Here is a 57,671-nt window from a genome sequence, read left to right as displayed (position 1 = left end):
ACGAGGTCCAGTTCAAGGTGCCAGGCGTCATCGGACACGGAGTACATCGCGGTGATCGCGTAGTCGCGATTGGGGTGCGTGACCATCGTTCTCAGGATCTTGGGTCATTCGGCGCTGTGGCGTGGATATCGGCGTCTGGGGCCAGCCGTAGTCCGGCCATGGCGAGGAAGTCGACGAGTTCGATCCGGCTGCCGTTGGTTCCGTCGTCCCAGCGGCTCCAGAGCCTCGACTCCTCGCTGTCCCAAGTGTCGACATCCTCGCTCGGATGCTGCTCGACGGTCCCCTCGCCGTGCCGGTAGCGCAGGTACAGGTACTGCCCCGCGGTCGTCCAGGCGTCCCACTGCGACGGGCATCCCCCGGAGGTCTGCGTCACCCGCGCTAGGGTCACGTCCTCGTGCAGGTGGGCCTCGACAGCGCCCAGATGCTGGTCGTGGGCGATGAGGAGGTCGTCCACGAGACCGAGCAGGCGGATGCTGCCGCCGGGGAACTGGAGCGTGAGGCCGGCTGCGAAGGCGCTACGGCCATCGTTGTAGTTGATCTGCCGAACCGACCGGATCGTTTGTCCGACGAACCGGGTCACCGGAACCTCCGGTGAATCGTCGGTCACGAAGACGCTCCCGTGCTCCGCCATCGAGTACGGTCCGTGCGGCTGGTCGGCCCGCAGAGACACGCCGGTCGAGGGCGTGTGGAACAGCACGGGGCCCAGACCCTCCAGGTGAAGCCACAGGTGCACCAGCGACGGACTGCCGTCAGCGTAGTGCTGCCAAGCCGTGGTCACCTTCAGCAGTCGCCGCCCGATCAGGTCGGCGGCGAACAACTCGCTATCGTCGGTCACGCGCCGATGCTCGCACGGCCTCGACCAGAGGACACGCGAATTCCCGACCGGCTGCCACCACCAGGACCTGCCCCGCCGACATCGCCGACGCACCCCACCGCCGGCACGGCGCAGCCGGACGACGTGACGATGTCGAGGATTCCTGGGCGGCGGTCGGCCAGGACCCTGGGGTCGCTGAGCTCCCTCCCGGCCTGGATCCCGACGGCGAGGATCAGTCCGATGAGGACAAGCCTGTCGAGAACGAGGCCGACGAGGACGACAACCGCGACCAGGAGGCCGAGGCCGAGCCAACGGCGCCTGTAGCCAAGACCGCTTCCCACGGTGGGCCCCAGAGGGCCGGCCGCCGCCAGCACAGCTGACCACCGGCCAGCACATCGGTCCGGCCTCACTCCAGCAGGCCAGGCCCGGGCCGTCGCAAGTGCGACACCGCAGATGCCGACCACCATCGCGTCCCAGGTCGGCCGCCGAGGCCTCCTCACCGCCGACCGGGCCCCGCCCCGGCAGGCCGGACCGGCCCTGGGAGCTGTGGTTCACCGGCTCCCGGTACCCTGTCGGGCCGCAGCTCGGGGTCGCATTCGGCTTCTGTGGCTTGTCGAGCGGCGGGTGGTCTTCGTTCGACAGCAGCGGCGCGGGGGAGCTGGCGGCTGGCGGTGTCTAGCTCCAGCCGAACTTGTCCACGGTGCTGAGGATTCGCTGCTGTCTGCGTTCCTCGGCGACGGCCCAGACGTAGGCGAAGCTGCGCTCGGGCCGAGCTCGGCTCCACCATGGCTTGCGGGGTTTGGGTAGGAACGGGATGTTGTCGCAGAGGTTGGCGAGCCAACGGATGCAGGCGACGTAGTCATCGTCGGGCCAGTCCTTGATCGGCTTCCGTCTGCCGGATATTGCGCGGATTTCCAGCAACGCATACCAGCGGAGCTGCGCGCCGACTTCCCAGTCCTCCAGCGCGTGGTTGCGTCGCTTTGCCGCTCCCTCTTTCCGCGTTGGGCCGTGTTCGCGCAGTGACGCTACTGTCTTGACTCGTTCACCGGCCGGCCCGTCGGGATCCTTCACAGCGGTCTTCAGGCGGTAGGCGTCGGAGCAGGTGAGGCCGCGGCGTTTGGCGGTGCCTGGCAGGGCAGGGTGACGATGACGGCCACGCCCTGTCCGGGCTTATTCTTGCCTGCCAGGACGGTGTAGGAGTCAGGTTCCTGGAGGGCCTGGAACTCCCAGGTGGACTGATCGGCCGAGGCCGACTCGTTCGAGGTGATCTTGAAGCCCTCGTCCGCGAGCTTCTGTCGCAGTGCTCGAAGGACCTCGGGACGCTGGTCGTCCGTGGCCTTCAGGCGGATCGCCAAGTTGAGCAGGTATGCCTCGCCCTCATCAGCGATACCCGTTCCCGGTCCTGAGCACTTGTGGAAGGCGATGAGCTTGCTCCATGGATCCCATTCGAGGCCTGCCAGCGCGACCACATGCTCCCGGACCTGGTCCGCCCGGGTCAGCGCCTCCTCCCGCGACTCGACACGTACTTGCTTGTTGGGCGCTTCCGATCCGCTGACCAAGGGGTCCATGAGCCAGCACAAGCCGAGCGCGAGGGCGCCCGACACCATCAGTACAGCCGAACGGGCCGCCCGCGCGGCTACCCCGGACGGCACGGGCATCGATCTCTTGAGCAAGTGCGGGACTCCCCCGTGAACAGGTGTGCGTTGCGCCGTCCGGATGCTACGGCACCACTGAGCAGTACTCCGCAACCCCATTCACCTGGCTCCCCATCAGACGGCCGGCCTTGCCCCACGGGCCGACCGGCATGCGGGCGAACCCGCCCGGCACCCGGATCGTGACACGCTGCCGGACACGCCCAAGGCGATCGACCTGCAAGGAACAGGCCTCCGCGGCGAGTCTCTCGGGAAGCAGACCACCGAGCGCAGCTGTGTGACATCCCCCAGATCACACATGCACTCGACCGCGATCAGGACAAAGGGGGCTTGGCGAACCCGTATCTGCCGGGTTCACCAAGCCCCTTCACCTGGTCGGCCATCAGGTCGTGGATCGCCGGATCTCCTCCCGCATGGTCTCGGCGGTCGTGCCGTGCGCCCCCGGAGTAAACGGCGTTTACCCCGTCATGCCGCTGTCGGCGGGCGCCCGCACCTCTGGGGGAGTAAACGGCGTTTACCTGCAAGAGGAGGACACACCGCGCTGCGATGTGCCTAAAACGCTGCTGCGCCACTATGGTGACGTCATGGCATCTCAAAACCCCGGAGGCGAGCGGGAAAAGGTGGCGTCTAAGCTTCCCGCGTCCCTCCGCCAGGAACTCAAGACGCGAGCAGCCCAGCTCGGTATCGACATGCAAGACGCCGTCGCCCAAGCCGTCGAACAATGGCGCAGCCGCCCCGCTGGCGACAACCCGACGATCGACACCGCCGGGGCCGAGAGCTGGAACACCTGGCTGCCGGTCGGCCTGTACGACGCGTTCAAGTCCGACTGCGCGAGCCGGGACATCTCCTTCGTCCAAGGCCTCGCGCAGGCCGTTCGGGTGTGGGTCGACTCGCACAGCGCCTCGCTCACGGAGCTCACGATTCCCCAGCACACGCGCAGGATCGTCGTCTGCAACCAGAAGGGCGGCGTTGGCAAGACGACCATTGCGGCCGGCGTTGGCCAGGCCATAGCACTCGGCCTGCCCGCCACCACCGGGGCCTCGAAGCTGCCCGCGCTGTCCGGTCTGCGGACCCTCCTCGTCGACTACGACCCGCAGGGCCACCTCACCTCCCAGCTCGGGGTCAAGCAGATCCCGCCGGGCGAGGAGAGCCTGGTGACCCACATGGTGGATCGGGACCGTGTCGCGGGCACCCTTCTCGACCAGGTCGTGCCGATAGAGCCGGAGCACTTTGAGGGGCGCCTGAGCCTGCTGCCCTCCAGCTTCGACGCCTTCCTGCTCGACTCCCGGCTCGGGTCCGTTCGCGGCCCGCGCGAGACCAGCCTCCAGCGCGCCCTCGCGCCGCTCGAGGAGCACTTCGACGTCATCGTGATCGACGCGCCACCGAACCTTGGCCTCGCCATGGACGCCGGCCTCTATTACGGACACCGCCGCAAGAACGAGCAGGCCGGTATCTCGGGGGTCCTCATCCCGGTGGAGGCCGAGGACTCCTCCGCGGACGCCTACGCCATGCTCGACAGCCAGATCCGCACCGTCAGCCTCGACTACGAGGTGGACATCGATAGGCTCGGGCTCGTCGTCAACAAGTTCGACAAGCGCAAGGGGTACGTGGCTACCCACTCCCTCGAGGAGTGGCAGGGCCTCGGCGATCCGCCTGTGCTCGCCGTTGTTCCCGACCTGAAGGAGCAGCGCGAGGCCGTCCACGTCAAGCAGCCGTTGCTGATGTACGCACCCACCGCAACCCAGGCGCAGCGCATGCGCGAGATCCGACGGAGGCTCGCGTGAGCATCGCCAAGAAGCTTCAGGGTGGGGGAGGGTCCTTCGGGACGCTGTCGCAGGGTGCTGGCCGTGGAGGGGACGCGCTGGCGCGCAGTGAGGCGCTGGATGCGACGGGGCGGGTGCGGCGTGCTTCCTCCGCTCCTGTGTCGTCGATCGTCTTCAACCCGCTCAACCCGCGTAAGACGATGGAGAGCGACTCCATCGACGAGCTTGCCGAGAGCCTGGCCCGTCGCCAGATCGTGCCGGTGACAGTGGTCAGCCGGGCGGCGTTCCTTGATGCCCACCCGGGGGAGGCGGAGGCCATCGGCGAGGCGGACTTCGTCGCGCTCGACGGGAACCGGCGTCTGCTCGCAGCCCGACGGGCGAACCTGAAGACGCTCCGAGTTGACCTCAACGACGACCTGGTCTCTACCGCGGGGGACATGGTGGAGGCGGCGTTGATCGCGAACGCCCACCGTGAGAACGTATCGCCGTTCGAGGAGGCGCAGGCGATCGAGCAGTTGCTCACGACTGTGTATGACGGTAACCAGGCCGCGGTGGCGCGGAAGCTCGGGAAGTCGTCGGCGTGGGTGGGGCAGCGACTGGCCCTGCTGCATCTGACGCCGGAGCTTCAGGAGCAGGCAGGCGCCGGTGAGCTCGCCGTTGAGGACGCCCGGAAGATCGGTGCTCTGGCGCGGGCTGGGAAGCTCACCGCCGCGGAGCAGGCCGAGCGTGCCGAGACCGCGAAGAAGGAGGCGGCCGACAAACGGGCGGCGAAGGCCCGGAGAGTGGCACCATCGGCGCCCCTCGAGCCGGCGGTCGCCGAGGCGCGGGCACTCCAGGCGGGTGCTCCGTCGCAGGGAGGCAGCTCGCCCGCTGTAAACGCCGTTTATGCGTCTGGTCCGGTGGGGGGCGTCTCTACGGATCAGCAGGAGACGCAGGAGACGCAGGCGGAGGTGAACGGCGTTTACCCTCCGGCTGTTCCGGACCAGCGGGAGGCGGGCGCCGATCTGTCGTCGGCCGTCACGGTGCGGCTCGTTCTGACGGATCCGCGGGAATGTGCACAGTCGATCCTCGACGCGATGGACCACCGTCAGGCGGTTCAGGTCGCCTCTGAGCTTCTTGAGCTGCTGAAGCGTCGGGCTGAGCCGCAGCCGGCCTGATCCGGCTCCGAGGATCGATCAGAGAGAGGCGCCGCTCGGGAACCCGGGCGGCGCCTCGTGCGTGTGGTAGCGCACTTGCGGGATGGACGCGGTGATCTCGGGCCACCGCGAGTCCTGCTTCCTCGCGCACAGCCTTGTCGGGGTACTTGAGGAACGGCTCGATCAGTGGTCGGTCTTGCGGATCATGCGTGGCGCCGAGGACGTAGGACCGGGTCCAGGGGCAGGCGATGGTGGTGGAACGCCTCGCTGGTCGAGTTCAGGGCAGACTCACGGGCCTTCGTCACCGGCTCGTTGATGCAACGCTGACCAGACGTCCGACGACCAGGCGAGCGGAGTACGCGTCGAGTGTGACGCCGGGCAGAGGTCTGCGAGGACATCAGCGGCGACGTCCCGACTGGCATCACCGTCCGCCGGGACGAAGCCCACCGCGTCCAACCCGGCACCGGCGGGTGGCAGGGGCTTGGACAATAGGCGAGCTCCAGATCGTAGGTGGCGGCCTGGCAAGAATGGTCAGTCGCCGAGCAGCCACACATACCGGTGCAGGGCTTGGTGGGCTGGCACGCACAGGGCCCGGATCTCGCGGACCCACGGGCCGCCGCGATCGGCCGGCAACCGATCGAGCTTCGCTGGAAGGTTCGAGCGCTGCCAACTGTTGAAGACCGTGTCCATATACGGGCACACGCCCGTGAGGATCGAGAACTCATCCCGCTCAAGGCCAGCGAGCGCGGAATCCCAGTCCAGCCCGCACCCCGCCCGGGCCACCACAGCCCCGGTTTCGCTTCGCACCTGCATATTGATCACCCACCGACACTCTCCAGCGGACCACCACCACGATGAAGGAACCCCGCATTCCTGACCTTCCCCCACGCCCCGGCACTGCCCGACGAAATCGACCGGCTCCTGTGAAGGATGAGCCTGCCCTACCTGCGCAAGGCCGCCCCCGACGTTCTGGCCACCGCCCGCGCGCAACGCTGGAACCCCGCCAAGCTGTTGCGCGTGATCATCAACGAGGAGGTCGTCGCCCGCGACGCGGCCACCCGACGGCTCCGCCGGTCCACGGCGAACTTCCCCCCGGCAAGACCCTGGCCTCATGGCGGACCGAGGACTCCTCCAACCCGAGGCCATCCAGAACGCGCCCTGGCCACCCTCGAATGGATCGGCCGATCGGAGAACCTCGTCATCGCCGGCCGTCGGGGACCGGCAAGAGCCACTCCACCGAAGGTCTGGCCCGCGCCGCGATCGAGAAGGATCTGAAGGTCACCTGGTTCGCCCTGAAATCGCTGACCGCCACGATCAACAAGTCCAAAGCTGACGGCTCCCCCGCCCGGACCGTTGCCAAGACTTTCCGCTGCGATCTCATCGTGGTCGACGACATGCTCCCGGCCGGCGGCGACACCGCCACGGCGTTCTACCAGATCATCGACGCGCCTACGAGACCGTTCGATCGCGGTGACCAGCAACATCCACCCGTCCATGCGGATGCTGCATGATCGACCAGTGCTGGTAGAGGTAGAAGAGATCACGAGGTTGCCGGCGAGCCTGTTGCTGGCTCAGGTGAACACCGCCATCGGCCGCACCGCGGTGCGTTGGTGCGGGGATCCGGCCGCCGAGGTGGGCGAGTACCACGCGGAGTGGACGGTCGATGAGGACATCTGCTGGGGGTGGAACGCCAAGCCGGTTGTCGGTGCCAGGCCTGAGATCCGCTCCGTCGGACACTGCGTTGTCCTGCAAGGACGGCTAATCCTCGCGGAGGACGGTGCCGGCATGCTGGATTTGGATGGCACGGTGATCCTGCTGGATCTGGCAGATCCACTGCCCGACGGCGTCGGCGGCACCTGGGTCGAGCTCTGCGTCGAGCGCGAGAACATCGCTCTCTACCCCTACAAGCTCTGACCGGAGATCAGGTCTGGGAAACGTTCCACCCCGACATGCGGGTCTCGTCGATGGACGGGTAGACGAGTGTGGCCTGTGGGTCCATGCCGAACGCGGCGGCGACGAGTTTGGGGTCCAGGGTGTTCACCAGGTCGACCAGGCGGGTGCTGCGGATCATCCGGGGAGGGAAGCCGCAGTCGTCAAGGACGTGGGGGAGAGGTAGGCGGTTGAGGCCGGGCTTTGCCCGGCCTTCGTTCCCTTGGTGCCGGTCTGCCCTGCCGCTGGGTCAGGCACCGTTGCAGGGCCGTTCAGGAAGCCGGATCGAGGGGAATCTGTGCCGTTGACACGAAGCCTGCAAAGTCGCTTCCGATCGTGCCACTCATGTGCCTCACAGGCGGTCGAGGAACGCGAGTAGGTAAACGGCGTTTACACCCTGGCTGTTTCGGACCAGCGGGAGACGGCGCTGACCTGTCGTCGGCCGTTGCGGTGCGGTCGTTATGACGGATCTGCGGGAATGCGCACAGTCGATCCTCGCCGCGACAGACCACCGCCAAGTGATTCAGGTCGCTTCCGAGCTCCTCGACCTCCTGAAGCGCCGGGCCGATCCGCAGCGGACCTGACCCGGACCCGAGAATCGATCAGACAGAGGTGCCGCCCGGAAACCCGTGTAGAGCCTGCGTGCACCGCACCGCCGCGCGTCCGGGCTCGGGCCCCTCTCAGCGGCGATCCCAGGCTGTTCGGCTGCGAGGAGCACCGCCGAACCGTTGATGCTCGCCACGGTGTCAGTACCACGGCGCCTGTTGGGACGGGCCGTCAGCCTGCAGCTGCGCGGCAGGGTCAAATGCCTCAGAACAAAAATTTCCAGCAATCACGACAAATTGCGACCGCCAGAATGGCCCCTCAGAGCGCCGAACTCGACCAGGCTGGTGTGGGGCGCTCCAGGGGTGGCCAATCGACCGCCTGAGGCACCATTACGGGCCTCCCCCTCTCCGGATTGCGGTTTTCAGCCGGTGAATTGGCGTACTCCCGGCGCTGCAGGCCGCGTTCGGCGAGCTCGCCGTGGAGTTGTAGTGCGCTGTGGCAGCCTCGTTGAACCGGGCGATCAGGTAGGCGGCGTGGCCGTCAAGGCTGGCCTGTCAGCCGCCGGTGGGACCCGCGCCGATCAACTGGTCCCCGCGCCGATCAACTCGTCCGACGTGGCGGCGTGCAGGAACTTCCTCACGGTCTTCGGGGTTGGGCCAAGCTCGGCGACGATCCGGCTGTGCCCCGTGCCCTTGGCCATCAGGGTGTGGATGGCGGCGTGACCGCGGGTCCGCTGCGCTCGCCGCCCGCCCTTCGGGCAGCACCGTCTTCTCCTGCTCGGGTGCGGGCGGGAGCCCCTGCGGGCGCAGGCTGGCGACCAGTCTCTCGGTGGCCTCGCCGAGGTTCTGCCAGAGGTCGAATCGGTCCGCGACCTGGGTTGCCGTGCCGACGCCGCGACTCGCCCGTCGGCGTCGTAGCTGGCCCGGTCTCGGCAGATGACCTCGACGCCGGGGTGCTCGGTGAGCCAGTGGGCCAGGGTGTCGGCGGACCGTTCGGGTAGGACATCGACCGGACTCCGGCGAACGGCAAAGCAGGTCGGTCGAGGCGATCAGGGTGCGGCGTTCGGCTCTGAGGAGGCTCGTGCCGACCGATCCGCCTAGGCAGTGTCCCGGGGACCATGAGCGGAGCCAGATGGTGAGCGCTGACGGTTCCGAGGTAGACGTGGCCGCGCTTGTCGAGTCTGGTCGCAACCGCGCGAAAGGTCTTCAGCTTGTTGATCGCCTCGGCAGGGCCGGGGCGCGGCCGAGGCGTGTGCTCCTCCACCGTCCGGTGGGATGAGGAGGAGCGCCGGTGCCGGGTCAGACCAGGCGGGTGGTGGCGTAGAACTCGATCGCGGTGTGCTGGTACTCGGCCAGGCCGGGAGTGACCGCCTCGTAGGCGGCGCGCCAGGACGGGTTCTGCACGCAGCCGAGGCCATGGCGCGGAACTCCTCAGGCGTGATGGGGTGCAACTCGGCGAGCGAGCGGTACTGGGCGTCGATCTCGGCCTGGACGGAGTCGGCGGAGGCCGGGGTGCCGGCCGCCAGTAGCTCCGCGAGGCGGATCATCCCGGCCGTTCGCTCGCGCTGGCCCGCCTCGAGCTCCGCGGCGTCCATCGTCGCGGTGCGGCGGTTGGTAGCCTCGGCTAGCTCGGGAAAGTCCTGGAGGCCGTCCTCGTACTGGTCGGGCTGGATGCCCTCGAAGAGGTTCTCCGGGCGGTTGATGGTCATGGGCTGGCCGTCCTTTCGGGATCGCTCCAGGTCGGCGAGGGTGCGGGCGACGGTGGTGGCCAGGGTGTCCAGCCGGTCCCGTTCGGCGAGGAGACGGTGGTGGTGGCCGCGCAGGGCCTCCACCTCGTCCACCTGCTCGGAGAGGATTCGGCCGATCTCCGGGAGGCCGACGCCGAGCGCCCGCAGCACGAGGACCTGTTGCAGCGTCAGGAGCTGCGCCTCCCCGTAGTGCCGGTGCCCGTTGGCGGCGATCCGGGCCGGCGGCAGCAGGCCGATCTCGTCGTAATGCCGCAACGTCCGGGCGGTCACGCCCGACAGCCGGGCCACCTCCGCGATCGACAGGTCCATCGTCCTCGTTCCGTACCTTCGTCTCGCCGGGCCGGTCGTTCCGGCCTTGGTCACGACCGTAGAAGCTGCCGCAGCGTCAACCGCAAGCCCGGCATTCACACCGCGGGCAATGCCCGGCGCGGTGGTGGGCGAGTACTTCGAAGGCCGCCACCTGGAGATCCAGGTGGAGGTCGAGCCGGGCCAGGTGGCGAGCTCTCCTTCGGCCTGCGGCACCGGGTGTTCTCGTTCGCCGACCGCGAGCCCTGGTCCGCGCCGCTGACCGTCATCTACACGGTGCTGCGCGAGCTCGCCCCCACGGTTCCCGTGGTCTGGTGGTTCGACTACGACGCCACCATGGAGCCGCTGGACCGGAGCGCGGACCTGCGGACGTTCATCAGCGGCTTCGGCGCGCAGTGACGGCCGGGAAACCGCCAAAGCCCCGCTGAATCGCCCCCGAGATCGGACGGGGTCCTCGTTTCGGCGGGAGATCAGGACGGTCGCGGGACGTGCGACGACAACCGTCCCCGGTCAGGGGTCGGCGCGGCTGCCGACGACGGCGGGAGCGGAGCAGGTCCGCCGAGCCTGCGAACCCCCTCTCCACTCTGGGAACGGGAGACGATCGAACACGACGGCTCATGGGAACCGCGCCGGCTGCGCGGGCCGCCACGAGCGGCAGCCTCAGCCGCCGGCCAGCCGATCGACTGACGTTCGGTGATTTCGCTGCACCGGACCCGGCAGCCACGACAGAATGCAACGCAGAGTAGTCGGTCGGGTACGAGGTGGGAACGATGGGGCTGGCCGCAGACCAGTGGGGCATGCTCGAGGACCTGGAGGCGCGCCGCGCGCAGGGGTGGGTCGGCGAGGACCTGGCCGCCTCGGACCGGCGCCGGCGGGCGACCGCGATCCGCAGGCTCGCCGAGGACGGGCTGTGCGAGCTCGCGCCCGACACCGTCCTGCCGACCGTGCCGGCCCAGGGCGGCCACAGTCCGGCGTGGGCCGCGCGGATCACCTTGGCGGGGACTGACGCCCTGCAGTACCGGCGCAACCGGGCCGCGCCAGCCGCAGGCCCGGTGCCCGAGCCGGTCGAGCCGCCGGTGGCCGGCCGGCACCACATTGAACTTCACGGGGTTGACGTCGATGTCCTGCACGGCTTCCTCGCGGCAGCGGCCGACGTCCAGGGCGTCGACACCCAGATCATCCGGGAGGTCCTCAAGCAGGCCCGGGCCGTTCCCGGTACCCGGCGGTGGGTGGTTGCCCTCACCGGCGCCGAGGAGAAGGCGCTCGGGTACGCCTTCTGGCTGGACTCCCTGCTCGGCGGCAGCCGCAGCCACTACCACTTCCGGCGCGAATGCGACCGCACCGCCCGCACTTCCAGAACCCGGGCCCGCTGACCTGGGTCGGCGGGAGACAGCCGCGCGGGGCACGCTGCTGCTCGCCCGCACGGAGGCCGACGCCGGGGCACGCGGTCCGTCTCGCCCGCCCTTCGCGTTCGGTCGCCGGGTCCTGGAGATCGTCGGCGTGGACCGGGTGTTTCCCGTCGACGCGGACGGGGCCGCCCCTGCCCACTGGAGGCCCGTCGGGTGCTACTCGCGTAGGCCTCGCCAGACGGGGTGGCGTAGGCGGCCGGCTGGGGTGAGTTCGAGGAATTCGACCTCGGCCCGTAGTTCGGGGCGTACGAACCGGATCTCGGTGCCGCGTGGCAGTCCGAGGGCTCCGGCGGTGCCGGCGAACGGGGAGAGGGGTGTGGCGAGGCGGCGCAGGGTGGCGGCCAGGGCGCGTCGTTCGGTGGTGGCGAAGCCGGTGCCGACGGAGCCGACGAAGGTGAGTCGGCCGGGTTCGACGGGGGCGCCGACGAGGACGGCGCGCACGGTGGTTCCGGTGGTGCCGCCGGGGAGCCAGCCGCCGAGGACCACGTCGGCGGTCTTGAGGTGTTTGACCTTGATCCAGTGTCGTGTCCGGGCGCCGGGGGTGTAGGGGGAGTCGGCGCGTTTGGCGATGACGCCTTCCAGCCGGTGTTCGCGTGTCCAGCCGTAGGCGTCGGTCACCGAGGTCCAGGTGGGTGGGACGCGTAGTCCCGGCCGGTCGAGGTCGAGGCCTTCCAGGACCGCGCGCCGTCGCAGGTAGGGCTCGGCCAGCAGTGGCCGGTCGGTGTGGAGCACGTCGAACGCGACGAACAGGGCCGGGGCGGTGGTGGCGCCGGTTCGGACGGAGGCCGCGCGGGTGCGGTGGATCCTGCCCTGCAGGGCGGAGAACGAGGGCAGGCCGTTCGACATGACGACGATCTCGCCGTCCAGGACCAGCGGTCCGGGCAGAGTGGCGAGCGTCTGCGCGATCTCGGGGAACCGGTCGGTGAAGTCGGTACCGTGGCGGCCGGCGAGGTGGACGGTGCCGTCCTCGTGCCGGTAGGCGATGGCCCGGGCGCCGTCCCATTTCACCTCGGCGCACCAGCCGGGCCCGGACGGCAGTGGGCCGGCCGTCGCGAGCATCGGTTCGATGTGCGGCAGCCTGACCCGGGCGGATCCTCTGGGCGCCATGTCTCCCAGGATGAGCCGTCCGGCGCCCGGGCGGGCACCCCGCACCGCCAGGCGGCGCACCGCGGCCGTCCGCGCGCGAGCATGGGGGAGTGAGCGCTGCCGGCCCCCGCTATCGCGTCGGAGACCTCCTGGGGGAGGCCGCCCGGCCCGGGTGCCGGCTGCTGATCGTGGCGGTGGGGGAGGAGTCGTATCTGGTGCGGCGCCTCGACGCACCTGTCCCGGGGCGACCGGATCTGGAACCGCAGGAGAGCGCGTGGGCGCACGCCGGGTGCGAGGCGGCCACCCGGCCGGTCGGACGCCACGACGAACGGGACTGAGTGAAGGGCTGGCCAAGCGGGCGGCCGGGCGGGTCAGCGGGCGTGGTTGAGGAATGTCCTGGAGCCGTCATGGAAGTCCGCCACGAGCAACTGGGCGATGAGGGCGCTCTCGATGGTGGCGAGGTCCGGCTCGTGGTGGGCGCGTGCCGGCGTGCGGGGATGGTGCGGCGGGTGGAGGCAACTACACCCTCAAGTTCAACAAGGCCGTTGGCAAGAAGCAGGCGAGCGACGGCGGTGGAGCGGCCCACCACGTAACCGTGGTGACGCGGCGCGGAAAGATCATCACGGCATACCCGCACTGATCTGCGCTGAGTAACCCGTCATTCAACTGGCGGGGTTGTCGCATGACGGCAACCCCGCCGACCATCTGGCTAAGGAGGCAGGAACATGGGACTGTCGATCCAACTGGTAGACACCACGCTGACCGCAGATATGAAGCGTCAAGCAAAGGCGCACGGGAAGAGGAAGAAAGGCGAACCCGTCTCCGACATCGTGGACTATCGTCTGGAGGACGGTGAGCTCGAAGCTGTGCTGACTGCGGTTGGCAGGGATGTCCTTCCAACGCTTGCACGCATCGATCCATATGACGACACGGAATTCGATCACTACTTCTGCGAGCTAGCTCTCGCCGAGACCGATCGGATCGTGGGTCAGTCACTCCCGGCACCGGAGAGGACGTTCCTCTCCGAGCTCCGACGGATGTTCCAGCAGGCCCTGGCCCAGCCCGCCTACATCGTTCGCTTCATCGGCGACTGAACAGCACGGCGGCGGGGCCCCCTTGTGGTGCCCCGCCATTGACGTCCTTTGACCCTGGTTCTGTCGACGAAGCGGTGGCTGGTGAGCCAAGGCAATGCCGATCGGCGAGCGCGCAGACCGGGATCAGCGCGATCCGCTCGCCGGTCGACAGCTCCGGCAGCCCGTCGACGAGCACGCTGCCGGTGACGACGTCGGCGCCGAGTACGCGAGCTCCTCGTCGAGCTGCCCCTCGCCGCCCGGGACGAATTCCCGGCCGGTGGCCTCTTCCACGGCGCCAGCGGCCCGCTCCAGCACGGTGCGGTGTTCAGGCCGCGTCTTGCCGGGCCGCGAGCTCGCGCACCCACCCGGCCGCCCTGCGGCCGCCGCGGCGAGCAGATCGTTCACTGCGTGCTGTTACTCCTGCTTCTCGTCCTCGGCGGTCGGCTTGGCGGCCACTGGCAGGGTGGTCGTGTTCGTCATGACCGGTAAACCCTGCCAGCCGTCCCCCGGTCACACCAAGGCACCCGAGGCGCCGGCGTCACCCCGAAGGCCTGGCGGCGCCTGCCACTGGGCTGGGCCGGACACGTCCGGTGGTCGCCGGTCCGGTTCGGCGCGGCCTGGGTCCTCTACACCCGTGGAGCCTGCGCCCGGCCGTTCTCCTCCGCCCCAGGAAGGCATCGTAGGCACGGCCCCGGCCGCACGGCGCCCGATGCCCCGACCAGGGCTTCGGGCTCATCATATTCCGGTGCGGTCCGGTTCCGGAGGGCAGTACGCTCGCCCCTCGTGACGTGACGTAGGAGATAGCGTGAGCAGCTTCCTGGACTCCCTGGACGAGTCGCAGCAGTTGTTGGTGGACACCGTCTGGGAGAAGTTCGCCGAGGCCGGCAAGTTCCCCTCGTTCCGCTACGTCGAGTTGGTGATGCGGCACGCCGGCTACAACGCCGAGGCGGTGCTGAACAGCTTCCCGGTGCTGTACCAGGGGAACACCGAGTACCGGGCGGCGAACGCGAACTTCCCGCGCCCCTTGGACGGCCCGGTCTGGCTGACGCTCGCCGGGCTGCGCCACGTCCGGGAGCACGGAGCGGAGACGATCATCACTGCGCTGCTGGGTTACATGCGGGCCCTGACGAAGGCGCAGGACCGGATCCTTCAGGACCCCTTCAACTACGCCGGACCCGACACGAAGCTCGACCTCCGTGACACCGTCACGTCCGAACATCCCGGCGTGGATCACGGTCTCATCTTCTGGGTCGCTCTCGCCCGCGTCGCGAACTATGAATGGCCCGGCATTCGTTTCAATCACGCGGAGGGCGGCAACGGGATCGGCAGGCTGGGGCATCTGCCCGAAGCCGATTTCGACACCGTGGAGAACTACCTCGCCGCAGTGGTCACCTCGCTCACTCCAGCGGACCACTCGGCAGAGCTGTCCTACACCGACCCCCGGGCCCTGGTGCGCTCCATCGGCTTCTTCGACGTGACCTGCGAGCTGGTCATAGGGCGCCCACTGGTCAAGCGCCCGCCGCTGGACCGCTCGGGCCTTCTGGTCCTGGACGTGGCGAGCGAGGCCGACTTCCTGGCCGGCCTCGCGGCCCTGGCCGAACTCCTCGGACAGCTCGACATTCCGAAGAAGAACCCGCCGCACGCGCTTGGCCGGATCGCCGACTACCTCGTGGTGGAACTGCCGGAGGTCGACCGTGCCGCCGTCGAGCGGGCCGTGCACACGCTCGACCGGATCCGGGTGCTGCGGAACTCCAACATCCACACCAAGCCCGATGCCGGCCTGCTGGAGGTCCACCAAGGTCTCGGCCTCAGCTTTCCCATCCGCGACTACGGAGCGGCGTGGGACAGCATCCGCGCCCATGCCGATCGCGCCTTCGCCAGCTTGCAGGAGCAGATCCAGGCAGCCCGTCCGACCTCCACCGTGACGCAAACCCCCGGTGGCCCAGCGACAGAGGCACTCAGCGCCGTGGTACCCGCTCAGAAGCCCACCGTCTGACAGGCTGCCGCGCCGGCCGGGTGAACCGGGCCCGGGCGCCGCAACCGCCAGCGGCCCGGTTTACCCGGCGGACTGCTCGTTGGACCTGCCGAGCGCCCCGACCAGGGCGCGTGGGGGCGCCCTGCCCGAGCCTGGCAGTCCCGTGCTCGTCTACTGGTCGGCCCCGCCACAGGGTCATGCGCTGCGTAGGTGCCGTCGCTTGGTGGTGGGGGCTGCTTGTTCGAGGGCGTGTTGGAGTTCGGCGCGGGTCATGGTGGAGCGGTGGGGGATGTCGAGGTCGGTGGCGCGCTTGTAGAGCTCGGTCTTGGTGAGCTCGGAGAGCTGCTGCTTGCCGGTGGCGCTGGCGCGCTTGGTCGGCTTCTGGTGCGGGGTGGCCTTGGTTGAGGTGGTCTTCTTGGCGCCGGTGGGTTTGGGCGTGCCGGCGGCGCGGGATGGCGTGGTCCGGTGGCCGGTGGGCTTCCCGGTGGCCGGGGCGGGTGCGGTCTCGGGGCTCTGGCGGGCGGTGTCGAGGCTGCGGCGCAGGGCGTCCATGAGGTCGACGATGTTGGTGGCCTCGGGGGCCGGGCCGCTGGAGACGGCGATCTCGCGGCCGGCGAGCTTGTCCTGGATGAGTTGTTTGGCCTGGTCCTCGTAGGTGTCGTGCCACTGGCCGGGGTCCCAGTCGACGGCGAGCATGCCGATGAGCTGCTCGGCGGTCTTGATCTCCTGGGTGGACAGGTCGACCTTCTCGGGGAGGTCGTCGATCTCGCTGCGGGGGTCGCGGACCTCGTCGGCGAAGTGCATGGTGTGCAGTTCCAGCAGCCCGCCCTGGGAGCGGACGGCGGTCAGGTACTCCTTGCCGCGCATCGCGAACATCGCCAGCCCGGCCTTGCCCGCGTTGTCGACGGCTCCAAGGAGGAGGTTGTTGACCGTCGAGAGGTGGAGACTGAGCAAGCGGCCCCTTCTGCCGTCAGTGACGGGGTCCTGGGGTGTGCCCCGGCGCTCAGCTTCCGGGGGTGGGCAGACCGAGTGCCCGGCGGCGGATCTCGGCAGCTTTGTCGCTGTCACTTCCGGTGATCATGGAGACCTCAGCGAGTGCGGGCTGGCCGTCGGTCGTCACGGCGACGAACTGGGTGCCTGGGTTGGCCTTGGTGGCGGTCTCCAGGGCTTGGCCGAAGGCCGGCCCGACGGTGACGACGAGGTCGCAGTGCTGCGCCGAGAGTCCCGCCAGATACGGCAAGGCCTGGTCAGGGGTAGGTGCGGGGACAAAGAGTTGCTGCACATTCAGCTGCCGCTGCTGTGAGGCGTCCTGCATCGCCGACCAGATCGCAGCGGTGTCGGTGCGTGCCGCCGCCTCACTGCTGTCACCGGCAAGACAGGCCGTGCGGCGCCCCGCGATGTTGGAAGGCGCCACGGCGGACTGGTGAGCAGCCGGGCCGTCGGTCCCGCTCGTAAGCAAGATCGCGATGCCGGCGCCGGTAACGACTAGGACTGCGGCCAGTCCGAGCGCCCACCGGAAGCGGGAGGCGAGATGGAACGTCATTTCGGGCTTCCCCTGGTGCGCAGCTTGCGTAGTGATGCGCGGTCAAGTCTTCCTCGCCGATTCGCTCCGTTCAGTAAAGAAAGTGAAAAACTTCTTAAGATCATTTCGTGATAACAGGTGACGTTTTGTGTATATCGTCCATTGTTCTGGTGATTGCGGCTGTACCTATCGCACTGACGGTCGATAGGAAGGGGGTGGACCGACCGCCAGATGGGGGAGTCGGCCGCTTCGCCTGCTTTGAGAAGGACTGGCTGTGCGCCGCTCGCTTGCGTTCATCACTGCTCTGGTGTTCCTGCTGCCCGTCGGTACGCAAGAAGCGAGCGCGTTCACTACGACCAAGGCCCCGACTCCGACGGCGACGCCGAAAACCCCGCAACAGCTAAGCGGTGACCCAAGCAACGGCACCCACACCGTCCCGTCGTCGCAAACCCGCAAGGACAGTGGTGAGGGGAGCCCCTCCGCACACCAGCCGGGACCGGGTGAGCTTCCCGAGACCAAGGCTGTGCCGGTCGACACCACCACGCACCCCTCTGGCAGTGGGCGGCCGCGCACGCCGGTGAAGAGCCAGAGCGTCACGCCGCCACCGTCGTTGGAGCACCGCCCAGGTGATGCCAAGCCAGGCAGCTCCACGCCGGAAGCTGCCCAGCCGGACGTCGGCGGGGAGAGCAAGCTGGCCAGCGAGCCGGAGCCCTCGCCCGCGAAGAATCTTCAGGCCGCGAACGAAGCCCCTGCCGGTACTGGCAGTCTTCCTGGCGCTCCCGACGGCAGTGTCGAGGTGGCGGGTGCCCGTACCGACGCGTCCTCGGTCTTCCAGAACCCTGACGGCACCAAGACTCTGCGGGTCTTTCCGCGGCCCGTGCACTACCAGAAAGCCGATGGCAGCTGGGACGACATCAACACCAACTTCTCGCTGGACCGTGCCGGCCGTTGGACCGAGCAGGCCAACAGCCAGCAGGTCACCTTCGCGGCACGCGTCGACGACCCTTCGCTGGTGAGCTGGTCGGTGGATACCGGGCAGCTGGTCTCTTACAGTCTCCAGGACGCCGCGCCGGTACGGGGGGTGGTCCAGGGAGACACCCTCACCTACCCCCTGGCGCGCCCCGCGAGCGACGTGGTCTACAACGGCCTGGCCCAGGGAATCAAGGAGTCTCTCGTCCTCCATGATGTGACAGCGCCGGCCAGCTGGGTCTTCCCGTTGCACGTCAACGGGCTGACCCCGGTCATGGGCCCGGACGGCGAGGTCCAGTTCAAGGACGCTTCCGGTGTGGTGAAGGTAGCGATCCCGCACGGCTTCATGACGGACGCCAACGTCGACCCGGCCTCGGGCGACGGCGTGATCAGCGACCGGGTGACCTACAGCCTGATCACCGTCAACGGTGCCCCGGCGTTGCGGATGGACCTGGACGAGGCCTGGCTGCACGATCCCAAGCGTGTCTTCCCGATCACTGTCGACCCGTCGACGACCAGCATCGGGGTCGGCAAGTCGACCTTCGTGCGCTCGGACCAGAGGGCGAACTTCTCCACTGACCCGCTGCTGCGGATCGGCACCTCCGACGGCGGCAAGTCCGTGATCAACAGCTACCTGTACTTCCCGGACGTGGCCAGTGTTCTGAAGAACAACTACCTTCACGCCGTCTCGCTGAACCTGAACAACACCCACTCCTACCAGTGCTCACCCCACCCGGTCTACGTCAACCAGATCACCAGCCCCTGGGATCCGTCGACGATCAACCAGTACCCCGGAGTGTCGATCGGACAGCAGCTCGGCATCAACAGCTTCTCCGCAGGCGACACCTGCGGCGGTGCGATGTGGGAGTCGATAGAGCTTGGCCGCAGCCACAACGACGCCGGCGTCCAACTGGTGGAGAGCTGGGCCCGAGGCGGCGACAACTTCGGCCTGGCGCTGACCGCCAGCGCCACCGATTCCTACCACTGGAAGAAGTTCTCCAGCGCCAACAGTTCCTACCCGCCCTATCTGTCGATCGTCTACAGCGACTGGGCCGCGACCTACACGCCGTCCGGAACCTACACACCACCGACCTACAACACGCCCGGCTCGCAGCAGGTGACGCTCCGCAACATCGGTGCGAACTGGTGGAACGGGCAGAGTATGCAGGTCAAGGCCCGACTGTTCGACTCCAACTGGAACGAGCAGTGGTTCAACGCACCACTGACCGGCGTATCCGGACTGGCCAAGACCTATGACTCCGTCACCGTCGACGGAGTGATCCCGCCCATTCCACTGGGCGGATCGTACTTCCTCTGCTGGGACGGCTACGTCCAGGGCAGCGCCTCGCTGCACGATGTCTACTCGATACCCTTCGGGACCTGCACCACGGTGGCCGGAGCCAACACCGCACCGCAGCTCGACCAGCTGGCACCGATGAACAACACCGTCGTCGGCAGCCTCACCCCCCAGATCTACGCCACCGGCCACGACCCGGACAACTACCCCGGTGCGGGCCTGGACTACGACTTCCGGGTCTACACAAATCCCGCCTCGGGCGACCCCCAGCTGATCGCCGACTCAGGCTGGCAGCCCGGCACCTCCTGGGCAGTGCCGCCCGGCACACTCGCCTGGAACACCGGCTACCTGTGGAACGTCAAGGTCGGCGACCATATCGGCGAAAGCCCGCTGTCCAGCAGCGTCTCCTTCTCCACCCAGATCCAGCAGCCGGTGATCACCTCCCACCTGGGCGCCGTGGTGGGCGACGGCGCAGGCCGCCCGTTCGACGCCAAGGTCGGCAACTACACCACCACAGCCACCGACGCCGATATCAAGAGCATCGGTCCGGCCCTGGCCGTCAACCGCTCGTACAACTCGCTCGACCCCCGAACCTCAACGCTGTTCGGCACCGGCTGGACCTCCAACTTCGACATGACGGTCCAGCCCGACAATGACGGCACCGACTCCGTCGTCCTCACCACCGCCAGCGGCCGGGCAGCCCGCTTCGGGGCTGACCCGAGCAAGGGCGCCGTGTACACCCCACCGCCGGGGGAGTTCCAATCCCTCAGTAAGGTCTCCACCGGCTTCGACCTGATGGCCAAGGACGGGACACACTACGAGTTCCACGCCCCATCGGGCACCGGCTACGCCCTGTCCACAGTGCGCGACGCGGTCGGACGCGCCCAGGAGCTGAGCTACGCGGGCGGGCGCCTGGCCACGGTGAGGGACACCTCCTCAGGCCGGACCCTTCACCTCGAGTGGACAGCTGGCAACAAGCACGTGGCGAAGGTCTACACCGACCCGGCGAACGGGACGGACTGGAACACCGCCCTCGCCTGGACCTACACCTACAACCCGGCCAACCCGGACGAGCTGGACCAGGTCTGCGCGCCGGCGACCGGCGGAAACACCGCGAGGTCCTGCACCACCTACTCGTACACCGCCGGATCGCACCTGCGCTCCGCCGTCCTGGACTCGGCACCGGTCTCCTACTGGCGGCTCGGCGAGAGCTCCGGTGACACCGCCGCGAGCGACGTGGTCGAGAACCAGGGCAACGACAACGCCCGCTACTCCGGCAGCGGCGTGACCCTCGGCACGCCCGGCCCGACCGCCTCGGCTGCCACAGCCGCGACCTTCGATGGCTCCTCGGGCTACGTCGGCCTGCCGCAGAGCGTCCTCGACACCTCCTCCTACACCTCGGTCGGCCTCTGGTTCAAGACCAGCAGCTGGGGAGTGCTGTTCAGCTACCAGGCCGACCCCTTCCCGGGCAACGGGAGCACACCAGCGAACTACACACCCGCGCTGTACGTAGGCCAGTCCGGCAAGCTTCACGGAAAGTTCTGGAACGGCCCGTCGAACACGATCGACTCCTCCGCGGCCGTCAACGACGGCAAGTGGCACTTCGCGCTGCTGTCCGCGGCCGGCAGCACCCAGACCCTCTACCTGGACGGGCAGGCCCAGGGCACGCTACCCGGAGCCGTCATCGCGCCCGGACAGCGCTCCGAGGCCGTCGGCGGCGGGTTCCTCAGCGCAGGCTGGCCCGACAACCCCTACGGCTGGTCCGGCCAGGCCAACTACTTCAACGGCAGCATCAGCGACGTCGCCTTCTACAACCGCACCCTCGGCGCCCCGGCCGTGGCAGCCCTGTGGCAGGCCGGCAGCCAGCCCTCCGCCGAACTCACCGGCCTCAAACTGCCCTCGGGCAAGACCCGTCTGGCCGTCACCTACGACACGGCCAAGGACCGAGCCTCGAAGGTGACGGACGAGAACGGCGGCACCTGGACGCTCAACACACCCACCGTCGCCGGATCCTCCCAGGAGTACAGGGGCACGGTCATGGGATCGCGCCCGGCCGGCTACTGGAGACTGTCCGACGGCGCAGGTGTGCAAGCCACCAACCAGGTCTTCACACCCCGGCCGACGCCCAACAACGGCAGCTACGCCAACATCACGCTCGGTGCCCCCGGCCCGATGACCGGTGCTGCAGGTGCCGCCGCCTTCGACGGAAGCACGTCATGGGCCGAACTGCCCGCCGCATACGCGCCGCAGACCGGCCCCGGCGCCATCGGGCTCTGGTTCCGCACCAACAGCACGGGTGTCCTCCTCTCGTATCAGTCGATGCCGATCGGCACCGCCCCCAACGGCACCACCGACCGCTGGAACCCCGCGCTGTACATCGGCAGCGACGGCAAACTGCGCGGCCAGCTCTGGATGGGCGATGCCGCGCCAACCATGGCCACCGCCGCGCCAGTCAACGACAACAAGTGGCACTTCGCCGTGCTGTCGGCCGACAGCCAGACCTCGCAGTCCCTCTACCTCGATGGCTCCCCGGCCGCCGGGCCGCTCAACGGCACCATCACGCCCAACGGCACCAGCCATGTCTTCCTCGGCGCCGGATACACCGGCGGCGGCTGGCCCGAGGCCCCGACCGACATCGCAGGCCACTTCAAGGGCCAGCTCGCCGACGTCGCCGCCTACCCGCACGGCCTGACCGCCACGACCATCGCCTCGCTCTACCAGCTCGCCACCACCTCCGGAGCCACCCAGTACGACGCCGCTGTCGTGGACAGCAAGCCCACCGGCTACTGGCGGCTCGGCGACACCACCGGCAACCAGGCGACCGAACTGCTCTCCTCCGCCGCACTCGCCCAGAACCGCGGCACCTACCACGACACCGCCTGCTGCCAGAGCGGCCCCTGGGCCTCCGGCACGTCCACGGCGACCGGCTTCAACGGCACCACCGCATACATCCAGCTACCGGACAACACCGCCCCCAAGCACTGGGGCGCGGCCACCGTCGAGCTCTGGTTCAAAACCACCGCGCCCGGCGTGCTGTACAGCTACCAGTCCTTCCCCCTCGACGGGCAGCCCAACGGCTCGACCGACCGCTGGAACCCTGCCCTCTACGTCGGCACCGACAAGAAGCTCTACGGCACCCTATGGACCGGATCGGCGAACAACGCCCTGGTCAGCGCCTCCACCGTCACCGACGGCGCCTGGCACCACGTAGCCCTGGCCGGTGACGGCGCCGGACAGACCCTCTACCTGGATGGTGCACCGACCGCCACCAGCACCACGGCGCTGCCCATCACCTACAACGGTTCGGCCTATGCCTACCTCGGCGCGGGCTTCACCGGCGGCGGCTGGCCCAACGCCCCGACCGACCCGACCGGGCACCTCAACGGCGCCATCGCCGATTTCTCGATCTACCAGTACCGGCTCGCCGGTGACACCGTCTTGGGCCAGTACCGCCTGGCCACTTCCGCCACCCCGGTCGGCGGCCTGGACGCCGCAGCCGCCTACCGTGCCTCTGTCGTTCAGGACAACGCCGTCGGCTACTGGCGCCTCAACGACCCCGCCGGCTCCTGGTACGCCGCCACCCAGCTCGGAGCCGCCAGGCCCGACGTCACCGCCGGAGCCCTCACCGACGTCCTCCTGAATGCCAATGGCCCCTCCGGCGATCCCAACCAGCGCGCCGCGGTGTTCAACGGCACCACGTCGCAGATCAAGCTGCCGTCCGACGCCGCACCTACCCGGGGCCCGGCCAGCATCGAGCTCTGGTTCAAGACCACCAGCGGCGGCCCGCTCTACAGCTACCAGGACTTCCCGGTCGGCTCCACCGGCAGCATGTGGAACCCGGCACTGTACGTCGGCACCGACGGCCGTGTCCACGGCGAGTTCTGGATGGGCCCCGGCGCCACCATGACCTCGGACCGGACAGTCAACGACGGCAACTGGCACCAAGTGGTCCTCACCGCAGACGACCACGGCCAGACCATCTACATCGACGGCCGGGCCAGCGCCTCGGACACCACCGGACGGAAGATCACCTTCAACGGCACGCCGTACGTCTACCTCGGCGCCGGCACCACCACCAACTGGCCGGCCGCCGGTGGCGACCACTTCAACGGCACCATCGCCGAGGCCTCCTACTACGCCTCCCGCCTCGACGCCGACACCGTGACCGCGCACTACAAGTCCATGGGCAACGGCGCCACCGCCACCCCCGTCACCACCGCCACGGTCACCGACCCGACCGGCCACAACCTCCTCTACCGCTACGACACCCGCTCCTCCCGGCTGCTCTCCCGCAGCGACGGCTACGGCAACACCACCCGCTACACCTACGACACCTCGGGCTACCTTTACGCCGTCACCGACCCCAACGGCCACACCATCACCACCGGTCACGACGCCCGCGGCAACACGGTCTCCCGCACCACCTGCCGCAACCCCGCCAGCTGCCAAACCAGCTACGCCACCTACTACCTGGACACCACCAACCCGTTCAACCCCGCTAACGACAAGATCCTCACCTCCAGCGACGCCCGATCCACCGGCCCCACGGACACTACCTACACCACCCGCTACAGCTACGACGCCACCGGACAACTGGCCTCCACGACCACTGCCGCCACGCCCGACTTCCCCCAGGGCCGGGTCAGCTACACCCTCCGCACCGACGCCACCACCCAAGCCCAGGACGGCGGCCCCGTCCCGGCCGGGCTGATCCGGGCGCAGACCGGGCCGCTCGACGCCGCGGCCTACCCGAACCCGAGCACGGTCCCGGCCGACCAGCAAACCCTCTACTCCTTCCGCACCAACGGCGACATCGCCACCGTCTCCCAGCCTCTGCGCCCCGCGGTCAGCTACGGCTACGACAACCTCGGCCGCCCCACCACACTGGCCTACTCCTGCAACGACTGCCCGGGCGGCACCACCGTCGGCGCAACCGTCGTGCCCCGCGTCCTGCAGACCACCTACATCTGGGACGGCCAGGGCAACCAGATGTCCAGCACCGACCCGTACACCACCGACGCGATCACCGGGACCAAGCACACCCGCCGGACCACCACCGCCTACGACCTGGACGGCAACCCACTCAGCCGGACCGTCGCCGACACCACCGGCGGCGACCAACCGCGCACCACCACCTGGACCTACGAGAGCGACACCAGCAGGGTCAGGCAGGTCAAGGACTCCGGCGGCCACACGACCTCGTACACCTACGACCGCTACGGCAACGTCGCCACCACGACCGACGCAGCCGGCACCACCTACAGCTACAGTTACTCGCCCATGGGCCAGCTGCAGCAGACCGCCATCACCAACTACACCGGCAGCACAGCCACCTTGGCCAGCCCACGCTGGCAGGTCATCGGCTCCCGCGCCTACGACCCGGCCGGCCGCCCCGCCACCGATACCGACGCCATGGGGCGCACCACCCACACCTACTACTACGACGACAACACTGTCGCCGAGGTCGACCTCGACGGCTACCACAACACCGACGGCACGCTGCGCAACGTCGTGCTCCAGCAGAACACCTACGACGACGCCGGCCATCTGGCGCAGCAGGTCACGGGCGGCGGGAAGACCACCGCCGTCACCGTCTACGACCCGGTCGGCCGGGTCACCAGCACGAGCGTCGACCCCGGCGGCCTCAACCGCACCACCACGTACACCTACGATGTGGCCGACCGCCCGACCAGCGTGATCAGCACCGGTGGCGCGGACGCGAGCTCGGCCCGGACCGACTACGCCTACGACATCACCGGGCAGGTGCTCAAGCAGACCGCCCGCAACCAGCCCGTGGACTCGGTGGTGGTGTACGGCTACAACAGCCGCGGCCTGCGCACCAGCACCATCAGCCCGAACGGCAACGCGGCCGGTGCCGACCCGACCGCCTACACCAGCAGCATCGGCTACGACGAAGCCGGCCGGCCCACCGTCACCACCGGCCCACTGTTCAGCGCGGAGTCGTACGACCCGACCAGCCGAGGCAGCAACCCGCAGCAGATCCGGCCGATCAGCCGGACCGGCTACGACACCTTCGGTCAGCCGACCTCCCAGATCGACGCAGTGGGCAACACCGTCAGCTACACCTATGACCTGGACGGCAACCGCGTCGCCGTGGCCGGCGCCGCGTACACCGACCCGCAGTCCGGCACCACGATCACCCCCACCGCCACGGTTGTATACGACGTACTCGGCCGACCTGTCACAAGCGTCGTCGACCCGAACGGCCTCAAGCTGACCAGCACCATGCGCTACGACCAGTTCGGCAACGTGGTGCAAGCCACCCTCCCGCCGACCGGCGGAACCGCCGCCCCGACTGTCACCAACTCTTACGACCTCGACGGCGAACTACTCGCCACCACCGGTCCGACCGGCGCGGTCAGCCAGTCCACCTACGACGACCTCGGCCGGCGCATTACCAGTACCCAGCTGGAGCGCTACCCGGCCCCAGCTGCCTACACCAGCACCTTGACCTGGGACGACGCGAGCAACCAGCTCAGCTCAACACTGCCTGGCGGTGCCACCAGCAAGGCTAACTACAACGCCGTCGGCCAGGTGCTCAGCGCCACCGACCCTACCGGTGCCACTGTCCGCTCCGCCTACGACGGCCTCGGCCGCACCAGCCGGGTCACCAAGGCCGACGGCACCGCGATCGTCACCGGCTACGACCAGCTGGGGCGGACGCTGAGCACGACCGACCTGGACACCACGGGGACCTCCGTGGCCGCCCAGTACGCCACGTACGACCTGGAGGGGAACACCCTCAGTGCCACCGACAAGGTGGCGAACAGCGCCGACATCGCCGCGCACGCGCGAAAGTTCAGCTACAACCCGGTCGGCCTGACGGTCCAGCAGGTCGAACCGGTCGGCGCCGGGCAGACGATCACCACGTCCTTCGGCTACGACACGGCCGGGCGAAAGACCCGATGGACCAACGGGAAGAACGTCCCGGTCTACTACACCTACAACAGCCTCGGACTCCCGGAGTCGACTGTCGAACCGCCGACCACCGCCCACCCGACGGCTACTGAAGGCCTGTTCACCACCAGCTACGACGCTGCCGGACGGGCTGCCACGCTGACGGAGCCGGGGGGAGTTGTCCGTCACCGCAGCTACGACGGCGCTGGCAACCTCACTCAGGAGAGCGCTACTGGCGCCGAGGTGGCGACACAGAACCGCACCCTCGGCTACGACGCGGCCGGCCACCTCACCACCGTCGGCACAGTCGGCACCACCTCTGACACCTACACTTACAACGACCGCGGCCAACTGCTCACCGCCGCCGGCCCAGGTGGTGCCAGCAACTACAGCTACAACGGCGACAGTCGGATGACCGCCCGCACGGACGCGGCTGGCACCACCACTTTCGGCTACAACACGGCAGGTCAGATCACCAGCGCGACCGACCCGCTGACAAGCGTCACGGTTGGCTACGGCTACGACACGGCCGGCCGCCTCACCACCGAGCGCTACGGCACCGGCGGCGGTACCCGCAGCTACGGCTACGACAACCTCGGCCAGCTGCGTGACGACACCATCAAGAACCCGAGCGGGACGACCGTCGCCTCGATCGGCTACGGCTACGACCTCAACGGCCGCATGACCAGCAAGGCCACCACCGGCACCGCAGGCGCCGCCACCAACCAGTACGGCTACGACCTGGCCGGGCGGCTCACCTCCTGGAACAACGGCGCCACCACCGCCGCGTACACCTGGGACGCGGCCGGAAACCGGACCTCCGCGGGCGGCATCACCTCCGGCTTCGACGAGCGCAACGAGCTGCTGAACGACGGCTCCACGACCTACAGCTATTCGGCCCGTGGCACCCTCACCAGCAGCACCCCCCAGAACTCCCAGCCCAAGGACGTCAAGTTCGACGGCTTCGACCGGATGGTCAAGGAAGGGCCGTCCACCTACAGCTACGACTCGACAGACCGCGTCGCCCAGGCGGGGAACACCACGTTCACCTACGACGGCGGCTCCAACAACCTGGTCACTGACGGCACCACCAGCTACAGCCACACCCCCGGTGGGGGGCTCCTCGGCACCGCCGCCACGGGCGCGACACCCAACCCGCGCCTGGTGATCAATGACCAGCACACCGATGTGGTCGCCACCATCGACCCCGCTGCCCTGAGCGTCGCCGGCTCCACCGCCTACGACCCCTTCGGCAAGCCCACGGCAAGCGCCGGAGTCACCAACTCACTCGGCTACCAGAGCGGTTGGACCGACCCCGCCTCTGGCGACGTCAACATGGCCGCCCGCTGGTACCGCCCCGGCAGCGGCACCTTCGCCTCGCGCGACTCCTGGCAATTGGGCACCAACCCGTCTATTCAGGGGAACCGGTTCACGTACGGTAATGGTGACCCGATCGATTCGACAGATCCCTCGGGCCACGATGCCTGCCGGACCATTCTTCGGTTCATTCGACTCCCAATGGTGTGCCTTCCCGAAATGGACCCCAACTGGAAGCCGCCGACGAAGTTCCTCGCGGATCAGACGGATCCGGACGAATTCCGAGCTGTGTTTCCCGAGACATCAACGAGTTCTCTGAACCGATTCACGTCAACGAGTTCCCTGGACCGACTTCCATCAACGGGTGTACTCAGGAGATTCTCTCCGGGAGGTGGCGGCGACGGAGGCCCTAGCAACCCGAGCCCGCCCAAGCCGGGTCCGCGTAAGCCTGGCCCCGGCCCACGCAAACCACCCGGTCCCATCCTGCCCACGCCCAAGTCAGGGCCGACGGACCCCCGACCGATCAATGACCACGACCGCCCGCACATCGATCCCAGTCCCATCGACTTCTTCACCGACACCATCGTCGCGGTTGGCACTGCGGTCCTGACCACTGCTGCGGTTGAAGGGGCAGCTGTTGTCGTTGGCACCACGGTCGAGGTCGGTGCTGGCATCGTCGCTGGGACCGATGCCCTGTTTGATCTTGCAGAGGAACTGTTCCCAGACCCAGCTCCCGCGCCGCGTCCTAGGCCAGCGCCGGCGCCGGACGACGACTCGGGCGACTGCCGAGCCTTCAGTGGCGGGTGGCGCACGTATGCACCAGTCGATCAGTCTGGTCGCGCTCAGGGCGCAGAGGCCTGCCTTACTAAGGATTTCATCGACAACAACCCGGGAAGCGAGACGAGGTCGTCCAAGAAGAAGTGGGGTGAAAGAACTGTGACCCCACCTGGATATGCTTGGGCTGCGGGCTATGCATACCAGCTGGGAAACGCACAGGCAGGTCTATGGCGTAACAACTGCCACCTGCTGGCTAACGCGCTCGGGGGAGACGGGGCGAACTACGAAAACCTTGCCACGTGTTCCCGCACGGCGAACGCCTCGGTCATGGATGCTAAATGGCCATCGCACCGAGTACCGAACATGGCCTTCTATGAGAGGGGGGTGAAGAAGCTCCTAGACGCAGACCCCACTGCGGTCGTCCACTACAAGGTGACCCCGAAGTATGACGGAAGCAGGATCGTTCCGACCGACTTCCATATGGAGGCAACCCTGTACAAGCCGGGCATCGGCACGACGAACCTCTTCAAGGCGGACGTACCCAACGAGATGTACAGCCTGAAGGATGGACAATGGCACAACTTGGGCAAGGACGCCCCTATCGTATGGGAGCCGTAAAGTGAGTGATGATCAGTTGGCCGCGACTGGTGCCATGGCGAGTCTTGGAGATGCGCTGTCATGTATCGGGCCGACCTGCGGGGACGCTATCGACTGGAGTGCGGCGAAGCGTATGTACGACACCTCCTTCCCGTCCGACTATCGGGCCTTCGTGGCAGCTTTCGGTAGCGGGTCGATCGAACAGATGATCTACATCTTTGTCCCTGCCGTCACCTCAGCGGAGTCGCAGGCGAACACGGTCTCGAGGCTCTCGGAGGCAGCGCTCGCAGACGTGTCGGTGAACGAGTGGGCGCCCCCCTTCAGGAACTTGCATCGTCTGGAAGATCTGCTCATTTGGGGGTCGACTGCTGCGGCAGACACCCTGTGCTGGGTCACGACGGATCCGGATCCGGACCGATGGCCGGTCGCGGTTTACTCCCGCAGCACCCTTGAGTGGTCGGTTTACCCATGCGGTATGGCCGAGTTTCTGTCCAAACTCCTGCGTGACGAGTTGCAGCCGTGGCCGATTAGCGACATCTCGCTCCAGGGCGTGATCGATCCGCGCTTCCTGCATGACAAGGACGAGGCTGCGGGGTGGGAGGCGGGTGAGGACCCTTGGGAATAGCTGATCTCGTGTGGTGACGTCAGCGTTGGAGTAAGGCCTCGAGCAGCGGCGGCGTTGTGGCGGCGGGTGAGGCCCGGCCAGCCGGGATAGGGGCTCCGTGCTCCTCGAGGGGCGCCTTCGTCCCCGCCTCCACACGCCCAAGAGTCATATTTCCCCAGTTCAGATGCCCAGAACGGGAGACGGTCCAGAGCGCAGCGGTGACGGTCTCAGGGTGAGCCGTCCGGCGCCGGGCGGGCACACGGCCGCCGCCGGGCGGCACACCGCAGTCGTCGGCGCGCGAGCATGGAGGGGTGAGCACTTCCGGCCCCCGGCCCCCGCTACCGCGTGGACGACCTCCTGGAGGAGGCCGCCCGGCCCGGGCGCCGGCTGCTGGTCGTCGCGGTGGGGGAGGAGCCGTACCTGGTGAGGCGACTCGACCCGGCGGCTCCGGGGCGGCCGGACCTGGAGCCCAGGGAGAGCGCGTGGGCGCACGCCGGGTGCGAGGCGGCCACCCGCCCGGTCGGACGCCGGGACTGAGTGAAGGGCGAGGCCTGCGGGTGGGGCGGCGCGGACGGCGAGTTGGGGCCTCAGCGGACGTGGTTGACGAAGGTGCGGGAGCCGTCGTGCCATTCGATGGTGGCTCCATGGCCGACGGCGGGCGGGGAGGTTTGGTCGGAGTAGAGCTCGACGGAGGCGATCTCGCCGGGGTCCGTGGCGAGGAGCTGGGCGATGAGGGCGTGCTCGACGGTGGCGAGGTCGCCGGTCAGGGCCGGGATCTCCATGGTCGGCGGCTTCTCGCCGAGGACCGGGGCTGGGTCGTCGTTCCCGGTGCCCCAGGTCTCGCCGGGGGCGCTCATGAGGGCGACCTGCCACCGGGAGGTGCGGCCGCCGATGTCGAGGGCGACGCCGTAGGGGTGGCGGGTGTGTCCGGTGTCGGCGAAGGCCTTCGCGGACGCGCCGGGCAGGGCGGCCGCGGCGTCGAGGAGCAGCTGCTGGACGCGGGCAGGGCGCATGGGGGGTGTGTCCTTCGGTGGGGGTGGCGCCACGCTACCGGCGGCGGGCCGGGGTGGAGCCGGGCCTGTCGTGCGGTCCGCGCCGAAATCTTCGGCGGCGGTGCTCTCGCACCGAGGGCGCCGTTCGGGCGTTACCCGCGTAGGCCTCGCCAGACGGGGTGGCGTAGGCGGCCGGCCGGGGTGAGTTCGAGGAATTCGACTTCGGCGCGCAGTTCGGGGCGTACGAACCGGATCTCGGTGCCGCGTGGCAGTCCGAGGGCTCCGGCGGTGCCGGCGAACGGGGAGAGGGGTGTGGCGAGGCGGCGCAGGGTGGCGGCCAGGGCGCGTCGTTCGGCGGTGGCGAAGCCGGTGCCGACGGAGCCGACGAAGGTGAGTCGGCCGGGTTCGACGGGGGCGCCGACGAGGACGGCGCGCACGGTGGTTCCGGTGGTGCCGCCGGGGAGCCAGCCGCCGAGGACCACGTCGGCGGTCTTGAGGTGTTTGATCTTGATCCAGTGTCGTGTCCGGGCGCCGGGGGTGTAGGGGGAGTCGGCGCGTTTGGCGATGACGCCTTCCAGCCGGTGTTCGCGTGTCCAGCCGTAGGCGTCGGTCACCGAGGTCCAGGTGGGTGGGACGCGTAGTCCCGGGCGGTCGAGGTCGAGGCCTTCCAGGACCGCGCGCCGTCGAAGGTAGGGCTCGGCCAGCAGTGGCCGGTCGGTGTGGAGTACGTCGAACGCGATGAACAGGGCCGGGGTGGTGGTGGCGCCGGTTCGGACGGAGGCCGCGCGGGTGCGGTGGATCCTGCCCTGCAGGGCGGAGAACGAGGGCAGGCCGTTCGACATGACGACGATCTCGCCGTCCAGGACCAGCGGCCCGGGTACCCCGGCGAGCGCCTCGGTGATCTCCGGGAACCTGGCGGTGTAGTCGGTGCCGTTGCGGCCGGTGAGCTGGATCCTGCCGTCCTCGTGCCGGTAGGCGATGGCCCGGGCGCCGTCCCATTTCACTTCGGCGCATCAGCCGGGCCCGGACGGCAGCGGGCCGGCCGTCGCGAGCATCGGTTCGGTGTGCGGCAGCCTCACCTGGGCGGATCCTCGGGGTGCCATGTCTTCCAGGATGAGTCGTTCGGCGCCGGGACGGGCCCCGGTGGCGGCCGGACGGCGCACCGCAGCCGTCGGCGCGCGAGCATGGAGTAGTGAGCACTGCCGGCCCCCGCTACCGCGCCGATGACCTCCTCGAGGAGACCGCCCGGCCCGGGCGGCGGCTGCTGGTCGTGGCCGTGGGGGAGGAGGCCTACCTGGTGAGGCGGCTCGACCCGTTGGCTCCTGGGCAGGCGGGCCTGGAACCGCGGGAGAGCGCGTGGGCGCACGCCGGGTGTGAGGCGGCCACCCTGTTGGTGGGGCGCCGCGACGAACGGTCCCCGTGGGTAGGGGACTGATCGAAGCGGGCCGGCGGCGTCGAGGGGGGTGGGGAGCTGGTTGTGGTCGCGGGGTCGGTCGGGTTCGAGCTTGGCGGCGGAAGGTGGTGGCCAGCGGTCGCCGATCAATAACTTTCGCCACGCCAGCCCCAGAATAGGAATTCAGAATTCCATTCTCCCGGGGGTTGGGATGTCCGCATTGGGGGGTTATTTCGTGACGTCTCACCCTGTCGTGCTCAATTCAAGCTCAAATTCTCGGTATTTGATTGCCGCCGCCCAGAGCTGCTGCCAGGATTGAACGTGTCCGGAAGTTCCGGACACGAAATCAATCGCAGGGGGAATTGGAATGCGGAAGACGATTTCTCGAACGGCGTGCGCGGTGGCCGGTGTGGGGGCGCTGGTCGCACTGGCCGCGCCGCAGGCCCAGGCGGCGCCGGTCTCCGGCCCGGTGCCTGCGGTGGCGGCGGAGCTTCCGGCGGGCGCGGTGCCCGGTCACTGGACCATCGACCGCAAGGCCCCCGTGGTGAAGGTCCCGGACGCCGGGCGGGTCACGCTGCCCCAGGAGTCGCAGAGCACGACGACTGACGACCCGTACACGCAGGTTCGCAACGCGCGCTACAGCGGGCAGGTCTGCGGGCTCGACCGGGTCGACATGGTCACCGGACCCGGCCCCATGACGCTGACGCTCTCCCAGAGCAGGGCGGTGGCCAGCACGTGGTCGGCGAGCGTGTCGGTCGCCGCGTGGAAGGTCTCCGGCACCGTCGGCTTCAGCGTGACCGACACCGCCACGAACACCGAGTCCGGCGCGTTCCCCGTGCCGGCCGGAAAGTTCGGCTACCTCGAGGCCTACCCGCTGTACGACCTCTACAGCTACGACATCTACAACGTCGCCATCGGTGACCGCTACGTCGGCGGAGGGACCGCCCAGCACCCGGTAGGCTACTGCTACAACGCCTATACCGACTAGGAGACTTCAGCACATGCGGCGATCCAGTCGGTTCGTAGGCGCCGTGGTGGTCCTCGCCACCGCCGCGCTCGCGACCGCGTGTACCAGCAGCGGAACGGCACCCCGGGCCGAGAACGCGCCCTGGACGTTGGACGGCCTGGCCGCGACGCCGGTGGACCTTCCGATCCAGGGCAGTGTCGACGCCCCTCCCGCCAAGGGCGTGGCCAAGATCCTCGGCATCGCCGAGATCGCGGGCACCGACGTGGTCCTCGCCGTCAGAAACGGCACCTGCCAGGTCTCGCTTCTGCCGGACCAGCTCACCGAGCCGGCCAGCACCGCTCCCGCCACTATCGGATCGCAGCGCCCTGCGGCCGTCGCCGGCGCTTTCTCCGACGCACACCAAGAATTCCCTGGCAGCGTTCTCGCCGGGAAATACACCCAGGCGTCCGGCCAGATTTCCCCCTTCAAATTCACAACTGTCGGCTGCTCCGAAAAGGCGATGGTCGCCAGAATAGAGGGAGTCGATGGAACGGTGGAGATCCGGAAGAAGGCCGGGGACTCGCTGAAGTCCTGGCGGGAGGGTCAGGACGCGGTCCTGGCCGTCGGAGCCTCCGAGGCGATCCGTCAGCCGGCCCCGGCATCTGACACCTCTTCCTGATCAGAGGGGATGAGGGCGCCCACGTCCACGTGGGCGCCCTCAGTGCTGTGCGGGTGGCCGCCCGGTGGACTCGGAGTACGCGCGCCAGCGTCAGTCACAGGCTGGCCTGGGTCAGCGGACGTGGTTGATGAACGACTTGGATCCGTCGTGCCATTCGATGGTGGCTCCGTGTCCGACGGCCGGCGGGGCGGGGCGGGCGGAGTAGAGCTCGACGGAGGCGATCTCGCCGGGGTCCACCGCGAGCAGCTGAGCGACGAGGGCGTGTTCGACGGTGGCGAGGTCGCCGGTCAGAGCCGGGACCTCCATGGCCGGTGGCTTCTCGCCGAGGACCGGGGCCAGGTCGTCCTCGGGGCCCCAGGTCTCGCCACCGGGACGTGCGGCCGCCCGCGTTGACGGCGATGCCGTAGGGGTGGCGGGTGTGTCCGGTGTCGGCGAAGGACTTCGCCGACGCGCCGGGCAGGGCGGCCGCGGCGTCGAGGAGCAGCTGCTGGACGCGGGCAGGGCGCATGGGGATTGTCCTTCGGTGGGGGTGGCGCCACGCTACCGGCGGCGGTCTCCGGCGGAGCGGGACCCGTCGTGCAGCTGACGTTTGATCACCCCGGCAGCTTATCGAACAATAGTTCCCATGACCTCCGCCGTCCCGTTCTCCCGCCCCGTCCGCTCCCCCGAGCGGCCGGGCGACGCCGAACGGGCACCGCGCGAGCTGATGACCCTGCCCGGCCCGTCGAGGGACGTGCGACGGTGGCGGCTGGTGGAGATCCGCCTCGGCGGGCGGTGGCGTCTCGCGCTGCTCACGGTGTGGCGGCGCCCGCCCGGCAGCGGCGTCTGGGTGGTCCACGTGCGCTGGGCACCCGACACGGACAGCGTGGTCCAGCCCTGGGGCTGGTTCCTGTACACCGAGGACACCGTCCGGCCGCTGCCCGAGCCGCAGGACGCGGCTCCCACGGCAGCGCCGTTCCTCGGCCGGTGGCGGGATGCGGTCGCGGTGCCCGCCGAACTGGCCGGCGCGCCCGCGGAGGACGGCACCGACCGATGCTGGCGCCTCGCCTGGATACGGACCGGCGGCCACTGGCGCTCCGGCCTGGTCACCGCCCGCCGCCGACCCGGCCCGCACCTGCCCTGGATCGCACACGTCCGCTGGGGCGAGGACAACGACACCGCCTGGCTGATCGCCGACCCCACCACCCTGCGCCCCGTCGACCCGGCCACGACCCCCGTCGAACCCGGCGCCACGGACCTGCCGGTCGCGGCCGCCGGCACCGACGACGGAGAGGCCGCGCGGTGACCGCGCTCGCCGCCGCCGACCACGCCGACGACCGGGGCGCCGCCGGCCGGGCTTTCGCCGAGAGGGCCGAGCGGCTCGCCGGCCTGATGGACGCGACCTCCCCCGAGACCCGCGCCCGCCAGGACCAGGCCACCGTCCTGCCCGTCCTCGAACCACTGCGCCGCCTGCTGCCGCACGGCGGCCTGGCCAAGGGCACCGTCACCGAGGCCACCGACGTGAGCCTGCTCCTGGCCCTCGCCGCCGGCCCCGCTACCGCCGACCGCTACGCCTGGACCGCCGCCGTCGGCCTCCCCGACCTCGGGTGGGCCGCGGCCGCCGGCTACGGACTCGACCTGACCCGCGTAGTGCTCGCCGATAGCCCCGGCGACACTACGCAGAGGTGATCACCGCGCTCGCCACGGCCTGCCCCGTCATCCTCGCCGCCAGCCCGGTTGGCCTCGCACCCCGCGCCCTCGACCGGCTTGCCGCCCACGTGCGCCGCACCGGCACCGTCCTTCTCACCCCCGGACCCTGGCCCGGCGCCCAGCTGCGCCTGGCGGTGACGAAGGCCGGGCGGTCAGCCATACGGACTTCTCGGCCAACCCCTCGCGGTCGCCGGTCGGCTCTGGTGCTGTCACCGGCTTCCAGTTCCGCGCCTCGGTGTCGGACCGCGGCTGACCTTCCAGACCGGGCCACTGCTCTTCCGCCGGCGCGGAAGCTGGAACGACCGAGGGCTCGGAGTCGGTGCGCGATAGGGGGCCATCAGGCGGCGCCGACGAGTTGGGCCGGGGGATGCGACGTGGGCGACGCCCCGGGTTGAACGGCCTCTTGTCGGCGTCGGTCGCCGATCCTCGCTTTGCCCCGTCTTTTCCAGTTGATTGTCCGGGGGCGGGGCAGGATCGTCCTTCCTCGTGCTCCTGGTGGCGCGTGCTGGTACGTCCGGCAGAGTGCACTGAGTGGGAAGGGGCTGTAGGAGATGCAGGAGAATTCGGAATTGCCAGAAGAAAAAGGCTGAAACAGACATTCCGTCATTTCTGACGGTTAATCATCGTTCTGTTATTTGATCGCAACGCCGGTTGGCATCTGAGTGTCAGTGGTGGATGAGAGGTTGGTGCACGCCGTACTTATGTGCGGCTTACGCACGCTCATCGAGCACCTATTGAAAGAAACTTGATGTCACGACGGTTCCAGGCCTCGCCCGCGTTCGCGGGTGGGGCCTTCTCAACGCGCAAGCTGCGCCGGATATCCGGCCTTCTGACGCTGGGGCTGCTGGTCCAGACAGGGGTGGCGCTGGACGCGCTCGCCCCGGTGTCTGCCGCGGCGGCTCCCGCCCCCGCCCCGGCTCCCGCTCCGAAGGGCAACGAGGCACCGGACGAGGCGTCCGCTCTCTTGTCGGCACGGTTGCAGGGCCACCGGGTCGAGGTGACCGGCGCCCGCACCGAGACGACGACACTGTGGGCGAACGCAAATGGCACGCTCACCGCCGACAGGTCGACCGGCCCGACTCGGATGAAGGTCGGTGAGGCGTGGGTCCCGGTGGACACCACGCTGGTGCAGACGGCGGACGGCAAGGTCGCGCCGAAGGCACACCCCGAAGGGCTCGTCTTCGAGGGCGGGGACGCCGGGGTCACGGTGGGCGACAGCCTTCCCGGCACGCCCGCGACGCCACAGCCAACCGCCTCGCCCTCACCGAGCCCGTCGGCCTCAGCCACGTCCCCTTCCCCGGATTCGGCGGCCCCGAGCAGCTCGGCGTCCCCGACCGGTGCGGCGACGCCTGCCGCGACCGCCTCGCCGTCGAACAGCCCGTCAGCCTCCCTGGCCCCGTCCGTGGCCCCGTCCCCGACTGCGAGCGCGAGCGCGACGGCAGAGCGGGCCTCGCGGGGGGCAGCGCGGGCCGCGGCTCCCGCGGCTGACCCGGCCCCGGCGCAGCCGGTCGAGCGCGAGCTGGTGAAGGTCGGTTCGGGTGACCAGCAGCTGAGGTTCGGCTGGCTGGGCAAGCTGCCGAAGCCGAGGCTGGAGGGCAGCAAGGCGACCTACGTCGACGCCCGCCCGGGCGTCGACCTGGTCTTGCAGGCCACGCGTACCGGTTTCGAGCAGTTCCTGGTGGTCAAGGACCGCGCGGCGGTGTCCCAGGCGGGCACGCTGACGCTTCCGCTGGACACCACCGGTCTGACGGTGGCGCCGCAGCAGGACGGCTCGATCCAGCTCCTGGACAAGGTGTCCGGCAAGCCCACGGTGAAGATACCGGCGCCCGTGATGTGGGACGCGGCGGTGGACCTGGCGTCGCTGGAGCACCTGCACCGGGCAGCGGTGAAGATGGAGGTACGCGGTCAGGGTGCGGACACCGAGCTGGTGTTCACCCCGGACGCGGCTTTCCTGGCGGACGCCAGGACGCAGTACCCGGTGACGATCGACCCGGTGGTCGACGTCCTGAGCACGTACGACACCTACGTGCAGAGCAATGAGAACGTCGACGCCTCGTCGTCCGGCGATCTGAAGCTGGGCAGTTACAACGGCTCGGTCGTGGCGCGCTCGTTCCTGACGATCCCGGGCGGCGAGTTCAACGGGAAGCAGATCCTCGGCGCCACGCTGAACCTGTACAACTACCACTCCTCCTCCTGCGTCGCGAAGCAGTGGGAGGTGTGGAACGCCGGCGGTGCGGCCTGGTGGACCCGCTGGAACGACCAGCCGGTGTGGGGTCAGAAGTGGTCGACGTCGAACGACACATTCGACGAGGACCCGGACGACTCGCACGACTGCGCGGCCGGTGACGGCTCGGTGTGGGCGAAGGCCGACGTCACCGACATGATCCGGTACTTCGCTTCGCACAACTACGCCGACTACGGAATCGGCCTGAAGGCGGCGGACGAGTCCAGCCCGCTGTCCTGGAAGCGGTTCAGCTCGGCTGAGGGCGGCGCGCCGCCGTTTGTTTCGATCACGTACAACAGCGTGCCGGAGACTCCGGCCGCGGTGCAGGTGCAGCCGTCCCAGCCCGGCAGCCCGGTCTACACCCCGGATGCGAACCCGCGGTTCCAGGTGCAGGCCGCCGATGTGGACGGCGACCCGCTGAAGGTCTACCTCGACCTGTGGCGTGAGGGCTCGTTCGTCGGCAGCATCGCCCGTGACGTTCCCAACGGGGCGATCGCCACCGTCGGCCCGTCCGACTACGGCCTGACCCGACTCGACGAGGGCGTGCAGTACTCGATCTGGGCCATGCTCGACGACGGCAAGGCCCGCTCCGCCTGGGCCGGCACCAACGTCATCGCCGACACCACCAAACCCGGAGCACCGTTCGTCACCTCCGCCGACTACCCGTCGGACGGCCTGTGGCACGGCGCGGCCAACCAGCCCGGCTCCTTCACCTTCACCCCGCCCGCGGGGACCGATGACCTGGTCGGCTACACCTACACGCTGGACGGCGCCGCGCCGGTCACCGTGAACACGACTGCCTCCATCACTACCTCGATCACGCCGACCACCGAGGGCCGGCGCGTGCTGAGCGTGCAGTCCAAGGACCGCGCGGGCAACCTGTCCCCGCCGTGGGAGTACGTCTTCCAGGTCGGCAAGGCGGGCCTGAGCTCGCCGGTCAACGGCACGCAGGCCGCCAAGCGCGTGAAGCTCTCTGTGGACGCGCAGTCGCAGTTCAAGCGGGTGGTCTACGAGTACCGCCGCGGCCCCGGCGCGACCGAGTACACCGTCCCCCGGACCAACCTCACCAAGGCCGACAACACGGCCGTGACCGAGGACAAGCCGCGTCTGACGGACCTGGGCACCCACGCCAACTGGAACGTCCTGGACACCCTCGGCAACGTCGGCGGCGTCGTACAGGTGCGGGCCGTGCTGTTCCCCGAGGACGGCTCGGGCAGCGGCTACACCACGGTGTGGAACACCATGACGGTGGACCGCAACGCGGACGGTGCGGCGAGCACCGGAATCGGCCCGGGTTCGGTGAACCTGCTTACCGGTGACCTCTCCACGGATGTGACCGATGCCAACGAGTTCGGCATGTCGGTGACCCGCACCGCCTCCTCGCGTGACCTCGGACGCGGCTGGCAGCCGCAGGGCGAGCGCCTCACTCTCAACCAGCGTCAGATCGGCACCGACACCTCCGGCTACGTCGCCGGACAGGCGACGCTGACGCGCTCCACCGCCCGTGGCCACGACAGCTCCACCGATTCGCTGCTGGTCACCTCGAGCGGCTACGACTCCTACGCGAACATCGGCCCGCAGGGCGGCATGTCGCTGGGAATGAAGCCCGGTAAGACGTACCGCCTGACCGGCTGGATCTACGTCCCGTCGGCTACCGGCCTCAACCCGGACTTCACCGACCGCGGTCTGCGGCTCGCCGGGTTCGTGAAGACCCCGGCGGGCTACTCGAAGATCACCTCGCAGAAGGCCGGGTTCACTGACGGCTGGCAGCAGCTGACGGTGGACATGGTCGTCCCGGTGGACGCCACCGAGGCGTTCTTCCGCCTCTACAACGGGTTCACGGCCTCCGGTAAGGAGGTCTTCTTCGACGACCTGTCGATGAAGGAGATCGTCGCGCCGTTCGGCCCACAGTGGGCCGGTGGCCCGGACGCAGGCACCGGCTCGGACTACCGCGCCCTGTCGTTCCCGCAGTCGGACCTGGTTGAGATCAAGGGCAACGACGACACCGCGCTGACCTTCTCCAAGGGCACCGACGGCACGCTGTTCCCCGAACCGGGCGCCGAGTCGCTCTCGCTGAAGGCCGTCCCGGCCACCTCCGGCGCGCTGGTGAACTCCTCCGGGCAGTGCATCGAGGTGCCCAACGGCGTCGCCAACAACGGCACCACCCCGCAGGCCGCACCCTGCTCAGGCGCCGCCAACCAGCAGTGGACACGCGACGACCAGCAGCGCCTGCAGATCCTGGGCAAGTGCCTGGACAACCCGTGGGGCGTCAACACGGACGACACCCTGACGACGCTGTGGGACTGCAACGACGGCACCAACCAGAAGTGGGACGTCCTCGCGGACGGCCAGGCCGTCAACCAGCAGTCCGGCAAGTGCCTGGACGCCTACCGAGGCGCGACGATCTGGACCTGCTGGCGCGGTGCGAACCAGTTCTGGGACGTGCAGACCGCCGGCACCACCTACGAGCTGTCCGCCCTGGACGGCTCCAAGACGATCTTCGCCCGTCAGGCCGGCTCCTCCATCTACCAGGTGGTGAGCGAGACCGGCCCCGAGGCCGCCTCGACCACCCGCTACCAGTACGACACCACCGACGGCCGCTCCCTGGTCAAGCGCGTCATCCCGGCCGTCGAGCCGGGCGTCGACGACGTCAACCACTGCACCGTCAACCCGCTGCCGCGCGGCTGCGAGGTCTCGGAGTACGACTACGCCAAGGCCACCACCGCCACCGCCACCACTCCCGGTGACTACCTCGACCGGGTACGAGCCGTGAAGGTGTGGTCGTGGAACCCGGCGACCTCCAAACAGGAGGCCGTCGAGGTCACGCACTACCTCTACGACGACAAGGGACGCATCGCCCAGGTCTGGGACCCGCGCCTGGCCCAGCCGCTGAAGACCACCTACACCTACGACACCGACGGCCGCGTCACCCAGATCAGCGCCGCCGGCCAGCTGCCGTGGAACTTCGACTACGGCAAGGCCGCCACCGACCAGGACCCCGGCCGCCTGCTCCAGGTCCGCCGCGCGACCCTGACGCCGGGCAGCAAGGACCAGGTCAACGGCGAGATCGCGACCAAGGTCGTCTACGAGGTGCCACTGACCCGCGGCGCGGGCGGCCCGTACGACATGGCCGGCACGGACGTGGCCAAGTGGGCGCAGACCGACGCCCCCACCGACGCCACCGCCGTCTTCGACCCCGAGGACGACCCCGGCACCAACACCGCCACGGCCGTCAAGCCCGGCCGGGACGGCTACAAGCCCTCCACCGTCCACTACCTCAACGCCTCCGGCAACGAGGTCAACACCGCCAGCCCCTCCGTCACCCCCGGCGGTGACATCGACACCAGCGAGTACGACCGCTACGGCCACGTCGTGCGCACCCTGGAGGCCACCAACCGCGCCATCGTGCTCGGCACCCACCCGGACGCCGACAAGTTCATCGACGAGCTGAACCTGCCCACGGACACCGCGTCCCGGGCCCGGCTCCTCGACTCCCGGACCACGTACACCCCGGACGGCCTGGACGTCACCGAGACCCTCGGCCCGGTCTACCGCGCCTCGCTCACCGAGCAGGTCAACGGCCAGACCAACCCGGTCACCGTCACCTGGGAGGCCGAGAAGCTCCCGCAGCTCGGCGCGAGCGCGCCGGTACGGGTCATCAACGACAACAACGCCCTCGTCTGGTCCGGCGGAGCACAGCTCAGCCTGGCCGGCACCCAGGCCGGCGTGTTCGACACGATGCGCGTCAGCGTGCCCGAGGAAGGCGACTACCTCCTCTCCGGCCAGCTGACCCGGTTCAACGACCACGGCGTCATCCAGTTCGCCATCGACGGCCACAACCTCGGCACGCCGATCGACACCTACGACGCCGACGACAACGGGGCCACCTCCCCCTACACGGCCGGTCAGTCGATCCACCTGGCGCGCGGTGACCACGAGCTGAAACTCACGGTCACCGACACCAACACGGCCAGCCAGGGCGAGCGCTTCCACGCCGGCCTGGACACCGTCACCCTCACCAAGACCGCCCTCAACCAGACCCTCGTGCCCGGGACCTCGGTAGTGGCCCGGGACCACAACACCAACACCTACGACGAAGGAAAGCCCGACGGCCAGGCCTACCACCTGGTCACCACCGCCACCGACGGCGCCCGCATCGAGAACTACGCCGACGACGTCGAACTCCGCGTCACCAAGACCGGCTACGACACCCCCATCGGCGGAACCTCCGGCTGGACACTGAAGCGGCCGACGTCGGTCACCACTGACGCGCTCGGCGCCCGCCTCACCACCACTACCCGCTACGACGCGAGCGGCCGTACCGAGGAGGTCCGGGGTCCCGGCTCCGCCGCCGAGGACGCCAGTACGGTGAAATCCGTCTACTGGACGGCCGGCGCCAACGCGACCAACCCCGCCTGCGCCAACCGCCCGGAGTGGGCGGGCCAGCCCTGTGTCACCGCACCCGGCGGCGCGATCACCGGAGCGGACTCCTCCCGAATGCCGACCGCCCTGCCGGTCAAGCAGATCGGCAAGTACTCGCGCTCGGGCAAGCCGGAGGAGATCGTCGAGTCCAACGCTGGCAAGGCTCGACGGACCGTCACTGCCTACGACACCGCCGGCCGGACCGTCTCCACCGAGACCACCGGCGATGAAGGTTACCCCGTGCCGAAGACAGAAACCGAGTATGACCCGGTGACAGGCGCGGCAGTCAAGACCACCGCAGCCGGTAAGTCGGTCACCACGATCAGCGACGTGCTCGGCCGCACGATCTCCTACACCGACGCAGAAGGCGGTACCACCACCACCGATTACGACAAGTACGGCAAGCCGACCAAGGTCGCCAACCCCACCGGCGTTACCACGTACACCTACGACCGGGCCAAGGAACCCCGTGGCATGGCCACCTCCGCCAACGACAGCCGGGTTGGAGAATTCACCGCCAAGTACGGCCCCGATGGGCAACTCGTCGAGCAGACTTACCCGGGAGGCATCGTGCGCAAGGACACCGCCAATGCCTCCGGCAAAACCGTGGCCCGCACCTACATACGGATCTCGGACAACAAGGTCGTCTGGTCGCAGAACCAGGAAGTCTCCACTCAGGGCCAACTGATCAAAAACGCCACCAGCAACGGAATCAAGGCATACGGTTACGACCGCCTCGGGCGACTGGTAAAGGCCGAGCAGACCACCCAGACCGGTGCCTGTACGACCCGCTCCTACACTTACGACACCCACTACAACCGGACTGGAAAGACCGTCTCTGGCCCCGCAGCCGACGGCACCTGCACCCCTACTGGTGGGACTACCACCACCCACGCATATGACAGCGCCGACCGTCTCACTGACGCCGGCTATACCTACGACGTCTTCGGCCGCACCATCGGAACGGGCTCGGCCACCCAGATCGGCTATTACGTCAACGACATGGTTGCTACCCAGGAAACCGCAGACAGCCGGCGCGCCTGGACCCTCGACCCCGTCGGCCGCTTCTCCATCTTCACCCTGGCGACCAGCAAGACCGGCAGCACGTGGAACTACGGGCCCGCCAAGATTAACCACTACAGTTCCGGGAGCGACAGCCCGGCCTGGACCACCGAGAACGCCACGACCAACACCTGGACCCGAAACGCCCGGGGGCTTGACGGCGACCTCGCAGCCATCAGCACCAGCAGCGGTGAGATCAAGCTCCAACTGACCGACCTCTTCGGCTCGGTAATCCTGGCCACCGACCTGACCCTGACCACGCCCGTACTCCTCGACTCCGACGAGTACGGCAATCCCAACCCAGGGCAGGCAATCACTCGCTACGGCTGGCTCGGTGCTAAGCAACGCTCCGCTGAAACCCAGGACGGCATCGTCCTCATGGGTGTCCGCCTATATAACCCCGTAACCGGCCGTTTCCTCTCTGTCGATCCTGTGATGGGAGGGAGCGCAAATCCGTACGAGTACAACTATGGCGACCCCATCAACCGCTACGACCTCGACGGCCGGATCAGCTGTGGCCTCTGCCGGAAAGCCGTAAACAAAGCGAAGAATAAATGGGAGGAAACGAAAACCGACTGGGGTAAGAATTGGAAGCATAAGCTGGTGAACATTGGCGTGGGCGCAGTGTCCGCGACTGCGGCTGGTATCTGCGTCGCTACGGTTGCCTGCGGTGGTGCCATGGTCGTAGTCGGTGCCGGAGCCATCTTCGCTGGTGGTCTGGCCGGGCACTATGCTGTCTCGTCCGCAGCCGAGCGCCGCAGGGGTATGGGCCCATGGGTGAAGTCCACCGGCATGGCCATGGTTAAGGGCGGTGCCTGCGGCGCCCTGTGGGGTCGAGGTTGCGTGACTGGCTACGCAAGGGGTGCCGCACCGAAGTGGGGGCTCAAGGCGACCATGGGTGGAGGAACGCCACCCCTCCTCTACAACACCGCTCGGACGGAATGGAGCCGCAGCGTGTTTGGCTGGTTCAAGCGGGTCATGGAATAATATAAACTTGCAATTTGATGATCGGGGGACGGGAAGAAAGCTCTTCCTGTCCCCCGATCTCAACTTCTTACGGAGGGTTGATGGTCAATAAGGAGCTATGTAACACGACAGAACACATTGTCGTGGAAGCAGATCAAAGGGAAGGTAGGTCCGGGCCGGTTTCGCTTGCGAGGGCGCTTCGTCAGGCTGGGCTGGGAATTACTGCCATGGGCTTGCTCTCGGCGGTGCTGTTTGCATTTGTTGGTCCTGGTGCAGGATTCGGCGTGCTTGCTTTCTCTGTATTCGTCGTGGCGGTTGCATTCTTCTTCTTTGTCTCGCTGGGTCATAAGCCAACATGCTCGGCAAAGAAAGCGCTGGTATTCTTCTTTGGGTGGGTAGAATACGCATTCTAGCTAGACCTTGCAGGAGGGTCCGTCAGCTTGTTGAGGGACCCTCCTTGCGGTTCCTGGTCACCGGACCCGGCCCCATGACGCTGACGCTCTCCCAGGGCAGGGCGGTGGCCAGCACGTGGTCGGCGAGCGTGTCGGTCGCCGCGTGGAAGGTCTCCGGCACCGTCGGGTTCAGCGTGACCGACACCGCCACGAACACCGAGTCCGGCGCGTTCCCCGTGCCGGCCGGAAAGTTCGGCTACCTCGAGGCCTACCCGCTGTACGACCTCTACAGCTACGACATCTACAACGTCGCCATCGGTGACCGCTACGTCGGCGGAGGGACCGCCCAGCACCCGGTAGGACACCCCACGCCCGCCTGCTCCGCGCCCGGGCCGACGAACTCGACCGCCTCGCCGACCGCCTGCCGCCACCGGTTAGCCGCCGCCTACGGACCAACGCCGACCGCCTCCGCACCACGGCCGACACCCACCACTCCACCGCCCAGGCCGCCGAGGCCCTCCGATGACCCCGAACCGCCAAGACGAGCGCACCCGCATCAGGCAGGCCATCGACCGGCTCCTGACTGGCCAGGCCACCGTCTCCAACGGCAGCCTTACCGCCGCCGCCCTCGCAGCCGAAGCCGGCGTCCACCGCATGGCCCTGATGAAACGCCACGTCGACCTGAAGAACGAGTTCTACGAACGCGTCCGCGTCGAGACTGCCCAGACTCCGGAGACCGAGAAGCGCCTGCGAGAGACCGTGGTCAAGCTCAAGCAGACCGTCGCCGACAAGAACGCCGAGATTCTCGAACTCCGTCAGCAGATCACCCGGCTCACCCTCGCCAGTGCCGTACTCACCGAACGCCTGAACGACGTCGGGGACCGGTCCGGTGCCCCTGACAATGTCGTGCGCTTCCCGAGCTCCTGAGCGGGAGCCAACAGCTACTGGGTCGGGCCGGGCCTATCGGCGCTGTCGTGCTGGGCTTTCATGGGCAGCGAAGTTCACCCGACCGAGCTGATCCACTCGAACTCGTGCCCACCAAGCTGGGGACGACAACGGCTGGCCAGGTCACCATGCCGGAGCCGCTCGGAGCCGGCCGTTGACCGTGTCCGCGGGCTCATTCCCGAAGGTTCTTCGACCAGTCACCGCGAGGGCGATAGGCACGGCTGTCATCGACCTGCTTCGTCCCGCCGGGAACGACGTCCCCGTGGTACGGATACTGTTCGGTCACCGCCGCCAGTAGGAACTCCAGGAAGCCGCCCTCGAACACGTCCCACTCCAACATCGAGTGGAACTTGGCGGCCACCGGCCACCGGTCCGGATCCGGGCCCCGCATCAGCCAGAAGAAGTGGTCGGAATTGTAGTTGTTGCCCCACTTCAGCAGGCCGCCCTCGGCCGGGAACAGCGGATACGGGCACTCCCTGTAGTCCCCATCCCGGTAGCACTCGGCTAGCCAGGCACAGTATCCGTAGGGCTCCGTCGTGTCGTACAGGAACCCCTCGAAGCCGGACGGCACCGCGGCGTGGGGACTGGAGACTTCCGTTGGTGTGAAGATGTGCAGCTCGTTGCTGATGCTGACCGACCCATACCGGTCGGCGAACGCCCGGTAGTCCGCGGGCAGCTGGAAGCCGATCGCCGCGGGTGCGAGCTCCCACGGGACCGGGGTCACGCCGTCTGCGGGCGGCGGCCCGATCACCTTGACGAGTCGATCCAGCATCTCCTCGATGTCCATGCCCACTCCCATCGGTCGCCCGTTCCCGCCGGAGGCTATCCGCCTGCGGTGACACCGCAGGCGGTAGGGCCCAGCCCCGCAGCGTCCTGGCACCCGAACTGCGCGGGAAGCCCCACTTCCATGCCCAGGCGACCAGAGGATCATCCGACCGAGGCAGCAGACTCCTCACGATCACCAAGCTCGATTGAGCAACGGCTTCTGAACACATTGACTTGACAGGGAACGCGACCTCCCCGGCCACCCGTGCCCGCCAGGCCCAGGCCACCGTCCTGCCCGCCCTCGAACCACTGCGCCGCCTGCTTCCGCACGGCGGCCTGGCCAAGGGCACCATCACCGAGGCCATCGACATGAGCCTGCTCCTGGCCCTCGCCGCCGGCCCCGCCACCACCGACCCCTACGCCTGGACCGCCGCCGTCGGCCTGCCCGACCTCGGCCTCGCCGCGGCCCGCCGGCTACGGCCTCGACCTGAAGCGCCTCCTGGTCGCCGACTTCCCCGGCGACCATTACGCCGAGGTCGTCACCGCGCTCGCCGCCGCCTGCCCCGTCGTCCTCGCCGCGGCCCCCACCGCCCTGGCGCCCCGCGCCCTCGAACGGCTCGCCGCCCAGCTGCGCCGGAGCGGCACCGTCCTGATCACTCCCGGGCCCTGGCCCGGCGCCCAGCTGCGGCTGGAGGTGAGTGCGGGTCAGTGGTCAGGGCTGGGGGAGGGGCACGGGCAGCTGACTGGCCGCCGGGTGCGGGTGACGGTGTCGGGCCGGGGATCGGCGGCGCGGCCTCGCGCGGCGCAGTTGTGGCTGCCGGACGCGACCGGCACGGTCGCCGTGGTGGAGCGGAGGGGGGCCGTCGGGAGGCTGCCAGTGGACACGGGGTTGCCGCATGGGCGTAGCGGTGGTGGAGGGGGCGCTGGCTGCCGTTGTGGGGAGGTATGGCGGGCCGGCGGCCGTGGCTCAGGAGTTGTCGCCGGGGCCGTCCTGCCCGTAGTCGAACCGGTGCGTCATCGAAGCGGTCCGGGGCCGGCTGCGCGAGGGTGTGATGCCGGTCACGTTCGATTGCGGAGAGTGGTGGGGGTGGCAGTTTCCGTGATGGTCAGAGCGGATGTCTGGGCCGCTGAAACGTCTCATCGGAGGTCGGCGCGAGGGCTCGACTCGTCACGGTGCGTTCGTGGTCATGAACAGGTCGTGAAATTGGTTCGATTGGCGTGCGTGAACGGCGGGGGGCGGCTGATTGGCTACCACTAGGCCACTAAGTGGCTCATGCATGAGCAGAACCATCCCGTTTCCCGACAAAGAGGTTCTTTGTGAACAGCAGCGCTCCCCGTCCCCCGCTCAGCCGCCGCAGAAAGGGCGACGATCCTCCACACCACCGCCGGCGCGCTGGCCGCCGACTCGCGGGCCGTCACCGGGGGGCCTGAATGGATGACGAGCCGTTCGGGTCCCCGATAGGCCCGGACTTCCCCGACCCGGACACGGGAACCTTCGGAGCGGCCGTGGAGCTCCCCGTGGATCTTCCCCTCGACTTCGAGGCGTACGCGCTCCTGCATCGGGAGAGTTATCTGCACTATGCGCAGGAGATGCTCGGGAGCCAGGGCGCCGCCCGCTTGATCGTGCGACAGGTGCTGGTCCGGATCGCCCTCGACTGGAAGCAGATCCTGCGCGCGCCCAACGTCGAGGACATCACGTGGGGCATGCTCACCACCGCGGTGGTGTACGAGGTCCGACGCCTGCACGGGGAGGAACAGCTGGCCGTCCGTGCCGACACCGCACGCTCTCTCCTGGCCCAGATGCGCGAGAGTCTCACCGAGGGCGATGCCGAGGACACCGACGTCGGGCTCATCCCCGCCTTGCGGCTGCTGACCCCCCGACAGTTCGACGTCGTCATCCTGAAGTCCTCGCGCCGCTCCACCCTCTTCATCGCGTGGCTCCTGAACACCCATCCCAGCACGGTCGACCGCAACCACAAGCAGGCCCTCGACAAGCTGGAAGAAGTCCTCAGGCCGCGCCGGATCCTTCTCCACGACACCCCGACTCACCGCAGAGGAGCACGCCGGTGACCATCGATCCCCATGCCAGCCGCGGCAGCGCCGGCTCCCGACGGCCGGCACCCGACGGGCACGACCGAGCCGTCGAGCGGCTGCTCGGTCAGACCGCCGAAGCCGCGGCCATCGCCGGCCGCGATAGGAGCCGCTCGCACGCCGGTGAGGGCCAGGGCCTCTCCCGCGAGGAGGCCCTGCGCCTCTTCCTCGCCGAGGCCGAAGGGCCCGGCCGCGACCGCGCGGCAGGCCCCGATGGCGGCGAGGACTTCGCGATCGCCATGCGCGAGATCGCGGGCGATGTGGCCGGCTACCACGCCGGCACCTACACCCCACCCGCCTGGTGGGCGGACCACAACCGTGCCCGGCTGGGCCTCGACTCCCTGGCCCGCGCCACCGTGACACGCCCCAAGGCCGTCGCCCTCCTCGCCCGCTACGCGGACGAGGACTGGAAGCACCGCGCCGGCCGGCCGCCCGGTGACATCGACACGCGCGACGTCGACGACGAGATCGACGGTGCCCGGGTGTTCGGCTGCATCCTGCACCTGGCAGGCCATCCCATCAGCGCCGTCTTCTGGTGGCGTCTCGCCGCCGCCGCCGGCGACCACGTCTCCGCGTTCGCCCTCTACCTCCACCACCTGCACCGCGGAGAGCTGGACGAGTCGGAATGGTGGTTCAACCAGGCGTGCGCCGCGGCTGGGGAAGTTGGCGGCTCTCCCATGCCTCCAGGTCTGCCGAACCTGCCGGGCTACCTCACCAAGGTGGTGCCCGCGGTCCTCCCGCCCTGGCACAGCCGGGAATCGGTGCGGCCCACGGGCGAACTGGCGGCGGAAGTCAACCGCCTGGTCGTTCACAGCGAGCCCGGCGACCTCCTGGTCATCGACGGAGTGGCGAGCCGGCCCGGCCCCCGCCTCGCCACGCAGCTGGAAGAACTCGCAGGCCGCCGGTGAGAACCACGGCTCTGTGCCGTGTGCCCGCAGGCACGACGCCAGAGCCCGAGGCCACCGGAGCCGACGTCGTCGGCCGACCGCCCCCGGTCGGGGCGACAGGAGCGGTCTAAGCCCGGGGTCCCGCCGGGTACGCGCAACACCTGCCCGGCTTCGAATTCGGTAGCTGCACGGACGACTGCCGCAGATCCTGGGACCCCAGGAACGGCCGGAGTCGGGCCGAAACCTCGGCGGCCGGTCAGAGCGGGGCACCGCCTGACCGAGCCAGCTGTTCCCGGCCAGCGCGCGGGCAGGCGCCGTGCCCGACGGCGGAGTGACACCACGCCGTCTCCTGAACTCCGCCACCAGGCCGTGCTCCCGGTCTGCTCCACCGCGCGGGGCGGCTCGACGCCGTCCCGCCCCGCCGCGCCCTGCTCTTCGGTGCGCGGCCTCGTCTCGTGCATGTCCGTCTCCTGCTGCGTCGGGTGCGGTGAACACGGGCCGCGGGAAGGCGGGCCGGGACGCAACGGAGCGCCGCAGGGGCCCGCTTCAGGCGGTCCGTGGTGCCGGACGGTAGGCACGGGAGAAGGCGAGTCAAGGGGTGTTGAGTGCCGATTTCACCGGGACCCTGGGCCTGGCGGCGGGTGCCGAACCGGCGGACGATACATCGCTCAGGCGGCCGGTCAACCCCGCGTTCGGGACCGGAGTTCGAACAGATCCGGGCCTGTGAAAGGCCGCCGCCCCCGGGTGCGGGGTGGCGGCCGGGATGTCCGGGCGATGGTGCGCGGTGATGCCGGGCCTGGCGGTCAGCGGGCGAGCGTGATGGTCAACGTGTCGTTGGGGCAGGCGGCGCCGAGGTCGCGCAGGACGTTCTTCTCGGTGGTGTCGACCGTCTGGCTCCAGCGGGTCTTGGAGACGGTCCAGCGGTTGACGTAGTCGCACTCCTCGGCCTTGACCGAGGGGCGCCATTCGGCGATGTCCTTGTCGGACTTCTGGCGGTTCGAGCGGGCGGTGACGGCGACCAGGTCGCGGGGCTCGTCCAGGTCGTTGGCGTAGGCCTGGCGCTCGGCCGCGCTCCAGGCGGAGGCCCCGCTGTCCCAGGCCTCGGCGAGCGGCACTACATGGTCCACGTCCAGGCCAGCCGCGTCGGTGACGGTTACCCCGTCGTAGATCGAGTACCAGACGCCGCCGGTCAGCGAGCAGCCCGGGCCGATCTCCGGCGCCTCGACGGCTTCCCGGAGGATGACCTCCTTGCGGGTGTTGCAGCCGTCCCTGTCGGCGTCGATCCAGTGCTTGAACTTGGTGCGCTCGTAGCCGTCGCGGTTCTCGTCGGCGACGGGCAGGGCGTCGATGGCGTCGTGCAGGCGGATCGTCAGGACCTGCCCGGGAGAACGGAGCGGGCTGGCACCGGGGGTGGCCGAGGCGCTGGGGGCGGTCGCGGTGAGCAGGGCGAGTGTGAGCAGGGTGCTCGTGGCGAGTGCGCTGGTGCGCGCGGCGGTGGTGCTGGTACGCATCGGGGTGTCCGCTTCCGGTAGTCGACGGTGATGGCCGTTGATCTTCCTAGCGGCCGTCGGCCGGGGCGGGGAAGGGGATCGGGATGGGGTTCACCCTGGCGCGCGACAAGTCGTACCGGTACACACGGAGCAGGGATAGAGGGGCCCAGCGGTTGGCCCACCGCTGGGCAGGGCTCTGGGCGGAACTCGGGCCTCTGAAGCCGGCGGCCGCCGTTCCATCACGGAGGGAGTTGGCTGGGCCTCTCGCGGCGACCGAGCCCCGACTACCCGCCACCGTGTCACCGGCCCCGCCCGCCCCCGTGCCCCGGAGCGATAAGGGATCACAGCTGGCACGGTGCGGTGGGCGCTGACGAGACCCACTCTTGGCCCTCGACCATGCCTGGTCGTCGGATAGGTCCTCGATCCCACGAGGACCACCCCCGGGCAGAGCCAGGGAGGAAGCTGTTCTCTGGAGCTGGATTCCCCAGATGCCGAACGCACCGTGCCCGCAGACCCTACCCACTCCGACCGACACCGCCGGTCGGGGGCGGCTGGGATGGTGGCCGGTATGGACGACGAGGCGTTGATGCGGGGCCGGGTGTACGGAGTTGGCCACGACGGCCCGGGCCCCGGCCCGCTCGATGGCTTCCTCCTGGATGTCACCGGCTGGGACGTCGAGCAGCTCGCCGAGGGCGCCGCGCTGGCCGCCGAGACGGTTCGTACGGCGCGGTCGGTCGCGCCCACTACGAGCCCCGTCCCAGGGACCCGCGCTACTGGGGCTGGGTCGGCGACAGCCCTTGACCACCCGGCCTAGCCTATCGGCCCCGGTGCCACCACGGCGGTGGTGCCGGGGCCGCAGCATGGCCAGGGCTGGCGCGGTGTGCATCGCCATGCCGGTGCGGCCGGGCCGGGGTTCGGTGGCCCGGCCGCACCGGTCAATCGAGGGTCAGCGGAAGTACTCGGCCAAGACCTGGGCCGCCTTCAGCACGGCGGTCGCGCCGAGCTCCCCTGCGACGCGGACCACGATCCGGCCGGGCAACCGGTCCAGCGACCACCACGCAGTCCGCCCGGTCGGCTCCGTCGCACGGCACCGCTCGACGCCGTCCCACCCCGCCGCGCCCGGCTCCTCGCCGCGCGGCCTCGTCTCGTTCATGTCCGTCTCCTCCTGTGTCATGTGCGGTGACACGGGCCGCGGGTAGATGGCCCGGGGCGCAACGGAGCGCCGCGGGCCCGCTTCTGGCGGTCCGTGGTGCCGGACGCTAGCCACGGGGGAAGGCGAGTCAAGGGGTGCCAGGCGTCGGTTCTCGTCGCCGGTATCGGCCCGGTCAGGGTGCCGAACCGGCGGACGGTACACCGCTCAGACGGCCGGTCAACCCCGTTCCCAGAACCGGATTCGACCAGATCCGGAGCATGCGGACGGCCGCCGCCCCCGTCGCTCGTAGCGCTGGCGCCCGGGCACCTCGGGGGCGGGGCGCGCACGGAAGGCCGCGCGCCGCCCGGAGGTGACCGCGGGTGGCCGGAACGGGCACACTGGCGCCGGTTCCTTCGAGCGGAGGGTGGAGCCTTGAACATTCGCGGCTTGGTCAGCACCACAGTGCTGGTGATCGTCGCGTCGATGTGGTGGCTGGTGAACGTCCCCTACGCGGCGGCCGGGCTGATCGCCATCGACCAACCCGCCCCTATTGCCTGGCTCGCCGCCGTGTTCTTCCCGGCCGCGGGCACCGCCATGGCAAGCAGTCTGGCCAAAATGGAAGCAGCCGGCCGCGACACCGGCCCCAGCCGCTTCATCACCCTGGCCCTGCTGTCCGTCTTCGCCTACGGCTACGCGGCCCTGTCCTACCCGGTCGACAACCCCGGCCACGGACCCTGGTACCTCGGCCTCTACATGGGCGGTATGGACGTCATGGTCGCCTACGCCCTCCCGCACCTCTTCTTCACCTTCGCCCGCACCAAGCCGGCCAAGAGCACCGAGTCGACCTGACGAAGCCCCCCGGACGGCGCCGGGCCCGCACGGTACCGTTAGCCTGGGCCGGTCGGCCGTACACACTGGCCACCGCAGATTCCCGCAGCCCGAACACGCCGAAGGCCGCCGCCCCACACGGGGCGGCGGCCTTCGCGTTGCTCAGGAGCCCCCACTGGGGGCCGTCGGGGCCGTCAGCTACGCAGTCGGAAGCTCTCGCCTTATCGGATGCTGACACGCCGTGATGTCCACGAGAGTAACGTCGTCTGCGATCACGCTCCGGAGGAGCGGCTTACGGCTCCTTGAATCGAGGAGCCCCGGTTGCGGTTGGCGAAGGGGAGCGCTCCGTGAACCGCGGTGAACTCCGCGATCAGCTCCGCCTCGGCCCGGCCAGCGGGAGGCTCGGCTCCGGCGCGCCAGGCGACCAGGAGCGTGTCGGAGTCGGCGAGCTGCCAGACGTACTCGCCGCCGCCGTGGCCGGCGTTGCGCCCCTGGCCCTGGCGGCGGTAGGCGTTCAGCCGTTTGCTTAGCCCTTGGCGGCCAGCGGCCTTTCCGACGTACACCACCTGGGCGCCGGGCACCCAGGCTCTGTTCAGGGTGGCCGCCGTTGCGGAGGGGTCGCGGCCTTTGCGGTGGCCGGCGGGACTGCGCGGGAGGAAGACCGGGCGTGAGGTGGCGGGGCGCAGCACAACGTAGACGCCCTCGTCGGCGGGGACGGCGCTGTACGGGAGGTTGGCGAACGGCACGAAGCCGACGAAGCCGCGCTTGGCCAGCGTCGCGTGCGTCAGGGTCGTGGAGCGACTCGTTGAGGCCGCGGCGAGGCCGTTCTCGGCCGGTTCGGGCTCGGGCGTCATCGGGTCTCTATCTCCGAGGGGGGAGCGGCGAGCACGCCGCTCGCGGAGGTCTGGGGGCAGTTCGCGGCGCCACCATCCGCGTAGCCGCCCGCAGCGTGGAACGCCGTCGCGACGCCCGTGAGGCCCTCAAGGCTCCCATGCGCCGCGCTTGCTGACCGGGCCGGGCCCGCGACCTGCCCCGCGACTTCCAGTGGCGCTCTCGCTCGCGCCGTCGCACTCAGGATGGTGTACCGACCACAGGACCGGGCGGGGCATCAGGCTGGCCAGCAGTCGTGTCCGGGGCAGCCCGGGCGTTCCACACGCTGGAGGGGATCTCGTAGGGGATGGTCCAGGGCTCGTGGCCCTCGCGCCGACATTCAAAGAGGAGCCGGATCGGCTTGCCGTCGAACAGCGCCTCCCATCCGCGCTGCGAGTCCCATTGCCGTGGAGCCGGGGGAATCTCGATAGCGAACGGGCGCCATTCACCTAACCGCAGGGAGAAGGGGGCCGGGGAGCGCCCGTGTTCGTCGGTACCGTCGACGTAGGGCCGGAACCGAAACGGGCTCCATACGATCGTCTCCAGTTCTTCCAGGGGGATCGATCCGCCCAGGCTCGCGTGGCCCGTCCGGTCGACGCCGGTCTCGTTCTCCATGGTGACGCTGATGTAGTCCAGGCGGTCCAGGCCAGCGGGGCCATCCAGACTGATGCGAAGACCCTGCAGTCCGAAGCGGTCCGCGAAGGTCACCGTCAAGCAGGGGGTCAGATCGGCGTGCCAGCGGTGCGCTTCGATGGTAGCCACCGTCTGGGCGGTCTCCTGGGCGGCCTTCGCGGTCTGGTTGGCCTTGCGAGCCGACAGCAGCGCGAACCCTGCGGCGCAGGCGCTGGCGACCGTGCCAGTGGTGGACAGGACGTCGTTCCAGGCTATGGGCATGGCGGAGGTTACCAGAGGAAGAAGGGATTGATGATGGGCTGGAATGTCAGACCTGGCCGCTAGCCTGCCACCATGACCAAGTCTCTCCAGTACGACACTGCACTTGCAGCGTTCGTAAGCATCACGGAAGCCTCCTCCTTCGAGGTCAGCATCACCCTCACCACAACGGGTGGAGTCGTGACCGGACGCCTTGTCTCCGGGACCAAGTGGGCTGAGCTCAACATCGAACTCCTCAAGGAAGCCAACGGCGACGTTGCCGGCCTCAACCAGTTCTACGACTTCTATCTGAAGAAGCTCACGGGTGAAGCCGAGGAGATAAAGACGATCCACAGCAGCCTCGACAGCGTGAAGGTCCCCGACGACTACCGCGAGGCCATCGCTTCCGTGAGCCGACCGGCGTACATCCACTTGCAGGACGCACGCATACTCGGGCCGTCCGGCCTTGTCCCCTCGGGCCCGGCAGCTCCGTGGCGAGGGCGACTCGCTGAGGTGGTGGGCTGGTCACTGGGTGAGATACAAGGTTGATCACCTGATGGGTAAACCGCACCCCTGTCGGTGCCGACTGGGATGCTGGTGGACATGGACGACGAGGCGTTGATGCGGGGCCGGGTCTATGGAGCGGACCACGACCACCCCGACCCCGGCCCGCAGCCCGGCCACGTCTACCGGGAGCTGGTCGGCGGCCCGCTCGACGGGCTGCTCCTGGATGTCACCGGCTGGGATGCCGAGCAACTCGTCGACGGCGTCGCGCTGATCACCGAGCTCGGCTCCCACGGCCCCGGCGGCCGCGCTCACTACGAACCCCGACCCGCAGACCCGCGCCGCTGGGACTGGGCGGGCGACACCCCCTGACCTCCCGGCCCGCGGCCGGTCGGGTCGCCCGCAGGCTCAGCACCAGAGCACCTGAACGTGCTCGGCCAGGAACTGCGCCACCCCGACGGCGGCCGCCGCACCGACGTTCCCGGTAAGGCCGGCCAAGACCTGGCCGCTCATCCGGTCCGGCGACCACCGCAAGAGGGGCGCCGCCCTCGCCCTGGCCGCCACTGTCATCACCTGGGCCGCGCGCACCGGCACACCGGCCACCGACGTCGCCGAGGCCGCCGTCGGCTGACCGACCGAGCCCAGCGCCAGGAGGCCGCCACCCCGCAGGGCGCCGGCCCCCTGCGGGACCGGCGGCATCGAGCACCACCTCACACGGCCGGCAACACCCCGGCTGGCCACTCCTCCAGCGGACGGACACCGAGCCAGCCGCTACCGCGCCAGACCCTGGCATACGGCCCGCGCCAGGACACCGGCAGCTCACCGGGCCACCCGACCCGCTGCCGCCCCACCCGCCCGCCACCCCGCCCGTCCAAGCCCTCCCCGGGCCGCGCACCCGCCGGGCCACCGCGCTGCTCCCCACCCCCGTACTGCTTCCACCGCCACGGCACGTGCCGCGAATGCAGCCGATGGTGCCCGCACGCCTTGCACCGCGACGGCGCGATCCGCCGCGGCGTGAAGCCGTGCGCGGCCTCCACCCACGGCCCCCGCGCCTGGACGTGATCGGACCGGTGCCGACTGCACCCGACCGCCCCGCAAATCCAGACCTCCGCCCCGTCCGGCTGCCTCGACCCCTTCCGGAACCAGTGATCCGCCCCCGTGACCAGCAGCACCCGGCCATTCGGCGACCGCGCCTCCCTCGGGGCCAGGCCCTCCACCGACCAGCTCATGCCCACTCGACGCCGTGCTCGGCGAGCTGGGCGAGCTGACCGGGCGTGAGCTTCGCCCGCCTTGCCTTCTGGTTGTTCAGCCAGGTGCCCAGCGCGACGTGCGACACCACCACCTGCTCCTCCCCGCCGGGGCCGGCCTCCACGGCCTCGACCGGCTCCTTGTGCGGGCGGGGCACCCGGGGATGACGCTCCCGCTCCACGAACTGGGCGAGCGCCGCCAGGCCCTGGGCGAACCGGTCGCCGCGGGACACGGTCGGCTTCGCCTCGGTCGCGGCCTTCGCGGCCACCAGCTCCTCGTCCTCCTCGATGCCGATCGCCGCCAGCAGGTCCCGCTGGTCCTCCTCCAGACCCGGCGAGGCGGCCCGCTGCGCCCGCACCCACTGACCGAGCTGCTCACCTTCGAACACCGCGTCCTGCGGCAGCGCGGCTCAGTCGACCAGGCTGGCCTGCTCAAGCCACCACCGCCGCATGATGGCGTACGCGCGCTGCCAGGCGGGGCACCACCGCGGGTCGATCCGCTCCAGCGCCCGGCGCCGCTCCGGTACCAGCACCACGGGGGTCGATGGCCGGGCCGCTTTCGGCACCGCAACGTCGCCGCGATCATACGAGCATTTTGACCATTCGCCAGCCTTCGCCAGGTCTCGCCGGGCGGAGGAGCTGCCCGCTAACCCACTACGCTCAACCGTGAGTTGCTGCTTCCTCCCTGTACGGCACGAACATGCCGTCCAGGACAGCCACTCCGTGTCTGTGCGGGGCGGTGAGGGCCCTGAAGGCCCGGGAGAGGGAGGGAGCGCTCTGTGAACACGTCCAGTGAACAGCCGGCCGCCGACGAGCCGGAGCCGGGATCCGAAGATCCGGCGGGCACCGCAGAGCGCCGCAAGGACTGGTCGGCCGTTGCTGTCGCCACCGCCAGGTGGCTCTGGCGCGCCTACGAGATCATCGATCTCCTCGACCGCATCCGCCAGATGCGGACCTGATACCAGAGAGCACGTCGGCCCAACCCGGGAAGGTCGGGCCGACGCTGAGTGCTCACCACGCGGCAAGCGCTATCGAAGGGGTGTGAGCAGGTCGTTCGGTGATCTGACGGTTACCGCCGTCAGCGAACGGGCTGCTCCCACCTCGACAGGCCCAGTATGCATCGCGGGACGGGCCGCGCGACCCCTGCGTGAAGGCTAGCGGGGCCCGGCGATTGGGTGGCGTATCTATTCGCCATGGCCATGCCGTCTCTGTGACCGAACACGATGTCCCGAGTCCGGAGCCCGGCGCGGCCGACGCGGCAGAGATGTGCCGGCCGGTCTCCTCGTCCATGGCCCGGACCCCGTCCAATCACCATGATTGGCGCACCGCCAGCGCCGCGATCCCGCTTCGACAACCTGCCCCACTCGGCCTTCTAGCACGCGAAGCCGGCAGAGTCGAACTCGCAGCCGCTCCAGCGCCACGCACTTCAGCCGCCAGCCACGACAGCGCGCCCCCCCATGCTGTGGTGCGGGCCAATCTCTCAAGCACCCGCAGCCCCTGACTGCCTACACCTGAGAGGCCGCCGACCGTGGCCGCTGCTCCAACAGCGCCAGGGCCTCTCCCGCGGTTCGCCTCACGATTTCGTCATCATGCTGTTCCATGACTCGGATGAGGGTGACGCTCTCCGGTTCCTTCGGCCACAGCAACGCGAGCAACTTGATCACGCTCACCCTCATGTCGGCTGGCTGGTCGCTCTTCGTGTACTCGCATAGGACAGGCCATGCCACGTCCGGAAAGTTTGCTGCGAGTACTTGCAGGGCGGTGGTGCGGACGTTCGGGTGGGTGTCGGTGTCGGTGGCGGCGGTCAGGACGGCTTGGTGGGTGTTCTGGTCTTCCGGCC

Annotated in this window: 47 protein-coding genes and 2 pseudogenes (1 of these 49 running past the window's edge); 26 read left to right on the top strand and 23 right to left on the bottom strand. The window is 69.2% G+C overall.

Annotated features, from left to right (window positions below; genetic code table 11):
- From ACFWA9_RS04485 to ACFWA9_RS04470, 4 genes are all read right to left on the bottom strand, one after another.
- Nucleotides 1-86 carry the start of a hypothetical protein gene (locus ACFWA9_RS04485; protein WP_380383018.1) on the bottom strand. 415 nt of this gene lie to the left of the window's left edge, so the window shows 86 of its 501 coding nt (coding positions 1-86); it begins with the start codon at nucleotides 84-86; the stop codon falls past the left edge of the window.
- Nucleotides 87-91: 5 nt separating this feature from the next.
- Nucleotides 92-835, bottom strand: a complete 744-nt coding sequence (locus ACFWA9_RS04480; RefSeq protein WP_380383016.1) for a hypothetical protein — start codon at nucleotides 833-835, stop codon at nucleotides 92-94.
- 654 nt (nucleotides 836-1,489) lie between these two features.
- Nucleotides 1,490-1,885, bottom strand: coding sequence for a hypothetical protein (locus ACFWA9_RS04475; RefSeq protein ID WP_380383014.1), 396 nt, complete (start codon nucleotides 1,883-1,885; stop codon nucleotides 1,490-1,492).
- Nucleotides 1,886-1,893: 8 nt separating this feature from the next.
- The gene (locus ACFWA9_RS04470; RefSeq protein WP_380383012.1) at nucleotides 1,894-2,487 is read right to left on the bottom strand and encodes a hypothetical protein; all 594 of its coding nucleotides are present in this window, start codon (nucleotides 2,485-2,487) and stop codon (nucleotides 1,894-1,896) included.
- 563 nt (nucleotides 2,488-3,050) lie between these two features.
- Here ACFWA9_RS04470 and ACFWA9_RS04465 point away from each other — a divergent pair.
- Nucleotides 3,051-4,250, top strand: coding sequence for a ParA family protein (locus tag ACFWA9_RS04465; RefSeq protein WP_380383081.1), 1,200 nt, complete (start codon nucleotides 3,051-3,053; stop codon nucleotides 4,248-4,250).
- Nucleotides 4,247-5,386, top strand: a complete 1,140-nt coding sequence (locus tag ACFWA9_RS04460) for a ParB/RepB/Spo0J family partition protein (RefSeq protein ID WP_380383010.1) — start codon at nucleotides 4,247-4,249, stop codon at nucleotides 5,384-5,386. The genes ACFWA9_RS04465 and ACFWA9_RS04460 overlap by 4 nt, the downstream gene beginning before the upstream one ends.
- Before the next feature lie 510 nt (nucleotides 5,387-5,896).
- On the opposite strand, the gene ACFWA9_RS04455 is transcribed toward ACFWA9_RS04460, so the two are convergent.
- Nucleotides 5,897-6,178 carry a hypothetical protein gene (locus ACFWA9_RS04455; RefSeq protein ID WP_380383079.1) on the bottom strand — a complete coding sequence of 94 codons (282 nt, stop codon included), beginning with the start codon at nucleotides 6,176-6,178 and terminating at the stop codon, nucleotides 5,897-5,899.
- 359 nt (nucleotides 6,179-6,537) lie between these two features.
- On the opposite strand from ACFWA9_RS04455, the gene ACFWA9_RS04450 reads away from it, so the two are divergent.
- Together ACFWA9_RS04450 and ACFWA9_RS04445 are read left to right on the top strand one after the other, a co-directional pair.
- Nucleotides 6,538-6,876 (top strand): ATP-binding protein, encoded by a 339-nt coding sequence (locus ACFWA9_RS04450; protein WP_380383008.1) that lies wholly within the window; start codon nucleotides 6,538-6,540, stop codon nucleotides 6,874-6,876.
- Entirely contained in the window at nucleotides 6,836-7,279 is a 444-nt protein-coding gene (locus ACFWA9_RS04445) for a hypothetical protein (protein WP_380383006.1), read from the top strand. The genes ACFWA9_RS04450 and ACFWA9_RS04445 overlap by 41 nt, the downstream gene beginning before the upstream one ends.
- Before the next feature lie 7 nt (nucleotides 7,280-7,286).
- On the opposite strand, the gene ACFWA9_RS04440 is transcribed toward ACFWA9_RS04445, so the two are convergent.
- On the bottom strand, nucleotides 7,287-7,436 hold the full coding sequence (locus ACFWA9_RS04440) for a hypothetical protein (protein WP_380383004.1): 150 nt from the start codon (nucleotides 7,434-7,436) through the stop codon (nucleotides 7,287-7,289).
- A 1,702-nt stretch (nucleotides 7,437-9,138) separates the two neighbouring features.
- Nucleotides 9,139-9,896: pseudogene (locus ACFWA9_RS04435) on the bottom strand (MerR family transcriptional regulator).
- A gap of 216 nt (nucleotides 9,897-10,112) precedes the next feature.
- Between ACFWA9_RS04435 and ACFWA9_RS04430 the strand changes: the two are divergent.
- Complete coding sequence (locus ACFWA9_RS04430) at nucleotides 10,113-10,292, top strand: hypothetical protein (protein ID WP_380383002.1); 180 nt, start codon at nucleotides 10,113-10,115, stop codon at nucleotides 10,290-10,292.
- A 371-nt stretch (nucleotides 10,293-10,663) separates the two neighbouring features.
- Entirely contained in the window at nucleotides 10,664-11,266 is a 603-nt protein-coding gene (locus ACFWA9_RS04425; protein WP_380383000.1) for a hypothetical protein, read from the top strand.
- 192 nt (nucleotides 11,267-11,458) lie between these two features.
- Here the strand turns inward: ACFWA9_RS04425 and ACFWA9_RS04420 are convergent, their stop codons facing one another.
- Nucleotides 11,459-12,409, bottom strand: a complete 951-nt coding sequence (locus ACFWA9_RS04420) for an ATP-dependent DNA ligase (protein WP_380382998.1) — start codon at nucleotides 12,407-12,409, stop codon at nucleotides 11,459-11,461.
- Between the two features lie 704 nt (nucleotides 12,410-13,113).
- Between ACFWA9_RS04420 and ACFWA9_RS04415 the strand changes: the two genes are divergently transcribed.
- A complete protein-coding gene (locus tag ACFWA9_RS04415; protein WP_380382996.1) occupies nucleotides 13,114-13,482 on the top strand; it encodes a hypothetical protein in 369 nt (122 codons plus the stop codon).
- A gap of 123 nt (nucleotides 13,483-13,605) precedes the next feature.
- Here ACFWA9_RS04415 and ACFWA9_RS04410 read toward each other — a convergent pair whose 3' ends face one another.
- Nucleotides 13,606-13,866: a hypothetical protein gene (locus ACFWA9_RS04410; RefSeq protein WP_380382994.1), complete on the bottom strand. Its 261-nt coding sequence runs from the start codon at nucleotides 13,864-13,866 to the stop codon at nucleotides 13,606-13,608.
- Nucleotides 13,867-14,266: 400 nt separating this feature from the next.
- Here ACFWA9_RS04410 and ACFWA9_RS04405 point away from each other — a divergent pair, with 400 nt between their 5' ends.
- Nucleotides 14,267-15,457: a hypothetical protein gene (locus tag ACFWA9_RS04405; RefSeq protein WP_380382992.1), complete on the top strand. Its 1,191-nt coding sequence runs from the start codon at nucleotides 14,267-14,269 to the stop codon at nucleotides 15,455-15,457.
- 174 nt (nucleotides 15,458-15,631) lie between these two features.
- Here the strand turns inward: ACFWA9_RS04405 and ACFWA9_RS04400 are convergent, their stop codons facing one another.
- Nucleotides 15,632-16,390, bottom strand: a complete 759-nt coding sequence (locus ACFWA9_RS04400; protein WP_380382990.1) for a Ku protein — start codon at nucleotides 16,388-16,390, stop codon at nucleotides 15,632-15,634.
- Nucleotides 16,391-16,439: 49 nt separating this feature from the next.
- A complete protein-coding gene (locus tag ACFWA9_RS04395; RefSeq protein WP_380382988.1) occupies nucleotides 16,440-16,979 on the bottom strand; it encodes a hypothetical protein in 540 nt (179 codons plus the stop codon).
- A gap of 856 nt (nucleotides 16,980-17,835) precedes the next feature.
- On the opposite strand from ACFWA9_RS04395, the gene ACFWA9_RS04390 reads away from it, so the two are divergent.
- The 3 genes from ACFWA9_RS04390 (at nucleotide 17,836) to ACFWA9_RS04380 (ending at nucleotide 29,974) form a co-directional block, all read left to right on the top strand.
- Nucleotides 17,836-28,854: a LamG-like jellyroll fold domain-containing protein gene (locus ACFWA9_RS04390; RefSeq protein ID WP_380382986.1), complete on the top strand. Its 11,019-nt coding sequence runs from the start codon at nucleotides 17,836-17,838 to the stop codon at nucleotides 28,852-28,854.
- Nucleotide 28,855: 1 nt separating this feature from the next.
- A complete protein-coding gene (locus ACFWA9_RS04385; RefSeq protein ID WP_380382984.1) occupies nucleotides 28,856-29,458 on the top strand; it encodes a hypothetical protein in 603 nt (200 codons plus the stop codon).
- Between the two features lie 324 nt (nucleotides 29,459-29,782).
- On the top strand, nucleotides 29,783-29,974 hold the full coding sequence (locus ACFWA9_RS04380) for a hypothetical protein (RefSeq protein ID WP_380382982.1): 192 nt from the start codon (nucleotides 29,783-29,785) through the stop codon (nucleotides 29,972-29,974).
- A 50-nt stretch (nucleotides 29,975-30,024) separates the two neighbouring features.
- Here ACFWA9_RS04380 and ACFWA9_RS04375 read toward each other — a convergent pair whose 3' ends face one another.
- Both ACFWA9_RS04375 and ACFWA9_RS04370 read right to left on the bottom strand, forming a co-directional pair.
- Nucleotides 30,025-30,450 carry a hypothetical protein gene (locus ACFWA9_RS04375; protein ID WP_380382981.1) on the bottom strand — a complete coding sequence of 142 codons (426 nt, stop codon included), beginning with the start codon at nucleotides 30,448-30,450 and terminating at the stop codon, nucleotides 30,025-30,027.
- 131 nt (nucleotides 30,451-30,581) lie between these two features.
- Complete coding sequence (locus ACFWA9_RS04370; RefSeq protein ID WP_380382979.1) at nucleotides 30,582-31,433, bottom strand: hypothetical protein; 852 nt, start codon at nucleotides 31,431-31,433, stop codon at nucleotides 30,582-30,584.
- Nucleotides 31,434-31,621: 188 nt separating this feature from the next.
- Here ACFWA9_RS04370 and ACFWA9_RS04365 point away from each other — a divergent pair, with 188 nt between their 5' ends.
- The 3 genes from ACFWA9_RS04365 to ACFWA9_RS04355 all read left to right on the top strand — a co-directional run bounded on the left by ACFWA9_RS04365 (nucleotide 31,622) and on the right by ACFWA9_RS04355 (nucleotide 33,447).
- Nucleotides 31,622-31,864 (top strand): hypothetical protein, encoded by a 243-nt coding sequence (locus ACFWA9_RS04365; RefSeq protein WP_380382977.1) that lies wholly within the window; start codon nucleotides 31,622-31,624, stop codon nucleotides 31,862-31,864.
- 325 nt (nucleotides 31,865-32,189) lie between these two features.
- Nucleotides 32,190-32,810: a hypothetical protein gene (locus tag ACFWA9_RS04360; protein ID WP_380382975.1), complete on the top strand. Its 621-nt coding sequence runs from the start codon at nucleotides 32,190-32,192 to the stop codon at nucleotides 32,808-32,810.
- A 43-nt stretch (nucleotides 32,811-32,853) separates the two neighbouring features.
- Entirely contained in the window at nucleotides 32,854-33,447 is a 594-nt protein-coding gene (locus ACFWA9_RS04355) for a hypothetical protein (protein WP_380382973.1), read from the top strand.
- Between the two features lie 111 nt (nucleotides 33,448-33,558).
- Here ACFWA9_RS04355 and ACFWA9_RS04350 read toward each other — a convergent pair whose 3' ends face one another.
- Nucleotides 33,559-33,753 (bottom strand): hypothetical protein, encoded by a 195-nt coding sequence (locus ACFWA9_RS04350; protein WP_380382971.1) that lies wholly within the window; start codon nucleotides 33,751-33,753, stop codon nucleotides 33,559-33,561.
- A gap of 319 nt (nucleotides 33,754-34,072) precedes the next feature.
- Between ACFWA9_RS04350 and ACFWA9_RS04345 the strand changes: the two genes are divergently transcribed.
- The 4 genes from ACFWA9_RS04345 (at nucleotide 34,073) to ACFWA9_RS04330 (ending at nucleotide 44,223) form a co-directional block, all read left to right on the top strand.
- On the top strand, nucleotides 34,073-34,732 hold the full coding sequence (locus ACFWA9_RS04345) for a hypothetical protein (protein ID WP_380382969.1): 660 nt from the start codon (nucleotides 34,073-34,075) through the stop codon (nucleotides 34,730-34,732).
- Nucleotides 34,729-35,115 (top strand): hypothetical protein, encoded by a 387-nt coding sequence (locus tag ACFWA9_RS04340; protein ID WP_380382967.1) that lies wholly within the window; start codon nucleotides 34,729-34,731, stop codon nucleotides 35,113-35,115. Before ACFWA9_RS04345 ends, ACFWA9_RS04340 begins: the two co-directional genes overlap by 4 nt.
- Before the next feature lie 1,543 nt (nucleotides 35,116-36,658).
- The gene (locus ACFWA9_RS04335) at nucleotides 36,659-43,831 is read left to right on the top strand and encodes a ricin-type beta-trefoil lectin domain protein (RefSeq protein ID WP_380382965.1); all 7,173 of its coding nucleotides are present in this window, start codon (nucleotides 36,659-36,661) and stop codon (nucleotides 43,829-43,831) included.
- 80 nt (nucleotides 43,832-43,911) lie between these two features.
- Entirely contained in the window at nucleotides 43,912-44,223 is a 312-nt protein-coding gene (locus tag ACFWA9_RS04330; RefSeq protein ID WP_380382963.1) for a hypothetical protein, read from the top strand.
- Between the two features lie 22 nt (nucleotides 44,224-44,245).
- On the opposite strand, the gene ACFWA9_RS04325 is transcribed toward ACFWA9_RS04330, so the two are convergent.
- Entirely contained in the window at nucleotides 44,246-44,407 is a 162-nt protein-coding gene (locus ACFWA9_RS04325; protein WP_380382961.1) for a hypothetical protein, read from the bottom strand.
- 317 nt (nucleotides 44,408-44,724) lie between these two features.
- On the opposite strand from ACFWA9_RS04325, the gene ACFWA9_RS04320 reads away from it, so the two are divergent.
- A complete protein-coding gene (locus ACFWA9_RS04320; protein ID WP_380382960.1) occupies nucleotides 44,725-45,129 on the top strand; it encodes a hypothetical protein in 405 nt (134 codons plus the stop codon).
- 190 nt (nucleotides 45,130-45,319) lie between these two features.
- Here the strand turns inward: ACFWA9_RS04320 and ACFWA9_RS04315 are convergent, their stop codons facing one another.
- Nucleotides 45,320-45,934 (bottom strand): hypothetical protein, encoded by a 615-nt coding sequence (locus tag ACFWA9_RS04315; protein WP_380382959.1) that lies wholly within the window; start codon nucleotides 45,932-45,934, stop codon nucleotides 45,320-45,322.
- Between the two features lie 1,496 nt (nucleotides 45,935-47,430).
- On the opposite strand from ACFWA9_RS04315, the gene ACFWA9_RS04310 reads away from it, so the two are divergent.
- Both ACFWA9_RS04310 and ACFWA9_RS04305 read left to right on the top strand, forming a co-directional pair.
- On the top strand, nucleotides 47,431-47,982 hold the full coding sequence (locus ACFWA9_RS04310; protein ID WP_380382958.1) for a hypothetical protein: 552 nt from the start codon (nucleotides 47,431-47,433) through the stop codon (nucleotides 47,980-47,982).
- Nucleotides 47,979-48,911: a hypothetical protein gene (locus ACFWA9_RS04305; protein WP_380382957.1), complete on the top strand. Its 933-nt coding sequence runs from the start codon at nucleotides 47,979-47,981 to the stop codon at nucleotides 48,909-48,911. The genes ACFWA9_RS04310 and ACFWA9_RS04305 overlap by 4 nt, the downstream gene beginning before the upstream one ends.
- A 782-nt stretch (nucleotides 48,912-49,693) precedes the next feature.
- Here ACFWA9_RS04305 and ACFWA9_RS04300 read toward each other — a convergent pair.
- The gene (locus ACFWA9_RS04300; protein ID WP_380382955.1) at nucleotides 49,694-50,401 is read right to left on the bottom strand and encodes an HNH endonuclease family protein; all 708 of its coding nucleotides are present in this window, start codon (nucleotides 50,399-50,401) and stop codon (nucleotides 49,694-49,696) included.
- A 565-nt stretch (nucleotides 50,402-50,966) separates the two neighbouring features.
- Here ACFWA9_RS04300 and ACFWA9_RS04295 point away from each other — a divergent pair.
- Nucleotides 50,967-51,181, top strand: a pseudogene (locus ACFWA9_RS04295) (hypothetical protein).
- 145 nt (nucleotides 51,182-51,326) lie between these two features.
- Here ACFWA9_RS04295 and ACFWA9_RS04290 read toward each other — a convergent pair.
- The gene (locus tag ACFWA9_RS04290) at nucleotides 51,327-51,533 is read right to left on the bottom strand and encodes a hypothetical protein (protein WP_380382954.1); all 207 of its coding nucleotides are present in this window, start codon (nucleotides 51,531-51,533) and stop codon (nucleotides 51,327-51,329) included.
- A gap of 426 nt (nucleotides 51,534-51,959) precedes the next feature.
- Between ACFWA9_RS04290 and ACFWA9_RS04285 the strand changes: the two genes are divergently transcribed.
- Nucleotides 51,960-52,361, top strand: coding sequence for a hypothetical protein (locus tag ACFWA9_RS04285; RefSeq protein WP_380382952.1), 402 nt, complete (start codon nucleotides 51,960-51,962; stop codon nucleotides 52,359-52,361).
- Nucleotides 52,362-52,612: 251 nt separating this feature from the next.
- On the opposite strand, the gene ACFWA9_RS04280 is transcribed toward ACFWA9_RS04285, so the two are convergent.
- Both ACFWA9_RS04280 and ACFWA9_RS04275 read right to left on the bottom strand, forming a co-directional pair.
- Nucleotides 52,613-53,194 (bottom strand): hypothetical protein, encoded by a 582-nt coding sequence (locus tag ACFWA9_RS04280; RefSeq protein WP_380382950.1) that lies wholly within the window; start codon nucleotides 53,192-53,194, stop codon nucleotides 52,613-52,615.
- 217 nt (nucleotides 53,195-53,411) lie between these two features.
- Nucleotides 53,412-54,104 (bottom strand): hypothetical protein, encoded by a 693-nt coding sequence (locus tag ACFWA9_RS04275; protein WP_380382949.1) that lies wholly within the window; start codon nucleotides 54,102-54,104, stop codon nucleotides 53,412-53,414.
- A 72-nt stretch (nucleotides 54,105-54,176) separates the two neighbouring features.
- Here ACFWA9_RS04275 and ACFWA9_RS04270 point away from each other — a divergent pair, with 72 nt between their 5' ends.
- Together ACFWA9_RS04270 and ACFWA9_RS04265 are read left to right on the top strand one after the other, a co-directional pair.
- Nucleotides 54,177-54,629, top strand: coding sequence for a hypothetical protein (locus ACFWA9_RS04270; RefSeq protein ID WP_380382947.1), 453 nt, complete (start codon nucleotides 54,177-54,179; stop codon nucleotides 54,627-54,629).
- 54 nt (nucleotides 54,630-54,683) lie between these two features.
- A complete protein-coding gene (locus tag ACFWA9_RS04265) occupies nucleotides 54,684-54,956 on the top strand; it encodes a hypothetical protein (protein WP_380382945.1) in 273 nt (90 codons plus the stop codon).
- 853 nt (nucleotides 54,957-55,809) lie between these two features.
- Here ACFWA9_RS04265 and ACFWA9_RS04260 read toward each other — a convergent pair.
- A complete protein-coding gene (locus ACFWA9_RS04260) occupies nucleotides 55,810-56,220 on the bottom strand; it encodes a Helicase associated domain protein (RefSeq protein ID WP_380382943.1) in 411 nt (136 codons plus the stop codon).
- Nucleotides 56,221-56,241: 21 nt separating this feature from the next.
- The gene (locus tag ACFWA9_RS04255) at nucleotides 56,242-56,367 is read right to left on the bottom strand and encodes a hypothetical protein (RefSeq protein WP_380382941.1); all 126 of its coding nucleotides are present in this window, start codon (nucleotides 56,365-56,367) and stop codon (nucleotides 56,242-56,244) included.
- Between the two features lie 243 nt (nucleotides 56,368-56,610).
- On the opposite strand from ACFWA9_RS04255, the gene ACFWA9_RS04250 reads away from it, so the two are divergent.
- Nucleotides 56,611-56,790, top strand: a complete 180-nt coding sequence (locus tag ACFWA9_RS04250; protein ID WP_359840022.1) for a hypothetical protein — start codon at nucleotides 56,611-56,613, stop codon at nucleotides 56,788-56,790.
- A gap of 546 nt (nucleotides 56,791-57,336) precedes the next feature.
- On the opposite strand, the gene ACFWA9_RS04245 is transcribed toward ACFWA9_RS04250, so the two are convergent.
- The coding region (locus ACFWA9_RS04245; RefSeq protein WP_380382939.1) for a HEAT repeat domain-containing protein at nucleotides 57,337-57,671 on the bottom strand (335 nt) is incomplete at its 5' end.

Source organism: Kitasatospora sp. NPDC059973 (genome assembly GCF_042737525.1).
In the GTDB taxonomy this organism is placed as follows: Bacteria; Actinomycetota; Actinomycetes; order Streptomycetales; family Streptomycetaceae; genus Kitasatospora.
Note: the sequence above shows the minus strand (reverse complement) of the source record. Positions and strands in the feature narration are given on the sequence as shown.

Bases quoted from the DNA above. Each gene is read 5' to 3' on its own strand.
- ACFWA9_RS04440 (WP_380383004.1), bottom strand. From the start codon at position 7,436: ATGATCCGCAGCACCCGCCTGGTCGACCTGGTGAACACCCTGGACCCC.
- ACFWA9_RS04290 (WP_380382954.1), bottom strand. From the start codon at position 51,533: ATGAACGAGACGAGGCCGCGCGGCGAGGAGCCGGGCGCGGCGGGGTGG.
- ACFWA9_RS04350 (WP_380382971.1), bottom strand. From the start codon at position 33,753: ATGGAGGTCCCGGCTCTGACCGGCGACCTCGCCACCGTCGAACACGCC.
- ACFWA9_RS04275 (WP_380382949.1), bottom strand. From the start codon at position 54,104: ATGCCCATAGCCTGGAACGACGTCCTGTCCACCACTGGCACGGTCGCC.
- ACFWA9_RS04315 (WP_380382959.1), bottom strand. From the start codon at position 45,934: ATGGACATCGAGGAGATGCTGGATCGACTCGTCAAGGTGATCGGGCCG.
- ACFWA9_RS04330 (WP_380382963.1), top strand. From the start codon at position 43,912: ATGGTCAATAAGGAGCTATGTAACACGACAGAACACATTGTCGTGGAA.
- ACFWA9_RS04300 (WP_380382955.1), bottom strand. From the start codon at position 50,401: ATGCGTACCAGCACCACCGCCGCGCGCACCAGCGCACTCGCCACGAGC.
- ACFWA9_RS04420 (WP_380382998.1), bottom strand. From the start codon at position 12,409: ATGGCGCCCAGAGGATCCGCCCGGGTCAGGCTGCCGCACATCGAACCG.
- ACFWA9_RS04455 (WP_380383079.1), bottom strand. From the start codon at position 6,178: ATGCAGGTGCGAAGCGAAACCGGGGCTGTGGTGGCCCGGGCGGGGTGC.
- ACFWA9_RS04465 (WP_380383081.1), top strand. From the start codon at position 3,051: ATGGCATCTCAAAACCCCGGAGGCGAGCGGGAAAAGGTGGCGTCTAAG.
- ACFWA9_RS04375 (WP_380382981.1), bottom strand. From the start codon at position 30,450: ATGCGCCCTGCCCGCGTCCAGCAGCTGCTCCTCGACGCCGCGGCCGCC.
- ACFWA9_RS04345 (WP_380382969.1), top strand. From the start codon at position 34,073: ATGACCTCCGCCGTCCCGTTCTCCCGCCCCGTCCGCTCCCCCGAGCGG.
- ACFWA9_RS04270 (WP_380382947.1), top strand. From the start codon at position 54,177: ATGACCAAGTCTCTCCAGTACGACACTGCACTTGCAGCGTTCGTAAGC.
- ACFWA9_RS04360 (WP_380382975.1), top strand. From the start codon at position 32,190: ATGCGGAAGACGATTTCTCGAACGGCGTGCGCGGTGGCCGGTGTGGGG.
- ACFWA9_RS04265 (WP_380382945.1), top strand. From the start codon at position 54,684: ATGGACGACGAGGCGTTGATGCGGGGCCGGGTCTATGGAGCGGACCAC.
- ACFWA9_RS04415 (WP_380382996.1), top strand. From the start codon at position 13,114: ATGGGACTGTCGATCCAACTGGTAGACACCACGCTGACCGCAGATATG.
- ACFWA9_RS04450 (WP_380383008.1), top strand. From the start codon at position 6,538: ATGGATCGGCCGATCGGAGAACCTCGTCATCGCCGGCCGTCGGGGACC.
- ACFWA9_RS04280 (WP_380382950.1), bottom strand. From the start codon at position 53,194: ATGACGCCCGAGCCCGAACCGGCCGAGAACGGCCTCGCCGCGGCCTCA.
- ACFWA9_RS04320 (WP_380382960.1), top strand. From the start codon at position 44,725: ATGACCCCGAACCGCCAAGACGAGCGCACCCGCATCAGGCAGGCCATC.
- ACFWA9_RS04395 (WP_380382988.1), bottom strand. From the start codon at position 16,979: ATGACGTTCCATCTCGCCTCCCGCTTCCGGTGGGCGCTCGGACTGGCC.
- ACFWA9_RS04425 (WP_380383000.1), top strand. From the start codon at position 10,664: ATGGGGCTGGCCGCAGACCAGTGGGGCATGCTCGAGGACCTGGAGGCG.